The sequence below is a fragment of the Natronosalvus vescus genome, from assembly GCF_023973145.1.
Classification (GTDB): Archaea; Halobacteriota; Halobacteria; order Halobacteriales; family Natrialbaceae; genus Natronosalvus; species Natronosalvus vescus.
Window position 1 is genome coordinate 1,421,399 of record NZ_CP099546.1, and the last position, 57,671, is coordinate 1,479,069.

At 63.2% G+C, this 57,671-nt stretch carries 45 protein-coding genes and 1 tRNA gene (2 of these 46 running past the window's edge); 28 read left to right on the forward strand and 18 right to left on the reverse strand.

Annotation, left to right across the window (positions count from 1 at the left end):
- The 3 genes from NGM68_RS06865 to dpsA form a co-directional block, all read right to left on the reverse strand.
- A protein-coding gene (locus tag NGM68_RS06865; protein ID WP_252700904.1) for a DUF7527 domain-containing protein crosses the window boundary here: on the reverse strand, positions 1-1,231 show its start. 1,382 nt of this gene lie to the left of the window's left edge; only the first 1,231 of its 2,613 coding nucleotides appear in the window; it begins with the start codon at positions 1,229-1,231; its stop codon lies beyond the left edge, outside the window.
- A gap of 302 nt (positions 1,232-1,533) precedes the next feature.
- Positions 1,534-1,812 carry a UPF0058 family protein gene (locus NGM68_RS06870; protein ID WP_252700905.1) on the reverse strand — a complete coding sequence of 93 codons (279 nt, stop codon included), beginning with the start codon at positions 1,810-1,812 and terminating at the stop codon, positions 1,534-1,536.
- Positions 1,813-1,927: 115 nt separating this feature from the next.
- A complete protein-coding gene (gene dpsA, locus NGM68_RS06875; RefSeq protein ID WP_252700906.1) occupies positions 1,928-2,473 on the reverse strand; it encodes a DNA starvation/stationary phase protection protein DpsA in 546 nt (181 codons plus the stop codon).
- Between the two features lie 242 nt (positions 2,474-2,715).
- Here dpsA and NGM68_RS06880 point away from each other — a divergent pair, with 242 nt between their 5' ends.
- The 11 genes from NGM68_RS06880 (at position 2,716) to NGM68_RS06930 (ending at position 13,493) form a co-directional block, all read left to right on the forward strand.
- Positions 2,716-3,687 (forward strand): carbohydrate kinase family protein, encoded by a 972-nt coding sequence (locus NGM68_RS06880; protein WP_252700907.1) that lies wholly within the window; start codon positions 2,716-2,718, stop codon positions 3,685-3,687.
- Between the two features lie 99 nt (positions 3,688-3,786).
- Positions 3,787-4,203, forward strand: a complete 417-nt coding sequence (locus NGM68_RS06885; protein ID WP_252700908.1) for a DUF7988 family protein — start codon at positions 3,787-3,789, stop codon at positions 4,201-4,203.
- A gap of 88 nt (positions 4,204-4,291) precedes the next feature.
- Positions 4,292-4,768, forward strand: a complete 477-nt coding sequence (locus NGM68_RS06890) for a YbaK/EbsC family protein (RefSeq protein ID WP_252700909.1) — start codon at positions 4,292-4,294, stop codon at positions 4,766-4,768.
- A 229-nt stretch (positions 4,769-4,997) separates the two neighbouring features.
- Entirely contained in the window at positions 4,998-5,720 is a 723-nt protein-coding gene (locus NGM68_RS06895) for a hypothetical protein (RefSeq protein ID WP_252700910.1), read from the forward strand.
- Between the two features lie 230 nt (positions 5,721-5,950).
- The gene (locus tag NGM68_RS06900; protein WP_252700911.1) at positions 5,951-7,369 is read left to right on the forward strand and encodes a metal ABC transporter substrate-binding protein; all 1,419 of its coding nucleotides are present in this window, start codon (positions 5,951-5,953) and stop codon (positions 7,367-7,369) included.
- Positions 7,370-7,432: 63 nt separating this feature from the next.
- A complete protein-coding gene (locus NGM68_RS06905; RefSeq protein ID WP_252700912.1) occupies positions 7,433-8,173 on the forward strand; it encodes a metal ABC transporter ATP-binding protein in 741 nt (246 codons plus the stop codon).
- A 2-nt stretch (positions 8,174-8,175) separates the two neighbouring features.
- Complete coding sequence (locus NGM68_RS06910) at positions 8,176-9,228, forward strand: metal ABC transporter permease (protein ID WP_252700913.1); 1,053 nt, start codon at positions 8,176-8,178, stop codon at positions 9,226-9,228.
- Between the two features lie 95 nt (positions 9,229-9,323).
- Entirely contained in the window at positions 9,324-11,420 is a 2,097-nt protein-coding gene (locus NGM68_RS06915; protein ID WP_252700914.1) for an acetate--CoA ligase family protein, read from the forward strand.
- Positions 11,417-12,565: a phosphotransacetylase family protein gene (locus NGM68_RS06920; RefSeq protein ID WP_252700915.1), complete on the forward strand. Its 1,149-nt coding sequence runs from the start codon at positions 11,417-11,419 to the stop codon at positions 12,563-12,565. Before NGM68_RS06915 ends, NGM68_RS06920 begins: the two co-directional genes overlap by 4 nt.
- A 527-nt stretch (positions 12,566-13,092) precedes the next feature.
- Positions 13,093-13,320 carry an LSM domain-containing protein gene (locus NGM68_RS06925; RefSeq protein WP_252700916.1) on the forward strand — a complete coding sequence of 76 codons (228 nt, stop codon included), beginning with the start codon at positions 13,093-13,095 and terminating at the stop codon, positions 13,318-13,320.
- Entirely contained in the window at positions 13,317-13,493 is a 177-nt protein-coding gene (locus NGM68_RS06930) for a 50S ribosomal protein L37e (protein WP_252700917.1), read from the forward strand. Before NGM68_RS06925 ends, NGM68_RS06930 begins: the two co-directional genes overlap by 4 nt.
- Before the next feature lie 162 nt (positions 13,494-13,655).
- Here the strand turns inward: NGM68_RS06930 and mutS are convergent, their stop codons facing one another.
- Complete coding sequence (mutS, locus tag NGM68_RS06935) at positions 13,656-16,415, reverse strand: DNA mismatch repair protein MutS (RefSeq protein WP_252700918.1); 2,760 nt, start codon at positions 16,413-16,415, stop codon at positions 13,656-13,658.
- A gap of 182 nt (positions 16,416-16,597) precedes the next feature.
- Here mutS and NGM68_RS06940 point away from each other — a divergent pair, with 182 nt between their 5' ends.
- From NGM68_RS06940 to NGM68_RS06950, 3 genes are all read left to right on the forward strand, one after another.
- The gene (locus NGM68_RS06940) at positions 16,598-18,268 is read left to right on the forward strand and encodes a metalloregulator ArsR/SmtB family transcription factor (protein WP_252700919.1); all 1,671 of its coding nucleotides are present in this window, start codon (positions 16,598-16,600) and stop codon (positions 18,266-18,268) included.
- 210 nt (positions 18,269-18,478) lie between these two features.
- Positions 18,479-20,965 carry a DNA topoisomerase I gene (locus tag NGM68_RS06945; protein ID WP_252700920.1) on the forward strand — a complete coding sequence of 829 codons (2,487 nt, stop codon included), beginning with the start codon at positions 18,479-18,481 and terminating at the stop codon, positions 20,963-20,965.
- Between the two features lie 410 nt (positions 20,966-21,375).
- Positions 21,376-25,713 (forward strand): outer membrane protein assembly factor BamB family protein, encoded by a 4,338-nt coding sequence (locus tag NGM68_RS06950; RefSeq protein ID WP_252700921.1) that lies wholly within the window; start codon positions 21,376-21,378, stop codon positions 25,711-25,713.
- 59 nt (positions 25,714-25,772) lie between these two features.
- Here NGM68_RS06950 and NGM68_RS06955 read toward each other — a convergent pair whose 3' ends face one another.
- Together NGM68_RS06955 and NGM68_RS06960 are read right to left on the reverse strand one after the other, a co-directional pair.
- Positions 25,773-26,375 (reverse strand): DUF998 domain-containing protein, encoded by a 603-nt coding sequence (locus NGM68_RS06955; protein ID WP_252700922.1) that lies wholly within the window; start codon positions 26,373-26,375, stop codon positions 25,773-25,775.
- A 92-nt stretch (positions 26,376-26,467) separates the two neighbouring features.
- The gene (locus NGM68_RS06960) at positions 26,468-27,916 is read right to left on the reverse strand and encodes a hypothetical protein (protein WP_252700923.1); all 1,449 of its coding nucleotides are present in this window, start codon (positions 27,914-27,916) and stop codon (positions 26,468-26,470) included.
- A 78-nt stretch (positions 27,917-27,994) separates the two neighbouring features.
- On the opposite strand from NGM68_RS06960, the gene NGM68_RS06965 reads away from it, so the two are divergent.
- Positions 27,995-28,345, forward strand: coding sequence for a VOC family protein (locus NGM68_RS06965; RefSeq protein ID WP_252700924.1), 351 nt, complete (start codon positions 27,995-27,997; stop codon positions 28,343-28,345).
- A 287-nt stretch (positions 28,346-28,632) separates the two neighbouring features.
- Here the strand turns inward: NGM68_RS06965 and NGM68_RS06970 are convergent, their stop codons facing one another.
- Entirely contained in the window at positions 28,633-29,106 is a 474-nt protein-coding gene (locus NGM68_RS06970) for a DUF5793 family protein (RefSeq protein ID WP_252700925.1), read from the reverse strand.
- 145 nt (positions 29,107-29,251) lie between these two features.
- Here NGM68_RS06970 and NGM68_RS06975 point away from each other — a divergent pair, with 145 nt between their 5' ends.
- The 4 genes from NGM68_RS06975 to NGM68_RS06990 all read left to right on the forward strand — a co-directional run bounded on the left by NGM68_RS06975 (position 29,252) and on the right by NGM68_RS06990 (position 34,430).
- On the forward strand, positions 29,252-31,057 hold the full coding sequence (locus NGM68_RS06975; RefSeq protein ID WP_252700926.1) for a type II/IV secretion system ATPase subunit: 1,806 nt from the start codon (positions 29,252-29,254) through the stop codon (positions 31,055-31,057).
- 166 nt (positions 31,058-31,223) lie between these two features.
- Entirely contained in the window at positions 31,224-33,311 is a 2,088-nt protein-coding gene (locus NGM68_RS06980; RefSeq protein WP_252700927.1) for a type II secretion system F family protein, read from the forward strand.
- A gap of 188 nt (positions 33,312-33,499) precedes the next feature.
- On the forward strand, positions 33,500-34,138 hold the full coding sequence (locus NGM68_RS06985) for a class I SAM-dependent methyltransferase (RefSeq protein WP_252700928.1): 639 nt from the start codon (positions 33,500-33,502) through the stop codon (positions 34,136-34,138).
- A 1-nt stretch (position 34,139) separates the two neighbouring features.
- Complete coding sequence (locus tag NGM68_RS06990; RefSeq protein ID WP_252700929.1) at positions 34,140-34,430, forward strand: DUF8072 family protein; 291 nt, start codon at positions 34,140-34,142, stop codon at positions 34,428-34,430.
- Between the two features lie 96 nt (positions 34,431-34,526).
- Here the strand turns inward: NGM68_RS06990 and NGM68_RS06995 are convergent, their stop codons facing one another.
- Both NGM68_RS06995 and NGM68_RS07000 read right to left on the reverse strand, forming a co-directional pair.
- A complete protein-coding gene (locus NGM68_RS06995) occupies positions 34,527-35,411 on the reverse strand; it encodes an NAD-dependent epimerase/dehydratase family protein (protein ID WP_252700930.1) in 885 nt (294 codons plus the stop codon).
- 212 nt (positions 35,412-35,623) lie between these two features.
- Positions 35,624-35,695, reverse strand: a tRNA-Gly gene (locus tag NGM68_RS07000).
- Positions 35,696-35,753: 58 nt separating this feature from the next.
- Here NGM68_RS07000 and NGM68_RS07005 point away from each other — a divergent pair.
- Together NGM68_RS07005 and NGM68_RS07010 are read left to right on the forward strand one after the other, a co-directional pair.
- Positions 35,754-35,975 (forward strand): hypothetical protein, encoded by a 222-nt coding sequence (locus NGM68_RS07005; protein WP_252700931.1) that lies wholly within the window; start codon positions 35,754-35,756, stop codon positions 35,973-35,975.
- A gap of 73 nt (positions 35,976-36,048) precedes the next feature.
- Positions 36,049-37,107 (forward strand): outer membrane protein assembly factor BamB family protein, encoded by a 1,059-nt coding sequence (locus tag NGM68_RS07010; RefSeq protein ID WP_252700932.1) that lies wholly within the window; start codon positions 36,049-36,051, stop codon positions 37,105-37,107.
- 191 nt (positions 37,108-37,298) lie between these two features.
- Here NGM68_RS07010 and NGM68_RS07015 read toward each other — a convergent pair whose 3' ends face one another.
- The 4 genes from NGM68_RS07015 to NGM68_RS07030 form a co-directional block, all read right to left on the reverse strand.
- Positions 37,299-40,493: a M14 family metallopeptidase gene (locus NGM68_RS07015; protein ID WP_252700933.1), complete on the reverse strand. Its 3,195-nt coding sequence runs from the start codon at positions 40,491-40,493 to the stop codon at positions 37,299-37,301.
- A 155-nt stretch (positions 40,494-40,648) separates the two neighbouring features.
- Positions 40,649-41,179 (reverse strand): winged helix-turn-helix transcriptional regulator, encoded by a 531-nt coding sequence (locus tag NGM68_RS07020; protein ID WP_252700934.1) that lies wholly within the window; start codon positions 41,177-41,179, stop codon positions 40,649-40,651.
- A 376-nt stretch (positions 41,180-41,555) separates the two neighbouring features.
- Positions 41,556-43,010 (reverse strand): S8 family serine peptidase, encoded by a 1,455-nt coding sequence (locus tag NGM68_RS07025; RefSeq protein WP_252700935.1) that lies wholly within the window; start codon positions 43,008-43,010, stop codon positions 41,556-41,558.
- Between the two features lie 156 nt (positions 43,011-43,166).
- Positions 43,167-45,893: a S8 family serine peptidase gene (locus NGM68_RS07030; RefSeq protein WP_252700936.1), complete on the reverse strand. Its 2,727-nt coding sequence runs from the start codon at positions 45,891-45,893 to the stop codon at positions 43,167-43,169.
- A 215-nt stretch (positions 45,894-46,108) separates the two neighbouring features.
- On the opposite strand from NGM68_RS07030, the gene NGM68_RS07035 reads away from it, so the two are divergent.
- Positions 46,109-47,347, forward strand: a complete 1,239-nt coding sequence (locus NGM68_RS07035; protein ID WP_252700937.1) for a trans-sulfuration enzyme family protein — start codon at positions 46,109-46,111, stop codon at positions 47,345-47,347.
- Here the strand turns inward: NGM68_RS07035 and NGM68_RS07040 are convergent.
- Positions 47,344-48,432, reverse strand: a complete 1,089-nt coding sequence (locus NGM68_RS07040) for a M48 family metalloprotease (protein ID WP_252700938.1) — start codon at positions 48,430-48,432, stop codon at positions 47,344-47,346. The two genes, NGM68_RS07035 and NGM68_RS07040, sit on opposite strands and share 4 nt — an antisense overlap.
- A gap of 201 nt (positions 48,433-48,633) precedes the next feature.
- Between NGM68_RS07040 and NGM68_RS07045 the strand changes: the two genes are divergently transcribed.
- The 6 genes from NGM68_RS07045 (at position 48,634) to NGM68_RS07070 (ending at position 55,024) form a co-directional block, all read left to right on the forward strand.
- Positions 48,634-49,800 (forward strand): DUF4129 domain-containing protein, encoded by a 1,167-nt coding sequence (locus tag NGM68_RS07045; protein WP_252700939.1) that lies wholly within the window; start codon positions 48,634-48,636, stop codon positions 49,798-49,800.
- Complete coding sequence (locus NGM68_RS07050) at positions 49,797-50,462, forward strand: DUF7269 family protein (RefSeq protein WP_252700940.1); 666 nt, start codon at positions 49,797-49,799, stop codon at positions 50,460-50,462. The genes NGM68_RS07045 and NGM68_RS07050 overlap by 4 nt, the downstream gene beginning before the upstream one ends.
- Positions 50,459-52,009 (forward strand): DUF58 domain-containing protein, encoded by a 1,551-nt coding sequence (locus tag NGM68_RS07055; protein ID WP_252700941.1) that lies wholly within the window; start codon positions 50,459-50,461, stop codon positions 52,007-52,009. The genes NGM68_RS07050 and NGM68_RS07055 overlap by 4 nt, the downstream gene beginning before the upstream one ends.
- Positions 52,006-53,676 carry a DUF7519 family protein gene (locus tag NGM68_RS07060; protein WP_252700942.1) on the forward strand — a complete coding sequence of 557 codons (1,671 nt, stop codon included), beginning with the start codon at positions 52,006-52,008 and terminating at the stop codon, positions 53,674-53,676. The genes NGM68_RS07055 and NGM68_RS07060 overlap by 4 nt, the downstream gene beginning before the upstream one ends.
- Before the next feature lie 172 nt (positions 53,677-53,848).
- Positions 53,849-54,439, forward strand: coding sequence for a 50S ribosomal protein L15e (locus NGM68_RS07065; RefSeq protein ID WP_252700943.1), 591 nt, complete (start codon positions 53,849-53,851; stop codon positions 54,437-54,439).
- A 150-nt stretch (positions 54,440-54,589) separates the two neighbouring features.
- On the forward strand, positions 54,590-55,024 hold the full coding sequence (locus NGM68_RS07070; RefSeq protein WP_252700944.1) for a universal stress protein: 435 nt from the start codon (positions 54,590-54,592) through the stop codon (positions 55,022-55,024).
- 76 nt (positions 55,025-55,100) lie between these two features.
- On the opposite strand, the gene NGM68_RS07075 is transcribed toward NGM68_RS07070, so the two are convergent.
- The 4 genes from NGM68_RS07075 to NGM68_RS07090 form a co-directional block, all read right to left on the reverse strand.
- A complete protein-coding gene (locus NGM68_RS07075; protein ID WP_252700945.1) occupies positions 55,101-55,694 on the reverse strand; it encodes an NUDIX hydrolase in 594 nt (197 codons plus the stop codon).
- Positions 55,695-55,717: 23 nt separating this feature from the next.
- Positions 55,718-56,251, reverse strand: a complete 534-nt coding sequence (locus NGM68_RS07080; RefSeq protein WP_252700946.1) for a DUF7109 family protein — start codon at positions 56,249-56,251, stop codon at positions 55,718-55,720.
- Positions 56,252-56,317: 66 nt separating this feature from the next.
- Positions 56,318-57,457, reverse strand: a complete 1,140-nt coding sequence (locus tag NGM68_RS07085) for a glycosyltransferase family protein (RefSeq protein ID WP_252700947.1) — start codon at positions 57,455-57,457, stop codon at positions 56,318-56,320.
- A 140-nt stretch (positions 57,458-57,597) separates the two neighbouring features.
- On the reverse strand, positions 57,598-57,671 hold the end of the coding sequence (locus NGM68_RS07090; protein WP_252700948.1) for an MFS transporter. It continues 1,141 nt past the right edge of the window; the window shows 74 of its 1,215 coding nt (coding positions 1,142-1,215); its start codon lies beyond the right edge, outside the window — the gene reads right to left on this strand; it ends in the stop codon at positions 57,598-57,600.

Below are 57,671 nucleotides of genomic sequence, written 5' to 3' on the forward strand. Positions count from 1 at the left end.
GTTTGAACCGCTCCTCGAGCGGATCGTCCGTCGCTGACGCGTCGGTTTCAGTACCGTCGGTCTGCTCGTCGTCAGGTTCCGACCAGGAGATATCGCTTTCCTCGAGTTCGGTCGCGGCGGCCTCGACGTCGTCCGGGTCGAGGGAGTCACTCGAGGCCGGTGGCATCGGCTGGGCCGGCTCCGACTCGTTACCGTCGGCTACTTCTTCGGTGTCAGAGACGCCTTCGGGGGTATCGGTTCGTCGTTCCGGTGATGCGGGTTGGGAGTCGGTTGGGTCTGACGTCGACTCTTCGCCGGCTTTGGCACCTGAGTCCGGTGTCGTCTCGTCAGTGGCCTCGGTCGGTGGCATCGGCTGGGCTGGCGCCGCCTCGGTTTCGGTTTTCGCTCGACCGTCATCATCACCGCCACCACTGATATCGGCATCAGTCCGGACATCGGCATCAGATTGGGCATCGGTTATCCCCGACGACGTTTCGTCGCCAGGGGCTGGCTCAGTCGTCGTAATGCCGCTCGAGGCGTCGGTGAGTGTGGCTTCTCCCTCGGTGTCGGCGACGTCTGGTTCGGTGGCCCCGGTTGCCGACTGGTGGTGGCTCGCTGTGGTTTCTCCCCCTGTAGCGGCCGATGGGTTGGCGGTCGCCGGTTCTGACCCCGACTCTGACGCTGACGCTGGCTCTGATTTTGACGCCGCTTCGCTTCCAGGAATCGTCTGAATCTCGATATCGACGTCGATCACTTCGTAGATACCGACTTCGTCGTCGGCTCGGTCGAACGCCTCGTCGCCGGTCAAGAGGCGTTCGGCGTTACCGATGTAGGCGGCGGCCATCCGTCGGCCCCCGTAGTAGATCAGATAGTAATCACCACTGAGCACCTGTTCACTGAGTTCGACGTACCCCGTAAACGATCCCTGCTGGAGGGTTTCGTCGACCTCGCTCAGCGGCGTGTCGTTCGTGTAGTACTTCGCTCTGGTCTCACCACCCTGTTCGTCCATCGTACAGAGCAGCGGCAACGAGGGATATGGTGCGTCGTACGCTGTCCCGCTCGCCCCGTCGAACTGCTCGAGGCTGCCGTCGACGACGCCAACGATACGGCCGTTGAGCATAAAGGCCCAGGTACCACCAGCGGTAATGGCACCCGAAAAGTCCTCGTCGGCGAGCGAGGCGAGTCCGTCGTAGCCGCCCGAATACGAACGGGACTCCCATCGTTCGACGCGCTCTTGCGTGCGCGGATCCATATTTCAACAAGCGGGAACCGGTGTAAATACGTTTCGCCTATAGCACCAACTGACATGAGTCACATACTGATCGCCGACACGTCTGGCGATCAGGTGGGCAAGACGTGCAGTGGCTATTGTAACGACTGAAACGATTTACACACCGGTCGCAGACTCCGCTTGCGATCGGATGTGCATTGACTTCCAGTGGCTACTATAGTAGTGCTGCATCAGCGAGTAAACGGAACCGCGCTCACCAGGGCGTGCCGATTCTTGCCTGCGTTGATCGCATCGAGGAGCGTCCAGTTCGAGCCTCGCCAGGCTTAGATCTTCGACTCGGCGTCGTCCGCGAGCTCCTGCATCCGCTTGCCGATCCGACCGGCGCTCGAGAACTCGTCCTGACTCATCGCGTTCGCGAGGGCGTTTCCGAGGACGAAGACGGCGTGTTTGTGCTCGCTCTTCGATTTGTGGACGTCGTCCGGATCGACGTCGAGCTGATGGTAGGCATCGAAGAGGCCGGCATCGACGTTCTCGCGGTCGGAAAAGTACTCCATGATGACGACGAGTTCGCCGTGCAATTCGAGGAGTTCGTCTTTATGCATACACGCGAGTATGAACGGTTCCAAGTTAAGAGTTGTGTGGCTCAGCGTGGCAAATTCGTCCGAACGCTGGTGACTCGTCCGCAGGGAAATACATCGCTTCGTCGGTGTCCGACGATCAGTGCGTGGCCTGCTCGAGGACGAGCGTTTCGTCCTCGAGATAGTGCTCGAAGTGGTGAGCGTCGTCTTCGACCTCGAAGAGGATCTCCCGGAGCATGTGAGCGGTCGCGTGATCGCCGAGGTTCGTTGCGAGTTCGATGCTGTCGCGCATCGATTCGATGATGTCGCCGTACATCTCGAGGTCGTTTTCCATCATCGTCCGGAGGTCGTAGACGTCCTCGCCCTCGAACTCGACGGTCGCGCGTTGCTCGAGGTTCGTCGGGCCCGATACCGGGACGCCACCGAGTGCCTGGGCACGCTCGGCGATCAGGTCAGCGCCTTCCTCGGCGTGTTCGTAGGCCTCTTCGAAGAACAGGTGCAGGTCGCGGAACTCTGCACCTTCGACGACCCAGTGGTGTTTCTTGAGCTGGTGGTACAGGACGTACGCGTTCGCGAGTTCGGAATTGAGCGCGTCGACGATCTGTTCGGCCTTCTCCTGCTCGAGTCGTAGGGCGTTCTCCTCGACGGTATCGGCCTGCTGGCGGACGGTCTTTTGAGTACTCATCTCGTTCGAAGGTACGCCGTCAACACCCTTAAACCCTTCCCATTAGAAAATTATTCTTCGTTATTAAGAACCATTGTTTCCCACTCGACGAAAATAATTACTCGAGAGAGACGTTTAGTCGCTGCCCGCTACAGTCAGTTCGACAGGAGTTTCACGCAGGTCCCCGCTTGCGCCCGGGTGCTCGCCGGCAGGATCTCGACCCAATCCGTGCCATTATACAGCGTGGTCGCCGATACTGAGGTATGAACCAGTCCGTGCTCGTAGCCGGCGAAACGCTCGTCGACTTTCTTCCCGACCGGCCGGGGCCGCTCTCGTCGGTATCAGGGTTCGAACGGCGGGCCGGTGGAGCACCGGCAAACGTCGCCGTCGCCCTCTCGCGTCTCGAGCATCCACCGGCGTACTGGACCCGGGTCGGCGACGATCCATTTGGTCACTACCTTACTGGAGTACTCGCAGAACACGGGATCACAGATCGGTTCGTCGAAATCGATCCGGACGCCCAGACGACCCTCGCGTTCGTCACCCACGACGAGTCTGGGGATAGAACGTTCTCGTTCTACCGCGACGATACGGCCGACACGCGTCTCGAACCGGGCACTATCGACGAGTCGACGCTCGAGGAACTCGAGTGGGTGCACGCCGGCGGCGTCACCCTCTCGAGCGGCCGATCGCGAGCGGCCACGTTCGACTTGCTCGAGCGGGCCGCTGCCCGGGGCTGTACGGTGTCGTTCGATCCCAACTTCAGACCGGAACTGTGGGCCGACGAAGCGACCTTCAGGCGGGTCGGCCGCGAAGCGCTCGCCCACACGGACGTCTGCAAGGCAACCGTCGAGGAACTCGAGGCCCTCGGCTGTACCGGCGCGACACCCACGGCTGTCGCTCGAGACGCACTCGAACTCGGGCCACACACCGTCTTTCTCACTTGCGGAAGCGAGGGAGCGATGGTCGTCACCGATGATGACGAGCGAGCACTCGAACCCGACCTCGTCCTCGAGCATCCCGGCTTCGACGTCGACGTAGTCGACACCACTGGTGCCGGTGACGCCTTCGTCGCCGGTCTCATCGACTCGCTCCGCGGGGGCCGCAGTCTCCAGAAAACGCTCGCGTTCGCCAGCGCGGTTGCCGCCCAGGCGACGACCGAACCGGGGGCGATGACGGCGCTGCCGATTCGAGCAACTGCTGCAGCGTTCCTGGAGTCGGTTGACGAGAGCTGACGGGTCGATCCACGGAAACTGGGTATAGCCGACGCTGACTACCCGGCTCGCAATTCCGTGTCGCCATGTTTCTTATACCGGCTCGATCCAGTCACGGTCATGACCGACTCGGAGACGGCTCGAGCGATCGAACGGCAGCTTCACCGCGAACACGACGCGACGCTATCGGCCGTCAACGCGTGTGCGGACGCCGTTGCCGCCGACTGGTCGACATCGACCGTTTCGGATCGCCAGGCCGTCGTCGACCCGCTTCGCACCCGACTCGAGTCGTCGGGTGTGCTCGAGTCCCTGCCAGGGGTGTTGATCGACCTCGCCGACGCCGCGGGCTACACCCTCCCTGCCCCACCCGTCGCCGGGCCGCCGTACGTCGTCGTCACGAGTCGCGGACCGATGCTCCGGGCGACTATTGATCCAGGGCGGCTCGTCGTCCGATTCGACGTGTTCGACCTCGAGCGCGAGCAGAATCCAGTCTATCGTCGCCTCGAGGAGGTTGACGTCTCGGTTCGCGTTCGGTGATCGCTGCTGGCCGCGGAGTCGCGTTCCGACCATCTGATCGGGGTGCCCTACCGCTACCTTTTCATCATTGCGTGAGAATACCACGCCAATGCATCCGCGCGCAGCGACGTTCGTCGCACAGGCTCGAGAGGAGTACGGCTTCGATCCCTCGGTGACGGAGTTTCCGGAAGGAACGAAGACCGCCGCCGATGCGGCCGACGCCATCGGCTGTGCGGAGGCCCAGATCGCGAGTTCGCTCGCGTTCGACGCCGACGGCGACCTGATCGTCACGATCACGAGTGGTGCCAATCACGTCGACGAAGCGGCCCTCGCCGACCAACTCGAGGTGTCTCCGGAGGACGTCGAGATGGCCGACCCCGACCGGATCAAATCCCGACTCGGCTGGGCCATCGGCGGCGTGCCTCCAATTTGTCACGACCTCCCCGTGCCGACGCTGCTGGATGAGACGTTGCTCGAATACGAGACGGTCTGGGCTGCCGCCGGGACGCCGTCTGCGGTGTTCCCGATCGATCCGGTGGAACTCGAACGGCTGACGAACGCTGACGTCGTTTCCGTCGTCGAGTGATTTGACCTCTGCTCGACCTTCTGAACTTGTAGCGGGCATGCGTGCGTGTCCAGTCTTGCCCTTCAGCGTTTCTTGATCCACGTTGTCTGAGTCGCGCTATGCCGGTGCGTAAGTCTCGAGCGAGCTCTCCAGGCGGCTTACCGTGCAGATGAAATAGGATACACAACACCGTTAACAAAACCAACACCTTAATTAGTAACTACACATAACTCGCTGGTAGAGTCTAATAATGAGTGCTGACGAACCCACACTATCGCGTCGCAGATTGCTGATCACGTCCGGTTCACTCGGGGCATTCGCCCTCGCCGGTTGTCTGGGCGGGGACGATGACGACGGGTCAGATGCCGATGACAGCAACGACGACCAGAGCGGTGGTAACGGTGGGGATGACGATACTAACGATACTGACGATACGGACACCCACGACGGCCATGACGATGGCCACGACGTCGATGCGGAGCCGTTCGATCACATCGGCATTGGGTCGTTCAGTCTCCTCGATCGGTCACACGATCCGGCCGAAGAAGCGGCCTGGGTACACGACGATCACTGGGACGGGAACCTTCCACAGATTCCCGTCGACGAGTCGATTTCCCTCGGCGCGGTTATCGAGGACGACGATGGCGAGCCGATCGAACTCGGCGATGCGTACGAACTCCGTGCAGCCCTCGCCCACGACGCGCCTGACGGAGTCGTTTCGTTCGAATCTCACGGCGACCACGTGTCAATCGCCGGCGAGACGGTAGGTGTCACCGACGTCGTCTTCCAGATTTGGCACGACGATCATGCGGATTACCAGTCCCCCGAGATTACGGCACAGGTGGTCGAGGAAGTCGATGAGGACGGTCACGACCACGACGACCACGACGACCACGACCACGACCACGACGACCACGACGACCACGACGACCACGACCACGACGACCACGACCACGACGACCACGACCACTGAACGATTCCCGTTCCCCGCTGACGTGTTTGGTCTCGAGGTGCGTTTTCCAAAATTCGATTTTCACGTCTCAAACCGCTCGAGCACGCCGTCTAGGACGCGTCCGCATATCGTACCCCGGTCTCGTCAGGTGACTGGCGGCTAGTATCGAAAAGGGTGCTGACCGGTGCTGTTTAATAACTTGGGGAAGGGGAATAATAACTCTTTTATCAATGAGGCGATTGTCTGACTGTATGAAGCTGACACGCCGAACTGCGTTACGCCGCGGTGGGGCGGCGGTCGCGCTCGGTGCACTCGCGGGCTGTCTCAGCGAGCCTGGCGACGATACCGAGAATGGCAGTGGCAATGAAAGTGGCGAGAACGCGATCTCCGGCTACGCCGCCTTCTTCGCACTCTGGGACTGGAGCAATCAAATCGTCGGCGACCACGGCGCATTCGAGAACCCCGTTGACGTAGGCGAGATGGGACACGGCTGGAACCCTGGTGGAGATCTCACTCGGGACGTAGCTGAAACGGATGCGTTCGTGTACCTGGATACGCCCGAATTCTCGTGGGCACAGGATCTCGCCGCTCAACTCGAGGCGGAAGAGGAGTCTGTCGACAGTACCGTCATCGACGGAATGGCCGGGTTGACGGCAGATCAATTACTCCCATTTTCAACGGGTGAGCGTCCGGATCCTGACGAAGAGTACACGGTCGACCCGTCGAACGTCCAGGTCGACGGGTTCGATATCATCGATCCGCGGACGGGTGAGACGGTCGCCTACTGGCACGTCGATCACTGGGACGGTGGCTTACCGGACGTCCCGCTCGAGGGATCGATGAGATTCGAAGCAGTCGTCGAGGTCGACGGCGGACACGTCATTCCACTCGGTGGGGACGAGGACGTCCAGCTCGACGCCCGTCTTGGCGACGGCGCACCCGACGAAATGGTCGACATCGAATCTCACGGCGACGCCGTCGAACTCCACGGTATCGACGTGGGGCGAACCCTCGTCGTCTTCGAACTTCGCCAGGACGGGGACGTACTCTGGGACTCGAGCGCCGATACGCTGAGCGTCGACGTCTCGGACGACATCGACCCGGCCGATGCCACCGAGTTCCACGACCCGCACGTCTGGGCCGATCCGGTGCTCGCCGCGAACATCGTCGACGCCATCGCGGACGGCCTCGCCGAGGTCAGTCCCGACGACGCGGAGACGTTCGAAGCGAACGCCGATGCGTACAACGAACGCCTGTCTGCAGTCGACGAGCAGTTCCAGGCAACCGTAGACGACGCCCAACTCGACATCGCCGTCTTCGCCGGCCACGACTCATTCAGGTATCTCGAGCACCGCTACGGGTTCGACCTCCACTCGCCGATTGGCGTCTCCCCGGACGAGTCCCCGAGCCCGAGCGAAATCGCCGAGACGATCGAACTGGTGAACGAGAACGCCATCGACACCATCCTGTACGATCCGTTCGAGGCGGGCGACGGGGAGGTACCGCCGCTGGCGGAAACCATCGTCGAGGACAGCAGTGCGACGGAGGTCGCCCCGCTCACCCCGGCCGAGGGGACGCTGCCCGACTGGGACGACCGAGGGTGGGGCTGGGTCGAGCAGATGGAAGAGATAACGCTCCCGTCCCTTCGAGCCGCGCTCAAAGCCGAATAAATGCCCGCAAACCACCGAACCAAAAGTGCAAGAACTAACTCCGCCCACGATGGAGAACTACCAGTGACAGCCGCCGTCGACGTCCGGAACGTCTCGTTCGCCTACGGTGAGACGCCGGTCGTCAAGGACGTCTCGCTAACGATCGAGGAAGGCGAGTTCCTGGGACTTATCGGCCCGAACGGCTCCGGTAAGACGACCCTCTTACACCTCATGCTCGGGCTACTCGAGCCCGAGCGCGGATCGATCGATCTCTTCGGCGAACCCGTCGACGAGTTCACGGACGGCCACCGCATCGGCTACGTCTCCCAGCAGTCGACCAACCGGGGCGGCTCGATGCCCGTCACCGTCTACGAGTGCGTGACGATGGGGCGGTTCGCTCAGGCGGGCCACTCGCGGTTGACTGGCGAGGATTACGCGATCGTCGACGACGCCATCGAGACCGTCGGCATCACCGACCTGGCCGACCGCCGGATCAATCAGCTGTCGGGCGGCCAGCGCCAGCGGGCGTTCATCGCGCGGGCGCTCGCCTCCGAGGCGGATCTACTTGCCCTGGACGAGCCAACCGTCGGCGTCGACGCCGAATCCCGCGACGCGTTCTACCAGTTGCTCGATTCGCTCAACGAGTCTGGAATCACGATTATTCTCATCGAACACGACATCGGCGTCGTGACCGACCGCGCCTCGCGCATCGCCTGTATCAACACCGAACTGTTCCACCACGGCGACACGGAGTCGTTCGTCGAGAGCGACGCCCTCGCCGAAGCCTACGGGGCGACCGGAACGGTCGTCCACCACGATCACTGACGATGCCGGAACACGCTGACACCACCGCTTCCCGTGACGCAGACTCGAGCCCCGACTATCGTTCCCTCCTCGAGCTAGCGGGACTCGCCGTCACTGCCGTCGTCGCGCTCGTGATGATCGCGTTCGTCGTCCTCTACTGGCTTCGTACCGCCCCGGCCGTTGCTTCCGCCTACGAACAGTTCATGATCGCTGGCAAGTGGCTCGATCACTACCTCGGGACGAACGTCTTCAAGTGGTCGTTCATGTGGCAACAGCTTGCCACCGGCGTCCTCATCGGCATCGTCGCCCCGCTGATCGGGACGTTCCTCGTCCACCGGGAGATGGCGCTCATCGGCGAAACGCTCGCCCACACGGCTTTCGCCGGTGTGGCCATCGGGTTCGCCGCCGGCTCGCTGATCGGGATCGACGCGCCACTGTATTTCGCCTTGCTGGTCTCCATCCTGGGGGCCCTCGGTGTCCAGTGGCTCGCCGAGCGAACGAACACCTACGGCGATGTTCCCATCGCGATCATGCTGACCGGGAGCTTCGCCGTCGGGACGCTCATCATTAGTCGGGGGCGTGGCCAGCGCGGCATTAGTATCGAAGGCTTCCTCTGGGGCGATCTCTCTATCGTGAGCGCCTCGAGCGCCCGGCTGATGACGGTGTTGAGCGTCTTCGTGGTCGCTGTCGTGGCATACACGTACAAACAACTGCTGTTCATCACCTTCGACGAGCAGGCCGCTCGAGTCGCCCGGCTGAACGTAAACGCGTATAATACGCTGCTGGTAGTGATGACAGCCGTCGTCGTCGTCGGCTCGATGCAGGTGCTGGGAGTGATCCTCGTCGCCGGTATGCTCGTGATTCCGGTGGCCGCCGCCTCACAGATCGCCCGAGACTTCCGTGAAACGATGGCGCTCTCGATACTCTTCGGCCAGCTATCGATCGTCGGTGGGCTTGCTCTGGCGATTTCCCAGGGGCTTCCCTCCGGTGGCTCGATAATCGTCGTCGCCATCGCCATCTACCTGCTGGCGATCGCGCTCTCCGGTCGCTCGGTGACGGCCATTTCGATGCACTGAACCGACCTGCAGACGCACGCTGTAGCCTTCGCTCGGAACCATCCATTGGGAATCGGAGGATACGTTTAACCCGATCCCGAGTGAACGTTACGTCGATGGGAAGGTTACGAACTCTCTTCGCACCCGAGACCGTCGCCGTCGTCGGAGCGACCGATCGAGAAGGTGCCGTCGGTCGGGCAATACTCGAGAATCTCGAGGCGGATTTCCACGGGGACGTCGTTCCCGTCAATCCGAATCGGGACGCCGTCCTCGGCCTCGAGTGTTTTCCCGACGTGGCGAGTGCACCGTCGGTCGACCTGTCGGTGATCGTCGTCCCACCCCCGATCGTGCTCGAAGCGATCCGCGAGAGTGCCCAAGCGGGTGTTGAAAACGTCGTCGTCATTACTGCCGGGTTCTCCGAAACCGGCAGCGACGGCGCGACCCGCGAACGCGAGTTGCGCGACATCGCCGCGGAGTACGACCTCAACCTCGTCGGGCCGAACAGCCTCGGAATTATGAGCACCCAGACCGGCATGAACGCCACCTTCGGCCCCGAGAACGCGCTCGAGGGGAGCGTCTCCTTTATGAGTCAGTCGGGGGCGTTCATCACCGCCGTGTTAGACTGGGCGAACGAACAGGGAATCGGCTTCCGGGACGTCGTCTCCCTGGGGAACAAGTCCGTCCTCGACGAGACGGACTTCGTCCGCGAGTGGGGGGCCGACCCCGAGACCGACGTCGTCATCGGCTACCTCGAGGGAATCGACCGGGGCGACGAGTTCGTCGACGCCGCTCGCGAGGTGAGCGACGACACCCCGGTCGTGCTCGTCAAGTCTGGGCGGACGGACGCAGGCGCGCAAGCGGCCTCCTCACACACCGGCGCGATCGCCGGCACCGAGTCGGCATACGAAGCCGGACTCGAACAGGCAGGCGTCCTCAGGGCGCGATCAGTCCAGGAACTGTTCGACTGGGCACGTGCCCTCTCCGGACTCCCGGCGCCGAGTTCCGACGGCGTCGCCGTCGTTACCAACGCCGGCGGCCCCGGGGTACTCACCACCGACGCTGTCGGCGACTCGACGCTCGAGATGGCGTCGTTCACCGAAGACACGCTCGAGCGCTTCCGGGAGACGATGCCCGAGGAGGCGAACATCTACAACCCAATCGACGTCATCGGTGATGCCGACATCGAACGATTCGAGATGGCGCTCGACATTGCGCTCTCCGATCCAAACGTCGGTAGCGCCGTCGTTGTCAGCGCGCCGACGGCGGTTCTCGAGTACGACCGCCTGGCGGAGGTCGTGATCGAACGCCGGGAGGAACACGACAAACCCGTCGTGACGAGCCTGATGGGAGGAAGTCGGTCGAGAGCGGCCGAAGACGTGCTTCGGGAGTTCGGCATTCCGAACTACTTCGACCCGGCACGAGCCGTCTCGGGGCTCGACGCCCTTGCCCGCTATCGAGCCATCCGGGAGACGCAAATCGACGAACCTGACACTTTCGATGTGGATCGTGATCGCGCCAGAGCGATCCTCGAGACCGCGCGCGACCGAGTGGACAACCGCCTCGGCGTCGAGGCGATGGACTTGCTCGAGGCCTACGGCATTCCCACGCCGACCGGCGAAATCGTCGACGATCCTGCCGACGCCCGCCAGGTCGCCGAATCGATCGAGGGGAACGTCGTCCTCAAGATCGTCAGCCCCGATATCTCGCACAAGTCGGACATCGGCGGCGTCCGCGTCGGCGTGAGCGACGAGGAGGTGTACGACGCCTACGAAGACGTCGTCGCCAAGGCCCGGAACTACCAGCCCGACACGACTATTCTCGGGGTGCAGGTTCAGGAGATGCTCGACCTCGAGGGGTCGACCGAGACGATCATCGGGATGAATCGCGACCCCCAGTTCGGGCCGCTCCTGTTGTTCGGACTCGGCGGTATCTTCGTCGAGATCCTCGAGGACACCTCCCTCCGAGTGGCCCCGATCGGCGAGAGCGAGGCTCGGGCGATGGTCGACGAGATTCAGGCCGCGCCGCTGTTGCGTGGGGCTCGTGGCCGCACACCAGCGGACGTCGATTCCGTGGTCGAGTCGATCCAGCGACTCTCACAGCTCGTGACCGACTTCCCGGCGATCCTCGAACTCGACGTCAACCCGCTCGTCGTCGGCCCGGAAGGTGTACAGGCGATCGACCTCAGACTGACCGTTGATACGGAGAACCTATGACCGACACCACTACCGACACGGAGACCGAATCCGAACCCAAATCCGAATCCGAGGGGGAACAGCAGCCGACCAGCGACCGTCCCCACGACCAGACACGACCGATTCTGGTGGCCTCTCTCGAGGAGAGCATCGGCAAAACGGCGATCACCCTCGCACTCGCGAAACACGCAGCCGAGACCGGCGACAGCGTCGGCTATATGAAGCCGAAGGGGACGCGCCTCCAGAGCAACGTCGGCAAGACGCTCGACGAGGATCCGATGCTCGCCCGCGAGTTACTCGACCTCGACGCCGAGATGCACGACCTCGAGCCCGTGGTGTACTCACCGACGTTCATCGAGCAGGCGATTCGCGGTCGCGAGACCACCGAGGAGCTACACGATCGCGTGAAAGAGGCGTTCGAGGCGCTCGCGACGAACCACGACCGGCTGTTTCTCGAGGGCGGCGGCCGGCTCGAGCAGGGTGGTATCGTCGACCTGACGGATGCGGACGTCGCCGACCTGCTCGATGCTCGCGTTCTGTTGATCGCGCCATACCAGACGCCAGGAGACATCGACGACGTGCTGGCCGCCGCGGATACATTCGGCGATCGACTCGACGGCGTGCTGTTCAACGCCGTGTCAGACTCTACCCGGGATCAACTTGAGGCCGAAATCGCCCCGTTCCTCGAGGGCCGTGGGGTACCCGTCCACGGCGTGCTCCCGCGCGAGCAGACGCTGGCCGGGGTCACCGTCGGTGATCTCGCGGACGAAATCGGAGGTCGTGTCCTCGTGGAGGAGGGTCTCGACGCGTACGTCGAGCGCTTCTCCGTCGGGGCGATGGGAGCCGACAGCGCGCTCAGACACTTCCGACGGACGAAAAACGCCGCCGTCATCACTGGTGGCGACCGTGCCGACATCCACGCGGCCGCACTAGAGGCTCCGGGCGTGAAGTGTCTGATCCTCACCGGCGGCCATCGACCGTCCGGTGCGATCCTCGGACAGGCGGCACAGAAGAGCGTGCCCGTCGTCCTCGTACAGACGGACACGCTGACGACCGTCGAGCGTGCCGAGGACGTCATTCGCAGTGGTCGCACCCGCGATGCCCAGACCGTCGATCAGATGGGGACATTGCTCGGCGATCACGCCGACCTCGAGGCGCTCCTGTAGCGGACGCCCGAAGTACGGACGTCCGAGGAGGAAGCCTTCACTGTAGGGCGGGAGAATTTCACGTCAGTTTCGAGACTTACACTTCACGAAACGATTGATCGTCGGTGAGCAGCGGCTCCTGGGTGGGATCGACTGGTAAAGTGAAATGTATCGCGGGGGCCACTCCGGGCAAAGTAACCCACGCGACGGCCGGTTGTCAGAGGCACCCCGGCACCTACAACTTTTTTCGTACAATCGTAAATCCTCATCCCCCGGCAGAGAACCCAATGTTTGAGATCAACTATTTAAACGTACTGGCCATTTATATGTGTGTCTGGATTGGAAATAGACGGTGCTGGGTGGCTCCTGGCGCACGGAGTTCTAATACGGTCTGCTGTGGTCTCTTACCGGTGATTGCCGACCCGGCAGGAAATCACCGATAAAAATTCACAACAAACCGTATGAAACGAAGTCGGACTCGAGTGAGCACAACCCCAGTCGACCACCGGACCGGTACGGTTAAGTGTACAACACCTGCCTTCTCGAGTATGAGTGGACGACCGCTTGATGTCCTTGAGGCGTCGCTTGGCGAACGGGTTCGTGTACGACTTAAAAGCGGTGAGGAGTACGTCGGCGAGCTTGCCGGATACGATCAACACATGAATCTCGTCCTCGAGGACGTCGCCGTCGGCCAGGAGACGGAACTGGACGCAGCGACGCCGGTCGAAGACACAACCATTATACGCGGCGATAACGTCGTTTCGATCACTCCATGACTGGCGCAGGAACCCCAAGCCAAGGAAAGAAGAACAAGACGACGCACGTCAAATGCCGACGCTGCGGTGAGAAATCCTACCACGTGAAAAAGGGCGTCTGTGCGTCCTGTGGCTTCGGTAAATCCGCCAAACGCCGCTCCTACGCGTGGCAGGGCAAAGCTGGCGACAACTAGGCTCTCCTTGTTGATCAGTGGCTGCAGTCACTGTATTCGTGTCTGGCGGTGATGCGTTCATTCGATCGTGAACCCGGTCGCGAACTATCCAGCTTTTGGCTCCTCCCGCCAATTGGTTTACTTCCCTCGAGCGACGCTTCACTCCCTTTCAAGCAACCGCTTCTACTCGAGCAACCGCTTCAATCGATCCAGTTCTGTGAGCGCCTCGACGGGAGTGAGACGGCCCAGATCCAACGCTCGTAACTCTGCGGCGACGTCGCGCGGGTCGTCACCGCCATCCGAACTCACCGGCAGAGGATGGGGCTGGCTCGAGTCGGTATCCGGTGACTGATCACCGCCTGAGCCGTCGGCGTTCCCGGAAGCCAGTTCTCTCGCCCGTTCGACGACCGGTTCAGGCACGCCAGCGGCCGTCGCCACCTCGACACCGTAGGAGCCCTGGGCCGCACCTGGGACGATTTCGTGATCGAAGACGACCTCACCATCTTCCTGGGTCGTCTCGAAGTGGCGCGCGAACGCCGCGTCGAGTTCGTTCGCAAGTTCAGTCAGCGGATGGTGATGAGTCGCAAACAGCGTGAGTGCGCCAACCTCGTCGTGGATGAACTCGGTGATCGCCCGGGCGATGGCGAGGCCGTCGGCCGTCGACGTCCCCCGACCGACTTCGTCGAGCAGAACGAGCGAGCGGCCGTCGGCTTCCCGCAAAATCGTCGCGAGCTCGTCCATTTCCACCATGAACGTCGAGCGGCCGCCGGCGATATCGTCGCTGGCCCCGACGCGGGTGAAGAGCCGGTCGAACGGTGTCAGTGCGACTCGACAAGCGGGGACGAAACTCCCCACCTGCGCCAGCAGGACGATCTGGGCGACCTGGCGCATGTACGTCGACTTGCCGGACATGTTTGGCCCGGTGATGATCGCCAGGCGATTGTCGGAATCGAACCGGCCGTCGTTCGGGACGAAGGAGTCCTGCGTTCGCTCCACGACGGGGTGGCGACCGCCCTCGATCTCGAGGCGGGCGTCGCCGTCGTCACGAGCCCGAACGTCGGGCCTGCAGTAGTCGCGTTCGGCCGCCACGGTTGCCAGCGAACACAGCGCGTCGAGGGTTCCGAGCGCGTCGGCGAGTGACTGTACCCGCGTCACCTCCTCGGCGACCTCGCGGCGAACCGTACAGAAGATCTCGTACTCGCGTCGATCCGCACGACCCTCGGCACCGATGATCTCTTCCTCGCGGCGTTTGAGTTCCGGCGTCACGAACCGCTCCGACCGCTTGAGCGTCTGGCGACGCTGATAGTCGTCGGGAACGGCCTCGAGGTTCGGGTTCGTGACCTCGATGTAGTAGCCGTGTACCGAGTTGTAGCCGACTTTTAGCGACTCGATTCCGGTGCGTTCGCATTCCTCGGCCTCGAGGTCGTCGATCCACTGTTTGCCGTTTCTGGCGGTCTCGCGCAACGAATCGAGGTCGTCGTCGTAGCCGTCTGCGATGATCTCACCTTCGGTGATCTCGTGGGGCGGGTCGGTGACGATCGCCCGGTCGATCAGGCGACGGACGTCCTCGAGCGGGTCGAGCGCCTCACGAATACGGGTCAGGCGATCGCAGTCGACACCATCGATTGCGTCCCGTATCGCGGGGACGGTGGCGAGGGTGTCGCGCAACGAGCGCAGGTCGCGGGCGTTGGCGCGTTCTCGAGAGATGCGCCCGATCAATCGCTCGAGGTCGTACACGCCCCGAAGCGCCTCTTGAATCGAATCCCTGGTTCGGGGATCCTGGGTCAATGACTCGACGGCGTCGAGGCGGTCGTCGATTCGATCGGGTTCGAGCAACGGTCGCCGTAGCCAGTCTCTGAGTGTCCGGCCGCCGAGGGCGCTCTCGGTTTCGTCGAGCACGTCCACGAGCGTCGCCTCCTCCCGGCCGTGGACGGCGCGCGGTTCGAATAACTCGAGGCTGCGGACGGCGACGGCGTCGAGCAGCAGGTATTCCCGGGAATCGTACCGACGAAGGCGGGTCAGGTACTCGAGGCGGGTGCGTTCGGTTTCCGTCGCGTCGGCTGTCCCGTTCAGGTGCTCCCTCTCGACACCGTCCGAATTGTCCGTCTGGGTCATTTCGGTGGACGCCCCCTCGCCGTCTCCGCTGACTCCGCCGCGGACGTACTCCGCGTACGCCAGAATCGCCCCACAGGCCCGTATCTCCGCGTCGCTCGCGACCAGCGACTCCGGATTGCCGAAGTACGACCGCAGGATTTCCGTGGCCGCCTCGAGGTCGAACGCCGCCGGTGAAAACGGCGTCACCATACATCGTTCGGGGGCGAGGTCTGCGGGTGCGTCCGGCCCGACAACGGCCTCCGATGGGGTAAATCGGCTGACTTCGTCGGCGATGCGGTCGGGGGTCGTCGCACTGGTGGTCAGAAAGTCACCGGTCGAGACGTCGAGCAAGGCGAGGGCGATGTCCGCATCTGGATCGCCGCCGGGTTCGTCGGTCGCTCCAGATCCGTCACCCGCAGCGATCGCTGCGACGAAGTTGTTGTCGTCGCTCGAGAGCAGTTCGTCTTCGGTGAGCGTCCCTGGGGTAACGACGCGCGTAACAGCCCGTTCGACGACGCCGGCCGATTCGCCTGGTTCTTCGACCTGATCGGCGATGGCGACCCGGTAGCCCGCCTCGAGCAGTTCCTCGATGTAAGAGGCGGCGTTGTCGACGGGGACGCCAGTCATCGGGTACTCGCCGGTCGAGTCCTCCCGGCTGGTGAGGGTCAACTCGAGTAGTCGGGCGGTCGTTTCGGCGGCACCACAGAAGGTCTCGTAGAAGTCACCGACCTGAAAGAGAACGATGGCGTCGTCGTAGCGAGCACAGAGGTCGTGATACTGGGCCATCATCGGCGTGAGTTCCTCGCGCCGCTCGGACATCACCGATGGGGGGCCAAGCGCGGGATCCATATTCAAACCCGACGCTTCCACGCCAAAATACCTGCTGGGTTCGGGTCACGGACGGATAGTTTCTCGAGTTTCACTATCCGGACAAACGGACAAAACATATACTTGATGACTTCATATGGCCAACTAGCTTTCCCATGCGTTCGTCCACACGCGCCGGTCATTTCGTCGGTTTCGTGGTCGCCATGGTGGTCTGTTCATTGGCTGTCGCCGGGACAGGGACAGCCGTCGCTCTCGTGGACACCTCGAGCGATCAGACGGGCGAGGTGGACGACGCGGGCTCGAGTAGCCTGCTCGAAGTCAGTGGCCTCGTGCTCGACGACGATCTGGGTGACACGGTGAACGACACGACGAACGACACTGATGACGCAGTGAACGATACCGAAGACACCGTCAACGAGACCACGGACGATACTGAGGACGCCGTTAACGATACCGAAGACGCCATCAACGAGACCACGGACGATACCGAGGACGCCGTCAACGAGACCACGGACGATACCGAAGACGCCGTCAACGAGACCACAGACGATACCGAAGACGCCATCAACGAGACCACGGACGATACCGAGGACGCCGTCAACGAGACCACGGACGATACCGAAGACGCCGTCAACGAGACCACGGACGATACCGAAGACGCCGTCAACGAGACCACAGACGATACCGAAGACGCCGTCAACGAGACCAGTGAGACCCTCGAGGAAACGACAGACTCACTCGCGGGGACGACGGGATCACTCGAGGAAACGGCGGACGAGACGACCGACATGGTCGATGACACCGTTGGGACGGTCGGCGACGCGGTCGAAGAAGCGTCTGATGAAACCACTGAGACGATCGATGATACCGTCGAGACGGTCGACGATACGGTGGACGATACCGGCGAAACCCTCGAGGAAACGACAACGACACTCTCGGACACGACGAACACCGTCCTCGGGTCGACGGATATGAACGCCACGGTACGAACGGAATCAGAACTGGCCGACCTCGAGGCGACCCTCGAGGCGAACGTCACCACTGAGGAGGGAACGGAACCCGATCTCGAGGGTGCTTTCGCCGACGATGAAACGGCAAGCGGACCACTCGGTATCAGTACTCCGGAACCGTCCTCGAGCACACAGACCGCTGTCAACGGGATCCTCGCCGGGTTGCTCGGTGCCGTGGCCGTCTCGAGTATGGGTGTCGGAGTCGCCGGTGCCGGTGCTGGTGCTGGTGCGGGAGCCACCGGAGCCGGAGCAGGAGCGGCCGGAAGCACGGTCGCCAGCTGGACTGGTGCCTCGCAGCTTCGACGCTGGTGGAATCTCCTCCGTGACGCCATTTCGGTTCCATTGGCGGCCCTGTTCAGATACAGTCGCTACGACGACTCCGACCCGCTCGAGAACGACAGACGGAAGGAGATATTCGACGCGGTGACGGCCGAACCTGGACTGTACCTTTCTGAAGTGAGCGATCACAGTGACGTCCCGCTCTCGACGGTACGCCACCACGTTCGCATCCTCGAGGAGGAGAACATCGTCACCTCGATCAAAGTCGACGGGAAACGCCGATACTTCCCGATCGACGCCGACGACGTCGAACTCCACGCCGCCCTCGCCGAACCGACCCGCAGACGGTTGCTCGAGGAACTGGCGACGCTCGGACAGGCGCCCAACGGCCAACTCGCGGACGCGCTCGACCGCGATCCGAGTACGATCTCACACCATCTCTCGAAACTCGAGGAATCGGGGCTCGTCGTCCGCGAGCGAGAGGGGCGATCGGTCGTCAACGAACTGTCGCCAGCAGCCACCACCGCGTTGCTCGATGCGGAAGCGAGCCAGCCACGGCCACAGCCGGTGCCGGCGGACGACTGACGAGACGCTGGAGGGTGGTCAGTTGAGTACCGCTTCCGCTCATTTCGATCCGGTGTAGCACCCTCGAGCCCACGATTTCCACGGCGAAGTGCACACCCAGTATGTAGGGAGACCGCCGGAGGCTATTGATTTCGCCCCGAAAGGGTTAACCGGGGGTCGGGCGTACCGAGGCCCAATGACCGTGTCTCGAGTCTCGGGAGGTGTACTGCCGTGGAACTGATTATCACGGAGAAAGACAACGCCGCGAGACGCATTGCCGACATTCTGAGTGGTGAGTCCGCGAACGCGACCCGTGAAAACGGCGTGAACGTCTACGAGTGGGGCGGCAAGCGCTGTGTCGGACTCTCCGGACACGTCGTCGGAGTCGACTTCCCGCCGGAGTACTCCGACTGGCGTGACGTCGAACCCGTCGAACTCGTCGACGCGTCGATCGAGAAGACGGCGACGAAAGAGAACATCGTCGCGACCTTGCGCATTCTGTCCCGGCAGGCCGAACTGGTGACCATCGCGACTGACTACGATCGCGAAGGGGAACTCATTGGCAAGGAGGCCTACGAGATCGTCAGGGACGTCAACGAGGACGTGCCGATCAACCGCGTCCGGTTCTCCTCGATCACCCAAAACGAGGTGCAGAACGCGTTCGCCGAACCCGACGAGATCGACTTCGATCTGGCCGCCGCCGGCGAGGCCCGCCAGATCATCGACCTGGTCTGGGGGGCAGCCCTCACCCGATTTCTCTCGCTGTCGTCGGGGCAACTCGGCAACGACTTCATCTCCGTCGGACGGGTGCAGAGCCCGACCCTGAAGCTGATCGTCGACCGCGAGCGCGAGATCGAGGCGTTCGATCCCGAAGACTACTGGGAGCTGTTCGCCGACCTCGTGAAGGACGACGCGCCGTTCGAGGCCCAGTACTTCTACCTGGACGAGGACGACAACGAAGCCGAACGCGTCTGGGACGAGTCGGCCGCGGAGTCGGCCTACGAGACGCTCTCGAGTGCGGATTCGGCGACGGTGACGTCGGTCAACGGGCGAACCCGAACGGATACGCCGCCGACGCCCTTCAACACGACCCAGTTCATCCGGGCGGCGAGCGCGATCGGTTTCTCGGCCCAGCGGGGAATGTCGATCGCGGAGGATCTCTACACCGCCGGCTACATCACCTACCCGCGGACGGACAACACCGTCTACCCGGACGACCTCGACCCCGAGGAACTGGTCGACTCCTTTGTCGGCCACCCCGTCCTGGGTGAGTCTGCGGAGTCACTGCTCGAGGCCGACGAAGACCTCGTACCCACCGAGGGTGACGAGGAGACGACCGACCACCCCCCGATTCATCCGACCGGCGAGATACCGGCCCGCGGAAACGACGTCAACGAGGACGAGTGGCGTGTGTACGAACTCGTCGTCAGGCGCTACTTCGCGACGGTCGCCGAACCGGCCGTCTGGGAACATCTCAAGGTGGTCGCCGAAGCCGAGGGCTGTCTGCTCAAGGCCAACGGCAAGCGCCTCGTCGAGGCCGGCTACCACGACGTCTACCCGTACTTCAACACCTCGGAGAACTACGTCCCCGCGGTCGACGAGGGCGAAGAACTCGCCGTCGACGACGTTGACCTTGAGGCCAAACAGACCCAGCCACCGCGCCGGTACGGCCAGTCCAGGCTGATCGAGACGATGGAGGAACTGGGAATCGGAACGAAATCGACCCGCCACAACACCCTCGAGAAACTGTACGATCGAGGGTACATCGAGAGCGATCCGCCGCGGCCGACACAGCTGGCGATGGCGGTCGTCGACGCGGCCGAAAACTACGCCGATCGGGTCGTCAGCGAGGAGATGACCGCCCAGCTCGAGGCCGACATGGACGCCATCGCGACGGGTGAGGCGACCCTCGAGGACGTCACCGACGAGTCCCGGGAGATGCTCGAGGCCGTGTTCGAACAGCTCGAGGAGTCCCGTGAGGAGGTCGGCGACCACCTGCGCAAGTCGCTCAAAGACGACAAGCGCCTCGGCCCCTGTCCGGAGTGCGGCGAGGACTTGCTCGTCCGCCGGAGCCGGTACGGCTCGTACTTCATCGGCTGTGACGGTTATCCGGACTGTGAGAACACGCTCCCCCTGCCATCGACGGGCAAGCCGCTCATCCTCGAGGAGACCTGTGACGATCACGATCTCCACGAGGTGAAGATGCTCGCGGGGCGACAGACGTTCGTCCACGGTTGTCCACTCTGTAAGGCCGAGGATGCCGGCGAGGGGCCGGTGCTGGGAGCCTGCCCGGATTGTGGGGAGGAACACGGTGGCGAACTGGCGATCAAAACCCTCCAGAGCGGGTCGCGCCTCGTCGGCTGTACTCGGTACCCCGACTGTGAGTACTCCCTGCCGTTGCCCCGCCGCGGGGATATCGAGGTCACCGAAGAGGTGTGTGACGAACACGACCTCCCCGAACTCGTCATCCACAGCGGGGACGAGCCGTGGGAACTGGGGTGTCCCATCTGTAACTACCGGGAGTTCCAGGCCCGGGAGGCCGACAGCGGTTCGGCCCTCGAGTCCATCGACGGCATCGGGGTGAAGACGGTCGAAAAGCTCGAGGCCGCCGGAATCGAATCCCTCGACGATCTCACCGATGCCGACCCCGAGACGATCGCCGCTTCGGTCGACGGCGTGAGTGCTGACCGCGTCCGATCCTGGCAGGCGAAGGCGTGAACGAGAGCTGACCGGAACCCTCGAGCTGGTAGCATGGGCACCGGGTGTCGGTCACAGTGCACTGTTCACCGGAGAATCTGTACTGTGCACCGTACATTCCCTCCCATCCGTTCTACATCGCTCACCATCGCCCTCTCCCATTTGTTCTGCATCGCACACCGTCGACGATCCTGTGGATTTCGACTGATGGTGCTCGCTTTTCGTCGGCGAAACAGTCCTAATCGGGTCGCTCGAGCCGATATCACCTTCGACGCATGTATCTCTCCTGAACGGTATTGACGACTTCTCTCCCGCGCGATCTCGATGTTCTTAGAACTGACGTCATCAGGGATAGAATTAACTTGTTTCACACGGATGCACAACCAGTTGTAAACCGTGCTGGAACGGACACGGTTTGCGTCTATCCATCTATGCCACGTAACGACCCTTCGGACGCAGATAGGCCCGCTCTCGGTGAGGCCGGCGGCATCGAGGTCACCGTCGGAATCGATCAACTCGAGGTATTTCTCTCGGCTGACGACCCAGAGGTCAGGGAGTACGCAGCCAGCACGCTCGCGACGGAGGCAGCCGAACGACCCGGGGACGTTCGGTCGGCCGTCCCGGCCCTGATCGACCGCCTCGAGGACGACGCTGCCATACGATCGCAGGCGACGGCTGCCCTGGCTGCCGTCGGTCGGTCGCACCCGTCCGCGATTCAGGACGGCGTCCCGGCGTTGACCGACCGACTCGCGGGATCGGCGACGGTGCGAGCCGATGCCGTCGAAGCAATCAGTGCCGTCGCCGCCGACGATCCGCTCGCAATCGCCGAATCGGTGGAGCCGCTGACGGCGTACGTGACCGACGACGACCCTGCGGTTTGTCAGCGGGCGACGGCGGCGCTGGCGGCGGTCGCCCGGGAGAGCCCCGAGATCGTCGCTCCCGTCATCACGGATGTAGCCGCGGCAACCGACCACGACGACCTCGTCGTCCGCGCCAATACCGTCGAGACGCTCGCGACCATCGTCGAGGCCCACCCGGACGTCCTCGCTGGCGAAGAAACCGTCGCGGGCCAGCTGCTCGATCGACTCGAGGACGATCCGGCAATTCGAGCCGACGCGATGGCCGCTATTCGAGCCAGCGCGATCGAGAACCCGGACGATCCGGCGCTCGAGGTCGATCCAATCGCTGGACGCCTCAGTGATGAACAGGACGACGTTCGGATCGACGCTGCCGCAACGCTGGAGGCGCTTGCAGCGGTCGACACAGTTCGGGTACAGACAGGCGTCGAGCCACTTCGACGAGCGCTCTCGGACAGTCCGGCTGTTCGAGCATCGGCGATCAGCGCCATCAGGGCCGTCGCCGATGCGCTGCCGGAAACCGACGTCGACCCGCTCGTGTCGACCGTTCCAGCCGTGACCGATCGCCTCGAGGACGTTCAGCCACCAGTTCGATTGGATGCTGCTGCAACGCTCGATGCGATCGGTGGGGTACGTCCTGCGGCGCTTCGAGAGGCGATCGATTTACTCGCGGTTCGCCTCCAGGACGGCGACGGAGAAACGCGAGAACACGCGGCGTCTGCGCTTGCAGCCGTTGCCCACGAGCATCCGACCGACGTTGCGCGTGTCGTCCCCGACCTCGCAGGGCGACTCGAGGACGAAAAACTGACCATTAGAGCCGATAGCGCACGCGCGATTGCGGCGGTCGCGCCGACAAAACCCGCGGCCGTTCGAACGGTCGTACCGGCGCTGACGTCGAGTCTCGATACGGCCGACGACACCGTCCGGCGTGCGTCTGCGAGCGCGCTGGGAGCCGTCGCGCTCGACGGTGCCGACGACCGAGACGCCGTGGTGGAACACCTGGCCCACCTCGAAGCCGGTGATTCGGGTTTGGACTCGGAGCTGGACGTGCCACGTCTCGAGGCAGCGAGCGATCACGTCAGCGACGGCTGGCAACAGGGTCACGCCGCCCGGTCACTGGCTGAAATCGCCGAGAGACAGATTGCCGGCGTCCACCCGGCCGTCAGATCCCTGCGCAATCGCCTCGAGAGCGATTCGGTGACCGTCAGACGTGCTGCCTCGCGAGATCTGGTCGGCGTCGCCAGCCAGCGTCCGCGAGACGTCCGCTGGGCGGTCGAACCGATCGCCGACAGGCTCGACGACGACGACGCGAGCGTTCGGAACAACGCCGCGATCGCGCTCGGCCGACTGGCGGAGACGTATCCCGACGCCGTCCGGGATGCGCTCGAGGCGCTGTTCGTCTCCGTGGACGATCCCGACAGGACGGTACGGACGAACGTCATCAGCGCGCTCGCATCGGTTGGCACGACGGATGCGTCCGTCCGTTGCCCAGCGTTCTCGTTAGCGGTGGCCGAAACGGGCGCTGACGACCCGGCGATTCGAACCGCCGCACTCGAGGCGCTAGCAGTGTTACGCCCGGAGACGGGTGACGAAACGAAGGCCGCCGTAGACGCCCTTCTCGATCGTTTCGGCTCGCCGACGTGTACGCCAGCCGAACGAAGTAGCGCTCTCACCACCCTCGAGACACAGCTGTCGGCTTCTCCGGAGACGGATCCGAGCCCGATGGACGTGGTTCTCGAGGAGCTATCGGCAGACGACGAAAACCGAGCACGGACGGTCACGCAGGCGCTGGCCAACGTCTTGCAGATGAACCCGACCATGATCGACTCGATCGCCGCCGGGGCAATCGATCGGCTCGAAACGGCTGATCCGGCCCTTCGTCGGGCTCTCATCGGAGCGATCACCCGGGGCGGCGAAACGACGACCCGACCTATCAGTGCCGTGCTGGCCGAATACGTTCGGAACGGCGAGACGAACGCAGCGGCTGATATCGCATACCTTGCTGTGGTCGCCCCAGCAGACGTCGAACGGGGGGACGACGAGGTGTCGTCGCTGCTCGAGCACGATACGGAAATCGTTCGTGGCTATGCGACGCTCGCGCTCGCAGCCGTTGCCGTCGTCGGCGATGATGACGGAACCACGCTTCAGGGTCAACTCGAGACCGTCGACGATCGACTGCTCGACGTGGCATCGCTGGTCGTCGGCGGCGAAACACCCAGTCACACTGACGCAATCAACAATCAGCTGTCTGGACTCGGCCGTCGCGTCGAAAGCGATCCCTGGGCTGGTGGGCTAGCCATCCTTGGACTCTCGATACTCGCGGATGCCACTGAAGAGCTCCGACCGACGGCGTTTTCGAAGCTCGCAACCGGTCTCGAAGCCGATTCAACGGTGGTTCGGGCGACGACGGCGAGCGTCCTCGCCACGATGGCCGACGACGACACGAACGGGTTCGAGAGGGTCGTTTCTGCAATGGTTCGCGCCCTCGAGGATCCCGACGATGGCGTTCGGGCGAACGCGAGTCAGGCGCTGGCGACGCTCGCGGCCAGTGGGGCGGATTGCCTCGCGGACGCTGAGTGTGACGTCCGCGAATCCTTGCTCGAACGCCGGTCGGATCCGGAGTATCACGTTCGGACGCAGGCATGTCGCGCTCTCGGCGCACTCGGATCCGGATCGCCAGCATCGGTTGCCCCGCTCGTCGACGACCCGGTTCCCTCGGTCGGAGAGGCAGCAACGGCGGCACGTGCCCGTCTTTCAGGCGAGTCGGCGGCCGATACCGAACACACGGAGTGGCGCGATTGGCGGATGGAACGGGCCGATGCCGCTGGGACGGGTGCCGTCCCCAGTGGTGATCCGCTCTCCGAGACGGTCGACTTCCAGTGGGGATTCGACACCACCGAACTCGCCTCGACGATTCCGACCATCGCTGGCGACTCCATCTACCTCGGCAGCGACGATGGCCGTGTCATTGCACTGGCACTCGAGGACGGTTCCGAGCGCTGGAGCTATCAGACGGGTGCAGCGGTTTCGACGTCACCGGCAGTGGTCGACGACCGGGTGTACACGGTCAACGCCGATGGAATGGTGTACGCACTCGAGCAGGAAAACGGCGAACGCCGGTGGCAGGTTCGCCTCGACAGTTCGGTTTCGGTTGCACCGGTTGTCGTCGACGGCGTCGTCTACGTTGGCACCGACGATGGAACGGTGCAGGCGATCGACGCCGACACCGGAACCGCCGACTGGTCGGTCGAACCCGAAGAGCCGACGGCCGTCACGAGCCTTGCCGTCGCCAACGACGTCGTGGTGGGATCGGCAGCAGGCGACGTCCGAGCGCTCTCGAGAGCCGATGGTGAGGGGCGATGGCACCGCTCACTCGAGAGCGTGGCAGATCAGGCGGCGAGTATCGTCAGCGTGAGCATCGACACGGGGACGGGAGCCGTTATCGCTGCGTGCGAACGCGGCACGGTCGTCGCACTCGAGTGGGACGACGGCACGTCCCGGTGGCGCTTCGACACGGGAGCACGTCTCGAGACGGGGCCAGCCGTCGCACACGGAAGTGCGTACGTCGCCAGCACCGATCTAAGCGTGTATGCGATCGATCTGCGTTCGGGGGCCGAACGGTTCCGGTTCGATACCGGCGGCTCGACGCCGACGGCACCGGCGGTGATCGACGGCGTCTGCTGTGTCGGTACCGACGACGGAGTACTCTACGCGCTCGATGCCGCCGACGGAACGGCTCGCTGGCGGTACGATACGGACGCTTCCACGCCGATCGAGGCCGTGGCCGTTGCAAGCGGACTCGTTTGTACGGTCGAGGCGAACAGTGTCGCCGTCCTCGGTGACGAGAATGCCTCGTGGGCCGATCGGATCGGCTTTTCGGGACTGTTTACGCGGTTCGGGACGGCAGAGTAACGGTCAGTGCGCTCGATTTCCGCTCACTTTCCCGTCGCAGTCTGTATCCTGGTTTCGAGTTATCGATCGAGAGTCGCCCTCCTGTCTGAGTCTCGGGAACGATCGAAGCCATACCGGGTGAGGAGCACGATCCAGACGGCGAACGCGAGCGCGGCGACGAACTCGGGTACGGCGAACCAGTGCCACGGATCGTCTGCGACGGCTCGAGTGAGGAGCCACGCGACCCATCCGACGGCGTGGGTCATCCCCAGCCAGACCGAAGCGATCGCCAGCCACCGATCGCCTTCGAGGATCTGGTCCGTTCCAACGAGCAGCTGGGCAAACGGTGCAACGCCGAAGACGGTGAGCGCGGCGACTCCGTGGAAATCCGTCTCGAGGTAGTAGTGCGTGTGCTCGAGAAAGAAGATTCCGACACCGATCATGCCGAGCAGCGAGACGCCGGTCAGGACGGCGCCGACACGTTCGGCCGTGTTACGTGACGTCCGCCAGAGCGCACGAACGAACGGGATTCCAATCAGTCCACCGACGACGAGACCGACGTTGAACAGCCAGAACGTCCGGGCGGCCGGTCGTCCCAAATCCGAGAGGGCTCGGGATCGCCAGGTGAACGTCTCCGGGCTGGCGAGGATCGTGGCGAGGACGATCGTTCCGATAACGATCACTGGGGCGATGAATCCACAGCGGACGGCCAGTCTGGTGGTGGCGTTGGAACTGGAATTTGAACTGGAATTTGAACTGGAACTGGAACTGGAAGTCATGGGACACCTCCAGTGAGACCGGGGGCGCCAGTTCCTCCGATGGCTCCGATGCCTTCGTTGACTCCGGTGGCACCAGCGACGAACGGTACCGCCCCTTCCGACGGTGCCGTCATCGACGCCGTCGAGTCGTCCTCGGCGAGCGACACTCGAACGTCACCGTCCCACGCCGTTCCCTCGACCGTCACTGACTCGAGGAACGTCCGATCACCCCCAACGAGGACGACCGTTCGCTCGTCGGCTCGCTCGAGCCCGAAGGCGTAGCTGTCGGTGAACCAGCGGTCTTCGGTCGAAGCGGTTCCGTCCGACGTCGCGTTCGACTCTGTCGTAATCGTTTCAATCGAGGTCGACCGGCTCTCGAGGTACCGTTCCGCGGTCGCTTCGAACCGGTCGGCGCTGGTGTCGTCCTCGAACCGCACCGCCCAGACGTAGCTGTCGACGCGGTCGTCGTCGGCACTCGCCCGTCGAACGCGATCGTACGCCCATCCCGCCGTGGCATCGGTCGCCGTCTCCGCCGATAACTCGGTGGCGAGCACACGTTCGAGGGCGAACACGCCCATCACGTCGTCCTCGAACGGGTCGAACGCCCATTCGGGATGGTCGTCGTCGACGGTTATGTCGACCGTCTCGAGCGTCGTCTCGCCGGTTGTTATCGCCGGTTCTCCCTCTCGGAGCTCCTGCATCGTCACCGGCGGCGTCTCGTACACCTGCCAGTGGTCGGCCGGCGAATCGGCGACTGCGTCGACGTACTGGGAACCGAAGTGATACGGCCCCCACTGCAGTTGCGTGCCAGCGCTCGCCTTCGGATAGTATCGCTCGAGAATCTCCCGTTCAGTCCCGACCGGGAGGTCGTAGCGGGTGGTGTACGCACTCGAGACGGAGACGGCAGCGCCTTCGATCAGGCTCGTCGTCGTCAGTGTGGCATCGGTCGTCCCCCGGTGGCTGGCTGGAATGGACGACTCGATCCGTTGGGGGGCCTGCTGTTGAAACTGGGCGATGTGGACGAGTTCGTGGACGAACACCTGCTCGAGTTCAGCCGGGGTCGCGTCGTCTTCGGGGAGGAGATACACGGCCTGCATCGAACTGGCGACGCCGCCAACCCGGAGTTCCGGCCCGATGTCGGCCGGGTCGGGGGCTGGGACGCCCATTACAGCGTAGAAACTCGAAGGGTCGCGGTCACTCGATCCGGGTGGATCCAGCGGTTCCTCGATGTACACAGCCGGCGGCTGCATCGTAACCCCAAGCATTGCCTGGACGCGTTCGAACGATCGGTCGGCGTCGAACGGCAGGTCGTCACGGATCTCGAGTTCCGACTCGGTGGATTCCTCGAGTGACGTCTCTGTCCCCGTTTCTGCCCCTGGATCAGCCATCGGAGCTGCACACCCCGCGAGTACCACCACGAGGAGGACGGCGAGTGTCGTGATACGGTACACACCCGGGGGAAACATACCTGTCACTGTTTGTAGCAATCGGATAAAGACTCCGACAACCGAACCGTTATCGGGTCAGTGTTCGTCGTGGATCGTATGTCCGGGATCGTCTTCTTCGGCACGGAATCACTCGAGAGCGTCGTGGAGTTCTACGTCGACCGTATCGGCGCCACGCGGTGGCTCGAGCAGCCCGATTGTACGATTTTACAGTACGACAACCTGCTGTTTGGCTTTTGCTCGCGAGAGCGTGCCGACACGGAGGGGACGATCACCGTCGTCTACGACAGCGCCGACGAGGTCGACACGGTGTACGATCGACTCGCCGACTGTGCGCTCGAGGAACCCGTCGAGAACGAGCAGTATCGGATCTACCAGTTTTTCGCGACGGATCCGGAGGGTCGAACGGTGGAGTTCCAGACGTTTCGACACGAGACTCCGGCAGTGTAATACGTCCAGGCGGCACTCGGGAACCGTCTCTGAGAACGAGTTGCACGGCTCGAACCTGGCTAGTCGAACAACGTTCACTCCTTGGTAGACCACCGTTGCTCAATCCCTGGTAGACCACCGTTGCTCAATCCCTGGTAGACCACTGTCGTCCACTCATCGGTGGAAGAGCCTCGATCAATCTGCTGGACTCGAGGCAGTGGTGATCGCGGTGATGGATTACTCGTGGGGTCGTAGCTCGAGGGATAACGGCTCAGATCGTGGACACCTCCAACGGATGGTGACCTCCGTTACAGTTCGACACCACTCGGAATCAAACTGTGGTGTCGCAGGAGGCTCCCTTCGTCGTCGTAAACGAGAAACGTGCGTTTGTCGTACTCGACGAACGGTTCCCCATCCAGCGTGATCGTCACCTGGTAGCGGCCCTCGCCGGTATCCGACGACTTGCTGTACCCTCTGGCAGCCCGGATGAACTGAAGGACGTCGCCGGCACGCTCGTTCAGTTCGAGGATGAACTCGCCGGTCACCCGATTGGTGACGCTGACGACGCCCATGGTCTCGTCCGACCCGACCAATCCCTGCAAGCGAACCGCGACGTCGGTTTCGTGGGCCTCGAGCGTGTTGCCTTCCGGCCCGGTGAGGCGCTCTCGAAGCATCGTCGCCGGGCCGGTGAAATCGATCGATACCGACGGTTGCTCGGGGTCGCCGTCGGTTTCGGCCCAGTCGATGTTGCTGACATCCAGCGTGAAGTGTTCGCGCCTCATTACGCACTCGAGGATTCGTCCTCACGCGGTAAGAACGTAACGCCCAGATGTGACTGGCACCCACGACGACGCGCCCTAAGGGGGCCGCCTGATTTAAGACGGTTCGGCCACCAGTTGTCATGAATACGGACGGACACGGAACACGATGGATCACACACGCGACACGGACGCCGAACACGAATCGACCGCGAGCGAGTCGTCGGCGTCACCGCCGGACACATCGGCCGTTTCCACTGACGCTTCCGAGGACGATCCGATCCTCGAGTCGACGTTCGATCGTCTCACACGAACGTTCCACCGCGTCCTCGAGACGTTACAGGGGTCACAGATAGAGGTCACCGCCTACGATCCGAACACGCACGATCCGCTCGTGGAATTCGACGGCGGCGACGACCGCAGGGAGGTCGACCGATACTGGGTCAACGCGCCCTTTGCGTTCGTGGTGATCCAGTACGACGACGACGCCAGCGAACATCGCTACCAAACGGTCGAACCCGACCTTACCGAGGACGAACGCGTCATGCTCGAGACGCTCCTCGACGACGTTCGCGACCCGCTGCTCTACCGTGATGACGACAGGGTGGACATCGAGACGCTGCTCCGGGAGACGATCCACGAGTACCTCGAGCGCTACGGGGCGGAGATCGACATGGCGACGTTTTACCGGCTGTTTTACTACATCTTTAGGGACTTCCGGGGGTACGGTCGACTGGATCCGATCATGCACGACCCGCACGTCGAGGACATCTCCTGTGACGGATACGCCTTGCCTATTTTCGTCTACCACGACCAGTACACAGACATCAAGACGAACGTCTCGTTCGACGGGGAGGAACTCGACCGATTCGTCGTCCGCCTGGCCCAGCATTCCGGGCGACACATCTCGATCGGCGACCCGATGGTCGAGACCACCCTCCAAGACGGCTCTCGAGCGGAGTTGGCACTGGGTCAGGAGGTCACGCCGCGGGGGTCGGCCTTCACGATCCGTAAGTACGCCGACGAGCCACTCACGCCGATCGACCTGATCGAGTACGGAACCTTCAGCATCGAACAGATGGCGTACCTCTGGCTGGCGATCGAACACAACAGAAGTCTGATCTTCGCGGGGGGCACCGCCTCGGGGAAGACGACCAGTATGAACGCGATCTCGATGTTTATCCCCCCTCGTTCGAAGGTACTCACGATCGAGGACACCCGCGAACTCCAGCTGTATCACGACAACTGGCTCTCCTCGGTCACTCGCGAGCGGATTCACGAGGGCAAAGACGTCACGATGTACGACCTCCTCCGATCAGCGCTGCGCCACCGCCCGGAGTACATCGTCGTCGGTGAGGTTCGGGGCAACGAGGCGATCACCCTCTTTCAGGCGATGAACACCGGCCACACGACCTACTCGACGATGCACGCCGATTCGGTACAGACGGTGATCAACCGCCTCGAGAACGAGCCGATCAACGTTCCGCGGGCGATGGTACAGAGTCTCGACATCCTCTCGGTGCAGACGCTGACGCGACTTGGCGGTGAGCGCGTCCGTCGAAACAAGGGGCTCGCAGAGATCGAGGGCATCGATCAGCGGACGGGCGAACTCGACTACTCGATGGCCTACACCTGGGACAGCGACACGGATACGTTCACCCACGAAAACAGCCGCGTTCTGGAGGAGATCCGCGTCGACCGCGGCTGGAGCCAGCGAGAGCTGTTGACCGAGCAGCAAAACCGGGAAGCGTTTCTCAGGTACGCTCTCGAGAACGGCGTGTCCGACTACCGTCGGTTTACCGCCCTCGTCAACGAGTACTACGCAGACCAGGAACGCGTGCTCGAGGTGATCAGTGAGACAGGGGTCGACACCGATGCTGGAGCCGATGAGGGCACCGACACCAACGAGGCACCACCGAACGATTCGACCCAGTCGGTCGAACCGGAGAACGCCACTCGAGGGGATTCGCGGTGACGCACTCGAGCTGTGACGGCAATAGGCTCACTCGTGGTTGTAGAACCACCCACGACGACATCCCCCGTGAGCCCGGAACGGGCGATGGATACTCCCCATCGGCAATCCAATCCGCCCGTTTCGGTGGCGGTCGCTCCCGACTATCGAGGCTCGAGGAACGACCGGAATGACCCTCACGAACTTCCTTCCCCTGGCGATTGCCGCCCTGATCTGTACGCCGGTACTGCTGGCGGTCGTCAACAGACGCGTCGATACGGTCGTCACTCGCGGTGCCGTCGGACTCTTTGGAACCTACGTCGAGGAGTTCCGATCCGAACACCCCGGCCGACAGGACGCCCTCAGGGCGGCTCACTTCGGGACGACCTACCGCGAGTACGGCTCGAAGTCGTTCCTCTACGCCGGATTGCTCGCCATCGTCGGCAGCATCCTCGGCATCTACCTCATCTGGGGGCTGTTGCTCGTTCTCTCGATCGATCCCGAAGTGATGCGCGAGCAGCTCCCCGAACTACTGTCGTTCCTGGCAAACGTCGGCGGCGTCCCCTCGCTCTCGATGCTCGAGCTGTTCGGCCTGTTGCTCGCCTCCTGTCTCACCCTGGGCGTCCTCGCTGGCGGGGGAACCTACTGGCTCCGCTGGTGGTACCCGAGCTACGTCGCCGACAACCGGGCCCGTCGGATCGAGGCATCGCTCCCGGCGACGGTGTCGTTCATCTACGCGCTTTCGAAAAGCGGGATGGAGTTCCCGAAAGTCGTGCGAATCGTCGCCGCACACGACGCCACCTACGGGGAAGCGGCAACCGAGTTCGAGGTGGCCGTCCGGAACATGGACACCTTCGGGATGGACGTGATCACGGCACTTCAGACGATGAGCCGGCGCTCGCCTAGCCCGCAGTTTCGGGAGTTCAGCGAGAACCTCGTGAGCGTCCTCCAGAGCGGCCACAGCCTCTCGTCGTTTCTCGAGCGGCAGTATCACGATTACCAGGAGGAATCGGAGTCCCAGCAGGAGCGAATGCTCGACCTGCTGGGGACGCTCGCCGAATCGTACGTCACCGTGCTGGTTGCTGGCCCGCTGTTTCTCATCACTATTCTGTTCGTCATCGGCATCTCCGTCGGTGACACGCTCGACCCGATGCAGGCGCTGATCTACCTCATCTTGCCGTTCGGAAACCTCGCCTTCATCGTTTATCTGAGTATGGTAACTGACTCGGTGAACCCCGGTCGAGCCGTCGACATGGGCGATGATGTCGACCAGCCTCGGCCACTCGACGCCGCGTCCGTCCGACCCGATGGCGGCCAGACGGTCAGGACGCGCGCCGCCGCGAACGTCGAGCGAATCCGCATCTACCGACGAATCCGGTGGCTCAGAAACCGGCTCGACGATCCGTTCGAGACGCTCGTCGACCGACCCGAACTGACACTCATCCTCACCGGCCCGATCGCACTCGGGGCCGTTGCGTGGCACCTTCCGCGTGCTCGAACCGAGGCGGGTCTCGGACTGACCGCCATCGACGACGTGCTGGTACTCGCCGGACTGTTCGTCGGCGCGGTGTTCGCGCTGGTGTACGAGATTCATCGGCGACGGATCAACGCGGTCGAGGCCGCAGTTCCCGACCTCCTCGACCGACTCGCCAGCATCAACGAGGCCGGAATGCCGCTCATCTCGGCGATGGATCGGATTCGCGACTCCGATCTCGGGGCGCTCGACGTCGAACTCGACCGAATCTGGGCGGACGTCCAGTGGGGTGCCGACCTCGAGACGGCGCTCGTTCGCTTCGGCGGTCGCGTGCGGACGCGAGCGACCTCCCGCGTCGTCACCCTGTTGACCGAGGCGATGAACGCGAGCGGGAATCTCGCGACGGTGTTGCGGATCGCCTCCCGGCAGGCGGCGGCCGAACGGCGGCTCAGGCGCGAGCGTCGGCAGGCGATGCTCGAGTACATGGTCGTCGTCTACATCTCGTTTCTCGTCTTCCTGTTCATCATCGCTATTCTGGCGGGATACATGCTCCCGAATCTGCAGGTCGGCGGCTTCGAATCCGGTGTCGAGGGGGTCGATCCGACCCAGGTCGACGGGTTGTCGGGCCTCGAGGACGTCGATCCCGATGTCTACACGACGCTGTTCTATCACGCGACGCTCATTCAGGGTGCACTCTCCGGGTTGATCGCCGGGCAGTTGAGCACGGGTGACGTCAAGGCGGGTGTGAAACACGCTGTGTTCATGGTCGGAATCTCGTTCGTGCTGTTTGCGGTGTTGCTTTGATCTGTGCAGTGTTGCTCAGATCTCTGTTCGTCTGGCGCCTCGGACAATTCGCTCGTCGATGCCAGTGACCACCTCGAGTGAGGGAACACTACCCTCGAGTCTTCTTCCATCACCGCTCTCGAACGCCTCGCTACCACCGATGGGCCTGACGAACGCTTTTTATCCCGAGGTGTCCGACTCTCGAACGAATGGACAGACGGATCGAGGTTCGTGACACCTACGACCGGATCGCGACACACTTCGCCGCCACCCGCGAGTACGCCTGGCCGGAGGTCGAGGAGTACCTCGAGACCCATGCAACCGGTGAAATCGGTCTCGACCTCGGCTGTGGAAACTGTCGACATGCCGAAGCCATGTCCGCTTCCATCGATGTCGTCCTCGGCCTCGACGTCAGCCGCGGCCTGCTCGAGACTGGACGCGAACGCACACAGAATCGAGGATTCGACGTCGATCTCGTGCAGGCAGATGCGGCGTCGATCCCGCTTCGGGACGACCTCGTGTACACCGCCGTGTACGTCGCAACCCTCCACCACCTGCCGACGCGGGAGGCTCGCGTGGACAGCCTCGACGAATTGGCTCGCGTGCTCGCTCCAGACGGCACGGCACTGGTGAGCGCCTGGAGCACCGCACACGACGCTTTCGAAGAGACCGAGGGGTTCGATACGACCGTCGCGTGGACGCTGCCAGGCGGGGAGGCCGTCGACCGCTTCTATCACATCTACGATCCCGACGAGTTCCGGGCTGATCTCGAGTCGAGCGCCCTCGAGACCGTTTCGTTCGAACTCTCGAGTGGGAACTGTTATGCGGTCGTTCGGCCGTCTTCATAGTATGGCCGACCTCAATCAGATCGCGAAGCGAATACACAACATTTCGCCCAGGCCGGTTCGACTGACCCTCGACGACGGCACCGAAGCAACGTTCCGCATGGACTGGGTGGAGTTCTTCCAGCAGGAATTCAAGGGAGAGGGAAGTCGCGAGAACGAACCCGACGTCGAGTACCGGTTTATCTCGAGTGAAGACAACGAGTCGGTTCTCGTCGGCCGAAAGAAGCCGGACGACGACGGCTGGTCGATGATCGGCTCGGTGCTCGAGGCCGAAGCGGTCGAGGACGCGGAGTGACGAGGTGACCGACGCTCGCCGTCGACCGGTAGCCAGTAGTTGAATACACGTTCATTGTATCCTCTTCGCAAGAGAACCAGCAACGTCTGAATCGTTTCAATCGGGACGTCCGGCTTCCGGCGGGCCGTCCCACGCCGTCGCATCATCGTGTGGCTCGTACCCGATGACCTCGCGGGCGCGCTCGAGGTCGAACCAGCTTCGGTCGCTCGCGCTCCGACCGTAGAACACCTCGAACCCACCACTCTCGCCGTCGTCGGCTCGAGCGCCACCGTGCTCGAGACAGCGGGCCACCTCCTGTGCGAAATCGCGCCGCGACTGCCACATACACTGCTGGCGGGCGACCTGTTCTGCGTAGTCGTCGCTCTCGCGCTCGAACGAGCCGCGGTCGACACCACGCTCGGCATCCCCGTACGGGTGGTCGTACTCGGGGTCGCGAATCGAGCAGATGCGGATCGCATACCCCTGGAGACCGTGGGTATCGGCAGCGAGTTGTCCCATCGCTTCGCCGAAAACTTTGACGACGCCGTACCGGGAGTCCGGCCGTGGCGGCACGGTGTGATCGATCTCGAGTTCGAATGCCGGCTCGTAGATGTCGGGTGCGTGTTCGACCTCGTACATGCCGACCGCGTGATTCGAGGAGGCGTAGACGACGGTGTCGACGTCTTCGTTGGCGGCGGCCTCGAGCACGTTACAGATCGCCTGACAGCTGGCACCGAAGCCGGCGCTCCACTCGAGCGATCGATCGCTCGGCCCGCCGAGGAAATCAGGCATCCCCAGGTGAACGACCGCGTCCTGGCCTTCCATTGCGGCTCGGACGGTCGCATAGTCGGTGACGTCACCGACCAGCGTCTCGTACTCCGGATCCGAATGGGGTTCGATGTCGAGCCAGGTCGTCTCGAGGGGAGCCTCGAGTTCGTCCTCGAGGTGGTCGCGAAGGGCTGTTCCAACGGTACCGTTTGCGCCGGTGACGAGTACGTTCACGACCTGTCGTACGGGAGCATACCACATATACGCTGGCGGCGTTCACGCTCCCGGTCGTCGAATCCGTTGCTCGAGCGAGGGGTGTCAACCTATAGTAACAACTGCAACGATTTACACACTGATCGCCGACATGTCTGGCGATCAGATGTGCATTGACTTGCAGTGGCTACTATATCTGCCGCGTCGCTCACCAAACCAACTCGCGGTAGAAGTGCGCGGTCCGGGATTTGAACCCGGGTCATCAGCTTGGAAGGCTGAGGTCATAGCCGCTAGACCAACCACGCTCGCAATCGCTGGTTTGCTTTCCAGGTTTAAGGGCGTTCCCTTTTCGTCTGCTACTTATTGGATTCGCACTCGAGCAGCGAAAGCGACGAGTTGGGGGATAGGTATCCTCGACGCGGCGATCGGGTCGACGGTGTACTCACCTGTCTCGACAGTCTCGAGATGGACATCGGTGACGTTATCGCGGACACGCCGTGGCGAACGTCGGGATACGACGCCTCTGGGGAGCCGATCGAGAACGCGGCACAGTACCTCGACGACGACGTTCCGAACCCGTTCTAGAACGCGTCACTCATCCCCTGTTCGAACTAAACTGAACGACACCTATTTGGGAAAGAAACTACAACTGATGCCAATGAACCGGAGACAGTTCCTGACGGCGATCACCGGGGGCTTGATCGCCGTTGCCGGCTGTACGCAGACGGAGACGGAGATCCCGGGACTCGAGCCGGATCGGGAACTGTGGTCGTTTCAATCGATCGACCAGCAACGTGTCTCGACGACGCCTGCTGTCCGTGACGGTCGGGTCTACGTCGGGAGCGACGATCACAACGTCTATGCGCTGGCGGCGGATACCGGTCGTGAGATCTGGCAGTTCGAAACGGACGGTGGTGTCCAATCGTCGCCAGCGATGGCCGATGAAACACTGTACATTGGGAGTCTCGACCACCATCTCTACGCACTCGGATTCGACGGCACCGAACGGTGGTCGGTCGTAACGGGAGACAAAGTGTACGCATCACCGACGGTCACGGCGGATCGGGTACTGATCGGGAGTCGGGATTCGTACCTCTACGCGCTCGAATCGGATTGTGGTGAGTCGATCTGGCGGACGTATATTGGCGGCGTCGTTTTCTCGAAAGCGACAGTCGACTCCGAGTACGTCTACATCGGCGGAGGAGACGGTGATCTCGTCAAACTACGCCTGGACGATGGCACCATCGAGTGGCGAGCCCTGACCGACGAGCGGGTGTCAGTCACGCCTACTATCGTCGACGATCGAGTTCTCTTTGCGGATCACGATGGGGGCGTGTACGCGCTCTCTCGATCGGACGGGGAGACGCTGTGGACGAAAGAACTGAGCGATGGTGTCGCCTCCTCACCTACGGTTCAGGATGGGACTGTCTACTTCGGCAGTTGGGATACGACAATCTATGCGGTGGATCTCGAGACGGGGGAGTTAACGTGGGAAGTCGACGCCTACGGACACGAGAGTTCGACGCCAACGATCGTGGACGGCGTCCTCTACATCGGTGACTCGTGGGGGATCGTGTACGCGCTCGATCCGCAGACGGGTGATGCGTACTGGCGGTTCGAAACGGGGAACGCGGTAAACGCCTCGCCGACGATCGTCGATGGCGTCGCGTATATCGCGAGCAACGACGGTCACGTGTATGCACTCGACGTGACCTGACGCGACGGGGACTCCCGATCGTGGCATTCGGTCGGGTGGCGTCGTTCCTCCGACCGCCTCCTCAGTCACGGCGCTCTCCTTCTCAGCCACGGATAGGTCGCGCCTGCGAGACCGATTCACGAATTCCCTCGAGCGGAGAAACAGTCAACTCGTGAACGCCCCCAGAACGGCGAAAACAACGACCTGACTGGTCAGATATCCTCTGCGACGACAGTCACGGTTCGGTCGGTGCCCGCAAACGTCGTCCACTCGCGGTCGGTGAGCGTTCCATCGTCGTCTGTGCCCCTCGAGACGGCGATTGGGCCGAAGGTGTACTCGCCCGTCTCGAGGAGGTCGTCGGGGGCTTCGGCGAAGTGGGTGAGATCCTCGTAGACCGATTGGGTCTCCTCCAGCCCGAAGTAGACGTGCGTGCCGCCGCCGTCGGCGGCTGCCGTCGCCTCGGCGTCGCCGAACGCTTCGTCGACCGTCCAGTTCTCCGGCACCGTGTCGCGTACGATGACGGGTTCGGTCGCCTGGACGTCGAGTTCCGTCCGGTTGGTCTGTCCCCCGGTAAAGATCGAACCGGAATCATTGCGCTCCCCCTCGACGGCGAACGTCGATCCTTGGTCGTGATCTCCGATCGTCCGGACGACTTCGCCGTCGACGAACCGTCGTTGTTCCATGCCGAACGCGTTGACGAGAACGGTGAACCCGAAGTACGAGAGGACGTAGTTCTTCAGTCCAAACGGGTGGAGTTCTTGCTGGCTGGCCGGCGGCAACAGGCCGCCGATGGCGTGGATTCCTCGCCACCCCTCGGTATCGGTGAAGATCGAACCACAACTCACCAGGCCGTCAGTCGTTCCGGCGACGGTTCCGCCGGACGTCTCGAACGCCTCCGCGTCGACCAGCGTCATCGGGGCGTCGTCCGCGTACGGATAGCCGAGCGGCGCGACTTTCCACGTCATTCGCTGGATCGGGCGCGTGTCGGTGAGCAACGGATGGTCGTCGGCTTTCTCCTCCAGGTGACTGACCCCGAACGTGTCGTCGACGACGTCGTCCGTCTCGACGTCGGGTGCCGTTTCCATCGCCGCAAGGAGGTGAAGGCCGGTGTCGGTCAGGACGAGGTTGCCGCCCGACTCGACGTAGTCGTCGATCGCCGCGACGTAGTTCGCAGGATCGTCGCCGCGGTCGTCGTGGGCGACCACGAGGTGATCGGCGTCGACGCCGGCCTCGGCGACCTCCGCTGGCGTCAGCGCGACCGTGGTGAGTAGTTCGTTTTCTGACTCGAGATCGTCGAAGAACGCGAGCGGCGTGACCTCGTACTCCTCCTGCTCGAATCCGAGCGCCTCTCTAGGGTCTGGGTGTTCGGCCGTCGATTGGAGCGTCCCGACGTGGGCGTGGAGTTCCGTCGATTGATCGGTCATCAGGCTCTCGACCTCGAGTGACCACTCGCCGCCGATCGGCTCTTTGACGACCATCGGCGGGATGTGGTGGTGGCCGTCGCCGTTGAACGTCGAGGGCCGGTACGATCGGATCTCGTTTCCGTGTGGATCCTGAAGGACGACGTCGACCAGGCCGTGCGGTGCGTGTGCGTGCACCGTCAGCGTGTGCAAGTCGTCGGCCACGTCGAACGAAAGCGTCTCGGTGGACTCGGCGTCGACGATCAGTTCGTGTTCGGTGCTGGCGAGTTCGGTTCCGCCGCTATCGGTATCCCCGTCCTGCAGGAAGGAGAGGTCGTCCGACGACCGAGTGAGTTCGTCGGTCGTCACGTAGGCGATCTCCGTACCCTCGCCGTCGCGGGTGACGACCTCGGAGTCGACGTCGCGGAGGGCGTAGTCCGTCATCGTCTTCATCGCCGCAATGTAGCCCGTCACCCACTTGTCGGCCAACTCGGGATTGTACACGTTCCCACCGATCATGTGGCTGTACGCCATCTCGAACGCCATCGTCGTCACGTCGAGGCCGCCCCGATCTTCGCTCGCGCCCATGAAGCCGATGAGTCCGCCGGTGATGGTGTAGCCGATCGTGTCCCAGATGGTCGAGTAATCGTAGGCCGTCTCGGGCAACACCGGCATGAGGACGTCGGGGTTGAAATTACCGGTGGCTTCCTCCTGAACCTCGGCGAGTGTCTCCCAGTCGTCCATCGCCTCCTCGAGGTTCGCCTCCAGAGTCCGGTTCATCTCGTAGAGGTCGTGAAACTCGTCCTGGGTGTACTCGATCTGGTTGATGAGACCCAGGATGAAATCCGAGTTCCAGAACATCGCGTGGAGGTCGGCACCGTGGGTGAGATTCTCGTATCCCCGGAAGTGCTCGACGACGCCCATCGCGTCCGGCACCTTGTCGATGATGTCGTGTGGATTCTCCGTCGCCCAGCGTTCTTCGTCCGGCTCACCAGGGTGGTGGGACGGATCGATCCAGCCGACGGTGGGGTATTGCCGGTTCGTGTCGTACACTTCGGCGTTCCCACGCTCGTGCAGCGGTGCCGCCGGAACCCGGGGATGGGTTGCGTCGGGCCCGCCGGTTTGCCAGCCGCTATCGTATTGCGGATCGCGAGCCACCCAGCCGTCGGGATTACACGAGAGGATGATGAGCACGCAGTCGTCCAGCAGTCGTTCGAACTCCTGTTCACGACCCGTGAGAATTCGCTCGATGAAGCGATAACACGCCTCGGGGCCGGCCCGCTCGAGGCCGTGGATCGAAGCTTCGAACATCACCTTCTGACGGTTCTCGAACGCTTCGATGCCGCGAATCTCGTCGATGTCGTTCGTGATTTCGGCGACGTGGAGATCCTTCGGATCGTGTCGATCGGTGAGCTGGTTGTGGTGGCCGGGACTTGTTCCGAACTCGACGTCGTGGGGGTTCTCCGCGTCGGCGAGAGCGTAAAAATTGACCCTGTCAGCGTGCTCGGACTCGAGGTACTCCATCCCGCTGATCATCTGTTCGTAATCGATGAAATCGACGGCTCGGTGGGGAGCCGGGAAGACCCCGAGTGGATAGTGTCCCAGTCGCCAGAACGGGTTCGATCCTGGCGTGTAGCTCAACTCCTCGGCGGTTGGAATCTCGAGAACCTCCTCGACCGCCGTCGTCGTGAGTTGTGCGTACGCGGCGGGTGGATCCTCCAGGATCCAGTCGTCGTCGAGTTCCAGGTCGAGATCGAGGTCGAACAAATCGTCGAGACCCGATTCGTCTTCGAACCGAACCACCGTTGGGATGGGATAGTCGCCCGGGGTGTGATTGACGACGTACTCGTACTCGGCGGTCAGCGTTCCGTCTTCGAGGTCGGCCGTCGCGTTGCCGGGCAGCGCGAGGACGCCACCAGCCGCCGCCGAGAGCCGAACGAAGTCGCGCCGTGTGATCGGTACGTCGTCGAAATTCGCCTGAGAGAGGTCGTGATCGTGGTGTGTCATGGGTGGTACGTACAGGTTCGGCGTGGGAACCCATCACAACCAATAACAATCATTATAAAATGGGTATTGACAAACCGATCCAAGAGTCGGTACCTCGAATTCCGCGGTTCACGTTTGTATCCGACATCAGACCGGTGACCGGCGTCGAATTACGGTCAGGCGACTTCGGCCTCGATGAGTGACGCGGTCGCCTCTGTCTCCAGATGTAGATCGAAACCGGAACCGATCGACTCCATCGCGGGATCGAGTTCGTTGATGATCGAGCGTCCGTCGCGCTCTCGACGGACGAACCCGGCGTCCTCGAGCGTTACGAGGTGGTGTGAAATCGTGCTGGAATCGCAGTCGAGTGCGGTAGCGAGTTCGACGTTCGGGGAGGGGCCGAGCGCCGCCTGTGCCTCGAGTACTCGCCGTTTTGCCGGTTCGAAGAGCATGCCTCGCCGTTCAACGTCGTCGTCGTCGAACGGGAAGTACCGTCGTTTTCCACAGACCGTTACCGACTGAATCACGTTTTTGTCTTCCAGAACGCGCACGTGATGGCGCACGGTCGAGAGTGGAACGCCACTCTCGGTGCTTACCGCGGAGAGACAGCGGCCAGGGTCGGTGTGGATCGTCTCGCAAATCGTTCGTCTCCGATCGTTCTCGAACAGACAGGAATCGCCGTGTGTGCGGTGTCCGTATGCCGACATTGTCACGGTATCTGGGCGGGGGATCGGTGACCGTGTGCGGTGTCGGCTACTGTCGACGATGCTACCGTCCGAGTGCGACCGAACCCGTGGCGATGCAGCCTCGAGTTTTCACCACGAACCGGGACGGGTCGTCCCGCCCTGATCTCAGCACCTAGCTGTCGGTCTTCGTGAACGAATAGGATCTCGCGTGCCATTCGGCCGTGACTATCAGCGTTGACTGTATATCTATACCCTCTATAATTTTTGGAATACAATATAAAACGTCAAAATGTTCAGAATATAGCTACCATAAACCCATTAGATATTTGATTCATTGGCCGACGTTAGGATATGGTTTGTTTTTGAAATGTTGGTGGGCCGGAAGGTGGAGTCCCCGTCAGTCGAAGCCGAGCAGCTCTCCGGACTCGGCGGCCTTCACCGCCTCGAGCGCGTCGACGTACCCTGCACCGACGTTCGTGGCCGTATACTCGGCCGTTCCCACGGGATCCTCGAGGCCGGCCGTTGCGTCGGCGTCCGCCGTCGCCTCGAGCGTGGTGATCACGTCGATCGGGTCGGGTGCAACGCCGTGGTTCTCGATGTAGGCGTCGATGACGAGGGCAGCACAGCCGGCGGCGACCGGGTTGGACATGCTCGTCCCCGAGAGGAGGCCGTACCAGAGTTCGTCGTCCGAACCCAGCACCCACAGGGGCTGGACGGGATTGAGTGTACTCATCACGTCAGCACCTTTCGCGGCGACCGCAGGCCGATTCAGCTCGAGCGGGCCGAGTTCGTCCTCGGGCACGCCACTGTACAGGTCGACCACGTTTTCGAGTGCCTGTTGCCGATCGTGGTTGCCGTCTGCAGCCCCGCGAGAGGAGAAGTCCGTAACCGACTGATCGGCGTGGGTCGCCGCGACGCTCAGCGTATACGGTGCCTGCTTTCGCTGGCCGAGCGTGTCGTCTTCGGGGCCGTCGTTGCCTGCAGAGTACGTGACGAGGACGCCGGCCTCGGTTGCGTACCAGGTGGCGACGTTGAGGGGGTCGTACGGATCGAAGTCGCCCGGTCCAGCGCCGTAGGAGTTCGAAGCGACGTGAATGTGGTGTTCACCCGAGTGCTGGAGTCGGAGCAGGTGGTCGTAGGCCGAGACGGCTTTCAGCACCGTCAGCGAGGCGTTGGCGGAGTACGACGTCAACGTGACGTCCGGAGCCATCCCCTTGTACTCGCCATCGCTGGCGGAGCCGTCGGCACCGACGCTGCCGGCACAGTGGGTGCCGTGTCCGACGTCGTCTGTGTTCACGAGGCCAGCGTCGATCCAGAGGTCGCCCTCCTCAGCGAGTGGATCGCCGGCCCAGTGCCAGTTGGCCTCGATGTTGTCCTGAAGGTCGGGGTGTGCGCCGTCGATGCCGGTGTCGATGACGGCGACGTGCGCGTTCTCGCCGGTGTAGGGGATTTCGAGCCCCGTTCCTTCTTGTACGTCTTTCGCTCGCGTATCGGGGCGGGCATCGTCGTGTTCCCACTCGAGTTCGTCGTTAGGGGAGATGCGTCGCACCTCGTCCCAGCCGGCGACTGTCTCGAGCTGTGTGCCGGTGAACAGGGCGTAACCGATGGGAAGGTGGTCGAAGCCGAGGAACCCTTCCACGAGGTCGAGGCCGGCGAGTAACTCGATGTCGTCGGTCGAGTCGAAGACGACCAGCGCTTCCTGGAGAACATCGGTCTCGAGATCCAGGGTGGCCGCGACCGTTCCCGATCCCGCGAGTGCGCCGACGCCGGTAGCGCCAACGAGCTGGAGGAATCGTCGTCTGTTCGATACGTCGGTGTTGGTGTCGGTGTTGGTGTCGGTGTTTCGTGTCATCTGTTGTCAGTTTGGTGTGGTGACTCGGTCGATGAATCACCGCAGTTCGCACAGCCGGTGGTGTACCGTGGATTCACACAGTCACACGTGAGCCGTGGAAGTGATACTCGAGTAGTATCCGAAACGGGTCGAAACCGATCGCAGCCCGTCGCGCGATCAGGTCTCCTCGGCGACGACGGTCACCGTCCGCTCGGTGCCCGTAATCGTCGTCCACTCGCGACTGGTAAGCGTCCCGTCATCGTCTGTGTCGGTCGAGACGGCGAGGGGGCCGAAGGTGTAGCGGTCGGACTCGTCGACGCTGTCGGGTGCCTCCGCAAAGTGCGTCAGATTCTCGTAGACGGAATCGGCCTCCTCGAGGCCGAAGTAGACGTGCGTGCCGCCGCCGAAGGCCGGCGTCGTCGCCTCGACATCGCCGAACGCCTCGTCGACGTCCCATCCCTGTGGGACGGTGTCGCGGACGAGGACGTTCTCGCCTTCGGGGTGTCGAACCTCGACGTCGAGGTCGGTGCGGTTGGTCTGCCCGCCGGTGAAGACGCTGGCGTCCATCTCGGCGTCGCCTTCGACCACCAGTCCGGTCTCGTCGAAGGCCGTCTCGAGGTCGAGGTGGGCGCGGCAGTCGAAGCCGTTGACCAGACCGGGGACGTTGACCAACTTCGCGACGACGTAGAAGACGCGCTCGCCGCCGTTGTCCTCTAGGTCGTCGACGCTGACGCTGGTCGAGACGGATGCCTCGCCCTGGATGCCGGCATCGCTGTCGACGATGGTCGGATCACCGGTGAGCGAGTCGGGGTTCTGGGCGTCGTAGAGGAACAGGTCAATGTGTGGGTCACCCTTGGTCGCTCCGGCGTTGCCACCACTGTAGTGGCTGAACGCGACGTCGGCGGAAACTTCACCCGGTGCATCGACGCGAACGTGGCCGGCGACGGCTCGTTCGTCGTCGGGGACGGCCAGTCCGACGATTCCGGAGACCGAATCGTCGGTGAGGTCGCGAGTGACGGCATCGATCGCTGGCCCGAGGTTGGCTCGACCGAAGCCCTCGTAGGGATCGCGGCCGCCGTGTGTGTAAACGGGCGCTTTCGCCGCGTGATACGGGGCGGCCGTGAGTGCCGTCTCGCTCGCGGTCGCGAGAATCACGTTCTTCAGCCGGAGCACGTCGTCGTAGCCCGTGTCGACGGGTTCCGGAAGGGCGATCGATTCGGGCGCGTCTTCCTCCATCGCGTCGGCGACGAGCCCGGCGATGCCACAGACGCTCGGGGCAGCCATCGAGGTACCGCCTTTGCCCGTGTAGCCGCGGATGCCATCGCCGCCCATTCCCTCGCGTCTGGCACCACGGTTGAGCACCTCGAGGTCGACGTCGTCGAAGGTGAGCGCGTCGAGAACCTCGTCCGCGAGATCGATCTCGTAGTCCGCGTCGCCCGTGATCGCCGGATCGAACTCGGTTTTGGGTGCGAGGGCGTCGTCCTCCAGCTCATCGAGCGCTTTGACCGGCTCGAGCTCGGCGTCTGCTTCGACTGACTCGGGCTGTTCGGTCGTCACCTCGTCCTCAGGTTCGCCGGTATCGGCGGCGATGTCGAGGACGGTTAGCTCACCGCCTGGTGCGGAGACGTCGGGTTTCGTGTACGGTTCGCCTGATTCGTCGATGCCCGCGATTCCACCCGAAGAGTAGGAAGCGATGCCGTCGAGCGGATCGGTCGAGACGGTCGAGATGGCCTCATTGGCGACGGCCGGAGCGCCGTTTCCGCTGGCTGGCGTGGCGTCGTTGCCGGCGGCCGCTACCGAGAGGATACCCGCTTCGGCCATCTCCCGAATGACGCCGGGGATGTCGTCGAGCGTCTCGGCAGCGGCACCGAGTGGAAGGCCACCGACGTACCCCCAGGACATGTTCACCGCACGGAGGTTGAACGTCTCGACGAACGACTCGGCGTCGTCGCCGACCGCGCGCGTTCCAGTGCCGAGATCGGTAACGCTCACGATGCTCGAGTTCGGTGCGATACCGGCGTGCAACGAGAGGTCACCGTCGTCGGTTCGGTCACCGATGGTCTCTCCCGGGTGTTTAAACGCCCCCACGGCAACGCGGTCGACCTGTCCCGTCGTGATCAGTTCGCCTTCGAGGGTTCGTACGTGAATCGTGTACGTCGCCTCGCCCTCGTCGTGGACGGTCGGCGTCTCCGCGAGGTTGTTCTCGAACGTGATCTCCGAGGTGCCGGAGGCCCCGCCCGAACTCGCGATTTCTTCCCCATCGGGCCCTTCGATGACCAGCTCGATACCCTCGCCGTACGCACTGGCGAAGACTCCGGATCCAGCGACGGCGTCGACTTCGTAGGTGAGTGTATTGCCGAGCAGGAGTATCGTTTGCGGGTCGTCTTCCTGGTATCGGTCGGGGTCGATGGCGCTCGCGCGGCCGCTGCCGGCCATGATCGACGCGACGTGCGTTCCGTGCCCGTTCGAGTCGCGCGGCTTCTCATAACCGCCGTAGCGGGTGTTGTCGTTGTGCCACCCGACGAGTTTCGTCGTGTGCGGTTGAATCTTCCCGCCGGTGTTCGAGAACGGGTTACCGTCGACCTCGAACCCGTCCTCAGACGTGACGGTCACGCCACTCCACGGTCCGATGTCTGGGTGTCGCGAATCCGTTCCGCTATCGGTGAGACCGAGGGTGCGATCCGTTCGACCCCGGTAACCTCGCTCCCAACCGTGTAATGCCTCACGAACACGTACGTTCATAAAGTCGAGCGAGACGTCATCAGTTGCGACGACTGGCTCGGACGTGACTGCCGGCGCGGCGAGAAACGCCGCCCCTGTCGCCGCCCCCACTTTCATGAACGAGCGACGTGAGACCGATGCATCCTTCCCCTGTCCAGATTCCTGATTGTCTTTCTGACTCATACCACAGTCAATCTCTCACAAGCTTCCTAAGAAGGGTTTTGACAAACCCATCCAAACGTTCGATCCCGGGCTTCGGTGCCCAGATGTGTCCAATTGACTGAGTGACTACATGCTGGTGATCACACCCCTGCAATAGTTGGGAATAATACCCGACCGGGGCAAATATTACTGGTAGATGGAAAGGTATTACTCACAATCTATCGTCGTATACGAACATGGAACAGGAGGATCACGCTGCCTTCGAGACGCGAACGGTAACCGAGGGGGAAGACCCGTTTCGGGTCGGCAGTGAGGCCGGTGACGTCGCCACACCGATTCACCTCGCTTCGACGTTCGCACTGCCGGGGCTCGACACCGACCTCAGCCTCGAGAACGTCGACCCCGACCGGGGTGAATTTCTGTACTCACGCCTTTCGAACCCGACGCGTCACGCCCTCGAGAAACGCCTCGCCAGCCTCGAGGGTGGGGAACACGCGATGGCGTTCTCCTCGGGCACCGCCGCGATCTTCACGACGATGCTATCGTGCGTCGAGCCGGGTGACCACATCGTCGCCGGCGACGACCTCTACGCGGGCACCCGGCGGATGCTGGAATCCGTCTTTCGCGACCGGCTCGACGTCGCGGTGACGTTCGTCGACGCGACCGAAACGGCGTCGGTCGAGGACGCCGTCACCGACGAGACGGCGTTCATCTGGATGGAGACGCCGACGAACCCCCGGATGACGCTCTGTGACGTGCGAGCAATCGCAAATATCGCCGATAGCTACGACACCTCCTTCGGCGTCGACAACACCTTCGCGAGTTCGTACTTCCAGCGCCCGCTCGAGCTTGGTGCCGACGTCGTCGCCCACAGCACCACGAAGTACCTCAACGGTCACTCCGACTCCGTCGGCGGTGCCGTGATCACGAGCGACGACGACCTCGCCGAGGAGATCGCTTTTCTCCAGCAAGTCGGGATCGGTGACATGCTCGCCCCATTCGACAGCTATCTCGTCCTCCGTGGTCTCAAGACGCTCTCGCTCCGGATGCGCCAGCACGAAACCAACGCGATGGCCATTGCCGAGTATCTCGAGGATCACGAAGCCGTCTCGGCGGTTCACTATCCTGGTCTCGAGTCTCACCCACAACACTCCCTCGCCCGTCGGCAGATGGACGGCTTCGGCGGGATTCTGTCGTTCGAACTCGCGGGCGATCTCGAGGACGCTAAACGGTTCCTCGAGGCGCTCGAGGAGTTTACCCTGGCCGTCAGCGTCGGCGGCGTCGAGAGCCTGATCGAACACCCCGCAGCGATGACGCACGAACCGGTTCCGCGCCAGGAACGCGAAGCAATCGGTATCACCGACACGCTGATTCGCGTCTCCGTCGGCGTCGAGGCTCCGGAGGATCTGCTCGCCGACCTCGAGCGCGGCTTCGAGGCGATTCAAAAGCCGACGACGACCGCGGACGACGATTAACCGACCATCGTCTCTAATTCTGCGGCCAGGTTTCCTAGCTGAGCGATCCGTTCGTCAGTGGGGGGATGGGCGTGCGTTTCGACGTGAAAGTCGCCGTCATCGTTCGATTCCTGGCCCGGCCGATCGAACCCGTGCGGGAGCAAACACATCCCGTCGAGGCCGCGATAGCTGGGGAGACTCGAGGTGGCCGAAGTACCGGCGACCTGTCGGGCGTCCTCTCGCGGCGCGGTCACCACGTCGTCGAGGCGCTCGAGCGCGCTCGCGAGCGCAGCGGGATTCCCGGTGAGCGTCGCGCCGTCGCGGTCGGCGACGAACTCCCGCTGTCGGGAGAGCCCTCTGCTCAGGAAGACGACGACGGACGCGAGGATCCCGAGGACGATCCCGCCGAGCACGACGGTGACCCCGAGAGCGACGAGAAATTGAAAGAGTCCGGCGAAGCTGACCAGCGGCGCGTCGATGAACGCCGACGCGAGGACGTAGCTCACCCCTAGCAAGGCGGCGTAGACGTACGGCTGCGTCCAGGAGGGAAGAAGGTCGCCGAACACGACGTGCTCGTCGGCGACGAGTGCCGGGAGAAACGAGGCGAGCGTCATCACTGCCGCGTCCCGGTTTTTCAGGTGCACGAGTTCGTGGGCGATGACGCCATCGAGTTCGTCGGACTCGAGGCGCTCGAGCAGGCCCTCGCTGACGACGATCGTTCCGGATCGAACGCCGCCGACGGCGAAGCTGTTCGGCACGTCGGTGTCGGCGATCGCGATCGACGGGACGGTCATATCGAGCTGGGCGGCCAGGCGGGTCACCCGGTCGAGCAACGGGCCGTGTCCGTCGGGATCAGCCGGGTCGGCGTCGGCTTCGGACAGTAATTCGCGGCGAGCGTACCGAAGCTGGACGAGCAAGAGAACGAGCAAACAGATGGCCGTCCCCACGGCGTACTGTGCGGGAGTAGACGTAATCCCGGCCGCGCCGAACACCGGGTCGAGCCACGGCTCGAGGAACGTGACGATTGTGAGCGCAACCGCCACGGTGACGACGAGAATTGCGCCGAGCGTTGCCGCGATCCGACCGGTCAGCTCCGAACCTGCCATCGATGGTGTCAATAGAATCTGTCGGCCGAAAATGGTTTCGCCACTGGCGTGTGGGTGGTTCCATCCGTGATTGCAGTTGCAGTCCATCCTTCGAGACGACCGCGAAGTATGGGGTGCAATTATCTGCTGTATCGGATCCGTTCGTCCATCGTCCCACAGTGATAACATATTTATGAAACGACTGCACAGAGAGAATCAGCAGTGGGACACGACCTCCAGCGCGCCGCCCTCATCGCTTGCTGTGTCCTCGCGATCGTCGTCGCCGCCGCGTTCTTCCCCGCCGCAGGCTACGGCGATTTCCCGGGACGGGACGCCGTGAGTGACGACCACTATCTCGAGTCTAGCACGGGAACCGGCGACGCCGATTCCACCGAAGGGGACGACGGAGACGACCTCGAGACGGATGACCAGCAGGACGATGGTGACGACTCGGACGGCACAGCTGACGGCCAGCACGACGATAGCGACGGTGCAGACGACACTGACGGCGACGACCAGCAGGACGACAGTGATGACACGGGTGACGGATCGGACGACGCTGGCGACGACGACCAGCAAGACGACGAGGGCTCGAGCACCAGCGAAAGCGGCGACGGACTGGGTGTTTCCCTCGATCACGTCCTCGCAATTCTCCTGATGCTTGTGTTTCTCGTACCGTTCGCGCTTCTGTGGCGGGCGACCGCTCCAACACGACACCCACACCTCTCGGAGGCGGACATCCCGAACGGTTTCCTTCCGCGACTGCAGTTCCGCCTCAAACGGATTCCACAGGTTACCATGGCTGCGACGATCGGCGCCTCGAGCGTCGTGCCGACGATTGCCGACGCCCTCTTGCGAACTGGCCGTGGCGTCGGCGGCGGTTTCGGTCAGCTCGGCCGGTCGATCGGTCGGGGCTTCGGCCGCGCGCTCTTCGCAGCACCTGCCGGGTTCGCCAGCGCGCTGCAGGGGCTTGGCGGGCTTTCGCTCACTGGCGGGTTCAGCGCCCTGTTCGATGGGTTCGGGAGCGTACGACGGAGACACCGTCGCTCGAGCAGCGATAGCCCCACCGCCGCCAGCAATTCGGCTGTCCAATCCACCGAATCGGCCGACGATCCCGGCCCACCGACTATCGAAGCGGCCTGGGAAGAGATGACCGCGCTGGTCACGCGTTCGTCCCGGGGCACCGTCTCGAAAACGCCCGGCGAGTACGCGCGAGCGGCCATTGCCGCTGGCTATCCCGAATCGGCCGTCACGACGCTCACAGAAGTTTTCCGCCAGGTTCGATACGGCGACTACCCACCCACGGACGACCGGACACGCCGAGCTCGAGCCGCCTACGAGGAGCTGGTGGCCGCGGTCACTGACGATGATGGGGGTGATGACCGATGAAACAGACCACGCTCGTTGGCTTCGGTTTCGTCGCCCTCGTCGGCGCGCTGTTGGCTACTGTCGGTGCTATCCCCTCCGCTGGAGCCGCTCTCGCACGGGATACTGCCGTGATCGCCATCGGCGGCCTCCTCGCCGCGTTCGGAATCGGTCTCCTGGGTGCCTTCGTCGCGAGCGAACCTACTCTCGAGACCGAGAGCGAAAACGGTGATGAACCGGTAGCCTTCCCGTCGGTAGCAACCCAGGATCGCGAACGTGACGTGGAACGAATCGGTCAGGACGTCGAGATCGCTCTGTCACGGTCGCGGCTTGGCGACTCACCGCGGGAGCGACATAATCGGTCGGTTGCCAGGAACAGACTCCGACGGACGATGACTGACGCCGTCGTCTCCTCGTTGACTGCCGATGGCACTCTCGAGGTCGAGGCGGCTCGAGACCACGTCCAGCGGGGGACGTGGACGGACGATCCCCGTGCAGCGGCCTGTCTCTCGTCAGCGGTCACGATTCCGCTCGCGACTCGAATCGAGGACTGGGTAGTCGGGGAACGAGACCAACGACAGCTACAGGCGGCGCTCGAGGCGCTGACGGCGCTCAGAGCGGACGACCTGCAATCGTCGAGCCAACAGTCACCGGACGGACGTGAACGGAGGAGGAACGACATATGACGGGGCGGTCAGGTCACGCTCGGACGGGGACGGAAGCCGACGATACAGACGCTGAAGACGCTACAGCGTCTAGGCCGCTCGCGAACGAGCGCGACCTCGAGTCAGCAGGGACGCCGCCTGCTGGGACAGCCGATGCTACCGGAGACGAGGCTGGTGCCACCGGGAAAGCTGATCTCGCCGAACGTGAGTCGGTCGAAGCCGCACCTGGGGCGCGAATGGGCGTTGGATCAGCCATCGACGCAGGTGATGGATCCACGAAACCCGTCGACCGGGCCAACGACCCACTGGACGAGCGGGCCGTCTCGAGTGATCGCTGGCTCGTGGCGTTGACCGTCGCGTTGCTCGCGGTCGGCGTCGGTGTGCTGGCTCGCGACGCCGCCATCTTCCTCAGTTCGGTGGTCGGCCTGAGTTACGTCGGCTACAGCTACGCGACCCGCCCGCCCAAACCGACGCTCACAGTCGAACGAACCCTCGAATCCGCCAGACCGGCACCCGGCGACACCGTTGGCGTCTGCGTGACCGTCACCAACGATGGTTCTGAGTCGATCCCGGACGTCCGTATCGCCGACGCACCGCCGTCGGAACTCCACCTCGAGGGAGATCCCAGGGTGGCGGGCTCACTCGAACCCGGCGAATCCCTCACACTGGAGTACGCGGCCCGAGCCAAACGAGGGGAGTACGGCTTCGGCGACGTCACCGTCAGCGCTCGAAACGTGAGCGCGAGCGAGCGCGTGACCACCCGATACGACCTCTCGAGCGAGTTCACCTGTGACGACGCCCTCGAGCGGGTGCCATTGGCTAGCCAGACCATTCAACACACCGGACGTGTCGAAACCGACATCGGGGGCGAAGGCATCGAGTTTTTCTCGATTCGGCCGTTCCATCCGACGGATCCGATGCGTCGGGTCGACTGGAATCGCCTCGCCCGTACTGGCGACCTCACGACGATCGAGTTCCGCGAAGAACGGGCCGCGTCCGTCACCGTCCTGGTCGACGCTCGAGCGTCGAACGCGGTCTTTCGATATCCGGGCGAACTCGACGCCAGGTCGCTCTCGTCTCACGCAACCGAGTGGCTGGTGACGGCGCTACTCGGGGAGAACAATCGCGTCGGCGTCGCTCTCTACGGCGACCGAGGGGACTACTTGCTCCCCCGGAGTGGCCGAGATCAACTCGCTCGAGCGACACGGCTGCTCGATGGGGAGTGGTGTGGCTCGTTCGGACGTCAAGCGTGGCTGGCCCACGGTGATCGGTCGGTCGATCGCTTCTGCCGACACCTGAACGACGAGAAACAGCTGCTGTTCGTCACCCCGTTGCTCGACGACGATCCGGTCGCGTCGGCACGACGATTCCGTGCGTACGGACACGAGGTAACGCTCGTCTGCCCGATGGTCGCCGATCGGCCGGGCCACGCCGGCGTGATCGATCGAGCGGAGGTCGAAGCGCGCTGTTCGACCCTTCGAAGCCACGGCGTTCGGATCATCGAGTGGCACCCCGACGAATCGCTCCACGTGGCGGTCGACCGAAGCAAACGGCGGTGGTCGCGATGAGTGTACGGGAAGAGTCTCGAGCGGTACGAAACCGAAACGACCTCCGGACGCTCCCCCTCGCCCTCGTTTCCCTCACAGTTGCCGGATTATGCTGGACAGTCGGCCTCGACCTCGAGGGACTTCTGGCGGTCGGTGGGGCGCTGGCCATCGTCTACGCAGGTTCGGCCGTCTCGACAGGCTCGCTCGCTCGTCGAGCCCTCGGGAGCGTCCTCTTCGTGGGTGGAATTCTCGCCGTAACGGCCGGGATCGGAACGGCGGTGATCACGGGACTGCAAGCTGGTACGATCGTCGGCTCGAGCGCGCTGGCGGTGGTCGGGGTCGGCGGTGCACTCGCCCATCCACGGACGCGGTGGCCGGATCTGGTTTGGACGGTGCGCGATTCCACCGTGACGTCGATCACGACCGTTCCCGTGATTACGCTGTTTGCAACTGGAACGGCTGGCGTGGTCGCGTCTGCCGTCGCTCTCGTGTTCGTTGGTGTGACGGACGGAGCCTATAGCGCCTTCACGAGCGGACTTCTGCTTGCAGCCGCGGCGTTCGTGGCGTACGCGTGTGTCGTCTCGGTGGTCGGATCTGCCTTGCCGGAGCACGTTCCAGCGGTTTCGTTCGGCGACCTCGTCGATCGCCTGTTCGACCTTCCGACCGGTGTCTACTACGTGGCCGTGCTCGTCCTCGGCATGCTAGCAGCCGCCGAAACTGCGACCGCGTTTGAATCGGTATTGTCGGCGATGGGGCCAGTCGGGACGGTCGTGACCGCGCTGTTGACGATCGGCGTAATCCACGTCGTTCTCGCACTCGCCCTCGGCTGTTCGATCCTGATCTGCTTCGGGTGGCTCGTGTCCCCGATGGTCGACGCCTGGTTCGGTTCGTACCCGCTTCGGACGGTCGCCCTCGCAAGCGGCGGCGTCGTCGTGCCCACGGTCGTATTTGTGGGTTCGCTGGTTGTTCCCGGCACTGATGGACTGCAGGCAATATGGGCAGTCGTCCTCGTTCTCGTTCTGGTCACGGTCGTGGAGGGTCTGGTCGGTGGACTGCTCGCACAGGGGTCGATTCGCTGGCGCCACTGGCTCTTGCTCGGGGGCTGTGGCTCGCTACTCGTCACTACATTCCTGGCCGCACAGCGGGGTATCTCGCCGCTTTTCGTGTTCATCAGCGTCGCGGCTGCGATTGCGGTGTGGGACGTCGGCGAACACACCAACCGCATGCGAGTCGACATCGGCGAGTCTGTCGATAGTCGACAACCCGAACTGGTTCACGCGACGGCGACGCTCGTTGTCGGCGCCGTTGGCGTCGCAATCGCTGCCGTCGCCATGTACGGCCTCGGTGCGGTTTCACCGCCGACCGAACGGTGGCAAGCGCTCGCCCCGCTCGTCCTGGCGCTGGTCGCTGTGACTGTGCTCCTCGTCTCGATCACCACGGACACGATCACCAACTCACTCTCGGGAACATTTATTTCAAGTCGATCGCTGCTCCGGAACCGGATCGTCGTGGTGGCACTGGCCATCCTGGCTGCGCTCGTGCTTGCAGCCGTTGTCGGAGCGCTCGATACCGTCCTCGCATTCGTCTTGCTGGTGATCGTCCCACTTCTCGCGCTGGTGTTCGTGACTCGCCTCGTTTCGACCGACTCGATCAGTGATTTTCAGCCGCCACCACCGGGTGCCAACTAATGATCGAACGAACGGTTCGAAGCGTTTATACCCGCCACGCTGATAGCTCGAGATAACTCGTCGGAACGCGGGCGACGGCGAGCACCTGTTCGGCAGACGCCACAGGTTGGAATGTGGAATCGACCTCGACTCGAGGTCGCTTCTGAACCAGGAAACGCTCGCGGTGATACACATGGCACGAAGCTTCTACTCCCACATCAAGGAGGCATGGAAGACCCCGGGCGACGGTAAGCTCGGCGAACTGCAGTGGCAACGCAAACAGGAGTGGCGTAAACAGGGCGCCATCGAGCGCATCGAGCGCCCGACCCGACTCGACAAGGCGCGCGAACTCGGCTACAAGGCCAAACAGGGCATCGTCCTCACTCGCGTCTCCGTCCGCAAGGGGAACGCGCGCAAACAGCGCCACAAGGCCGGCCGCCGAACGAAGCGCCAGGGCGTCAACCGGATCGGACGCCGCAAGAACATCCAGCGCATCGGCGAAGAACGCGTCTCCCGGAAGTACCCCAACCTTCGGGTTCTCGCCAGCTACTGGGTCGGGGAAGACGGCGGCCAGAAGTGGTTCGAAGTGATCCTCGTCGATCCGAACCACCCGGCTATCCAGAACGACGACGACCTCAACTGGATCTGTAACGACACCCACAAGAACCGCGCCTTCCGCGGGCTGACCAACGCCGGTAAATCGAACCGCGGCCTCCAGAACCGCGGCAAAGGCACCGAAAAGGTTCGCCCGTCACTGAACAGCGGGAAGCGTAGCTCGGAGTAAGCCGGTCTGGCGGTTCTCGATTCTCTCACTTTCAACGACCCTCGAGCCGTGCGTACTGCGTTCGTCGGTTCGAACCGCCACACACAACCAGTTCCCATCGCCCGAGAACACAGACCGAGTTTTAATCTCCTGGCACCCGTAGGATCAACCATGAGTAGACGCATTCTCGTACCAGTCGACGAGTCCGAACGCGCAACTGACGCCCTCGAGTTCGCACTCGAGGAGCATCCGGGGGCGACGATCGTCGCGATTCACGTCCTCGACCCTGCCGACTTCTACGGCGCGACCGGGTTCGAAGGTGGGGCGATGATCAACTACGACGAGATCCATCGCCAGAACGAAGAGCGAGGGGAGGCGTTGCTCGAGAACGCCGCGGATCGAGCCGACGAACATGGTCTCGAGTGTGAAACCGAACTCGTCATCGGCAGCGTCGCGCGATCGATCGTCGACTACGCCGAAACCAACCCGATTGATCAGATCGTCATCGGCAGTCACGGCCGAACCGGGGCGAGCCGAATCCTCCTCGGGAGCGTCGCCGAAACGGTGGCTCGGCGATCCCCCGTGCCGGTGACGATCGTTCGGTAGCACGTATTCAACGGCCACGGCTATGGTGACGGCCACTGCCACGGCGACGGCGACGACCACGTACAATTCTCACCGCTCAATACCGCGAGCGCTCGAGTCGCTCCGAGGCCTCGAAGGGTGTCGTCAGCTCGAGCAACTGGACGAGAATCCGGCCGGTTGCGCCCCAGACGGTGTGCTCACCAACGTGGAAGTAGTGAATAACGATCTCACCGTAGTAGGGGTGCTCACGATGTTCGTACTCGTAGTTGTCCGGATCGAGCAGCGCCGAGACCGGAAGGAGGACGATTTCGGCGACCTCGCGCTCGTCCGGGTCGTACGTCCGGTCGGGGATGCGGCCGACGAACGGCGTGACGGCGTACTCGGTCACCGTTCGGATATCGTCGAGTTGCCCGACGACGTCGGCGCTTTCGGGGGTGAGGCCGATCTCTTCGTTCGCCTCTCGAAGGGCCGTCTCGAGGATCGACCCGTCGTGTGGTTCAGCCCCGCCACCGGGAAAACTCATCTGGCCGGGGTGTTCTCCGAGGTGGTCGGCACGCCTGGTGAAGAGCAGGTGATCCTCCCCGCTACGGTCGATCACCGGTGCGAGAACGGCGGCGTCGTACGGCTGGTCGTCGATACTAACCGGCTCGTGGGCGGCAACCGGGTCGAGATCGAGGCGTCGGATCGTCATAGTGAAAGTTTACTGCTGGCCGTTCAGGCGTCCTCGAGCGCCTGCGTGAGCCGGGTGCGTTCATCAGACAGGTCGAGCGGTGCCCACGCCTCGAGGTCGTAACTCACGTCGAGGAGGTGCTCGAGGGTGTCGGTTGCCTCGTCGATGTCACCGTCGCCGTCTGTTACGTCCTCGAGACTCGCGTCGACTGCCTTCCGAAAGCGCGCCTGGGCTGCCTCGCCAACGGCTTCCCGATCGGGACGTCGTGGCGAGACGTCCAGAATGTGGGGCAGATCTTCCGCGTGTTCCGGCGTCTGGGGAAATGCGGTCGGTCCGACGACCAGCAACGGCTCATCCGATCCCGCTTCGAGGTCGTCTGCAGCGCCGTTCTCGGGCGTGTATCGTACCAGCGCGAACGTCTCGAGGGCGCTCTCGATGGCGGTCTCCGACGCGTCCGTATCGACCGTCTGCCCGTCGGCCCTGAACGCCACCTCCGAAAGTGCGTGCTCGAGTTCGGCGTGGGTGAGGCCGCCAAAGAGGTCGACGACGCCAGCCAGTTCGTCGGCGGTCTCGTTCATGATCTCGACAAGGGGGGACGTGGTGATTAGTCTTGTGTGGTCAGTCGGAAACCTCGAGGCCGGGCCTCACTCGTAGCTTGCCGTTTCGGGCGTGCTGACAGCAGTCGCCCAGGGAGTCGCGGCCTCGACGACGGCCGCTGGCTCGAGTGGTCGTTCAGACCACGGTGGGAGTCGCTCACGGTGTTCGGGCGGCTCGAGCGACTTCGCGTAGCGGTTGATCTGTGCTCGTTCGTCCGCCACGTCGTAGGTGAGACCGTTGAACGCGGCATCGGCTCGATACTGTCCGATGAGTCGGTCGGCCGCCGCACAGTACCGTTCCTGAAGCGTCTCGTAGTCGACGTCGACGCCCCCATTCTCGAGGACGCCCAACAGCGAACCCGCCACGTCGCGGCTCATCCCTTCGAGCCCGGTTTCCCCGTCGACGTCGCGGTGATCGTGCTGGTGGATGCCGAGGTCGACCTGTGCCGAGCCGTCGAATCCAGCATAGTCGTACGCGTCACCGAGTGTCGCTACCTCGAGCCCCCACGTCCGCGGTGGTCGAAGCGAGCGAGCGAGCGAGGCCGTCATCGCGACCTCCCCGGCGAGGGCGTATCGAAACGCTGCAAAGTACTCGAGAATCGGCTCGTCGTGAGCGCTCGAGAGCGTCTCGATGAGTGGTTCGTACAGCAGGCGACACAGGCGACCGTAGAGTCGGTCGTCCTCCACCCGTGCGTAGTATCCTTTCGAGAACGCGTACCCCATCGACAGCGGGCTGAGCAGCCGAGCGACGTGATCGGCACGATAGCTCGTCGCGTCGGCATCGTGAACGACGACGTACTTGGCGTCCCTCGTCGCCGGCCCGAGAGCCAGCCAGATGTCACGCCCTTTCCCACGGTCGCCATCCAACCCGGCGGTCGATAGCAATCGATTGACGCCGGGAGCGGTACACCACAGCACCTGCGTCGGCAAATGGAACGATTCCAGCCAGGTGCGAAACGGTTCGATTCGGTCGGCTGACGCCCGAACCGGCACGACAACGGCCGCGGGCGAGGGCTGCAGCGTCTCGAGCGCGGACAGGACTGCCTCCGCGGCCGGCCGCTCGTGTTCGCGGTCGGTCATCGGCACGACGATGGCCGTCTCCTCGAGTATTCCCTCGAGGCCGTCGAAGCCAACCGCCTGGTCGGTTAGCTGGTGGAGCGTGGTGAGTCGCTCCTGCGTGTACTCCATCGGTGAATCCTTTGGCTGGAAGGCTAAAACCACCACGAATCCGGTGATCTACTGGTACGAGAGGACAAATCCCGCTACAACGGGCGTAAGAACGGACGATGGCGATGATTCCGACGCTCTGATGACGACCGCAGTCTCGGTCAGCCAGGGTGGCCGGACGGCAATCGCCCGAGTGCGTACAATCCAAGCAGCACGACCAACACGAGGACGGAGC

Bases quoted from the DNA above. Each gene is read 5' to 3' on its own strand.
- NGM68_RS06870 (WP_252700905.1), bottom strand. From the start codon at position 1,812: ATGCATAAAGACGAACTCCTCGAATTGCACGGCGAACTCGTCGTCATC.
- dpsA (WP_252700906.1), bottom strand. From the start codon at position 2,473: ATGAGTACTCAAAAGACCGTCCGCCAGCAGGCCGATACCGTCGAGGAG.
- NGM68_RS06880 (WP_252700907.1), top strand. From the start codon at position 2,716: ATGAACCAGTCCGTGCTCGTAGCCGGCGAAACGCTCGTCGACTTTCTT.
- NGM68_RS06885 (WP_252700908.1), top strand. From the start codon at position 3,787: ATGACCGACTCGGAGACGGCTCGAGCGATCGAACGGCAGCTTCACCGC.
- NGM68_RS06890 (WP_252700909.1), top strand. From the start codon at position 4,292: ATGCATCCGCGCGCAGCGACGTTCGTCGCACAGGCTCGAGAGGAGTAC.
- NGM68_RS06895 (WP_252700910.1), top strand. From the start codon at position 4,998: ATGAGTGCTGACGAACCCACACTATCGCGTCGCAGATTGCTGATCACG.
- NGM68_RS06900 (WP_252700911.1), top strand. From the start codon at position 5,951: ATGAAGCTGACACGCCGAACTGCGTTACGCCGCGGTGGGGCGGCGGTC.
- NGM68_RS06910 (WP_252700913.1), top strand. From the start codon at position 8,176: ATGCCGGAACACGCTGACACCACCGCTTCCCGTGACGCAGACTCGAGC.
- NGM68_RS06915 (WP_252700914.1), top strand. From the start codon at position 9,324: ATGGGAAGGTTACGAACTCTCTTCGCACCCGAGACCGTCGCCGTCGTC.
- NGM68_RS06920 (WP_252700915.1), top strand. From the start codon at position 11,417: ATGACCGACACCACTACCGACACGGAGACCGAATCCGAACCCAAATCC.
- NGM68_RS06925 (WP_252700916.1), top strand. From the start codon at position 13,093: ATGAGTGGACGACCGCTTGATGTCCTTGAGGCGTCGCTTGGCGAACGG.
- NGM68_RS06930 (WP_252700917.1), top strand. From the start codon at position 13,317: ATGACTGGCGCAGGAACCCCAAGCCAAGGAAAGAAGAACAAGACGACG.
- mutS (WP_252700918.1), bottom strand. From the start codon at position 16,415: ATGGATCCCGCGCTTGGCCCCCCATCGGTGATGTCCGAGCGGCGCGAG.
- NGM68_RS06940 (WP_252700919.1), top strand. From the start codon at position 16,598: ATGGTGGTCTGTTCATTGGCTGTCGCCGGGACAGGGACAGCCGTCGCT.
- NGM68_RS06950 (WP_252700921.1), top strand. From the start codon at position 21,376: ATGCCACGTAACGACCCTTCGGACGCAGATAGGCCCGCTCTCGGTGAG.
- NGM68_RS06960 (WP_252700923.1), bottom strand. From the start codon at position 27,916: ATGTTTCCCCCGGGTGTGTACCGTATCACGACACTCGCCGTCCTCCTC.
- NGM68_RS06965 (WP_252700924.1), top strand. From the start codon at position 27,995: ATGTCCGGGATCGTCTTCTTCGGCACGGAATCACTCGAGAGCGTCGTG.
- NGM68_RS06970 (WP_252700925.1), bottom strand. From the start codon at position 29,106: ATGAGGCGCGAACACTTCACGCTGGATGTCAGCAACATCGACTGGGCC.
- NGM68_RS06975 (WP_252700926.1), top strand. From the start codon at position 29,252: ATGGATCACACACGCGACACGGACGCCGAACACGAATCGACCGCGAGC.
- NGM68_RS06980 (WP_252700927.1), top strand. From the start codon at position 31,224: ATGACCCTCACGAACTTCCTTCCCCTGGCGATTGCCGCCCTGATCTGT.
- NGM68_RS06985 (WP_252700928.1), top strand. From the start codon at position 33,500: ATGGACAGACGGATCGAGGTTCGTGACACCTACGACCGGATCGCGACA.
- NGM68_RS06990 (WP_252700929.1), top strand. From the start codon at position 34,140: ATGGCCGACCTCAATCAGATCGCGAAGCGAATACACAACATTTCGCCC.
- NGM68_RS07010 (WP_252700932.1), top strand. From the start codon at position 36,049: ATGAACCGGAGACAGTTCCTGACGGCGATCACCGGGGGCTTGATCGCC.
- NGM68_RS07015 (WP_252700933.1), bottom strand. From the start codon at position 40,493: ATGACACACCACGATCACGACCTCTCTCAGGCGAATTTCGACGACGTA.
- NGM68_RS07020 (WP_252700934.1), bottom strand. From the start codon at position 41,179: ATGTCGGCATACGGACACCGCACACACGGCGATTCCTGTCTGTTCGAG.
- NGM68_RS07025 (WP_252700935.1), bottom strand. From the start codon at position 43,010: ATGACACGAAACACCGACACCAACACCGACACCAACACCGACGTATCG.
- NGM68_RS07030 (WP_252700936.1), bottom strand. From the start codon at position 45,893: ATGAGTCAGAAAGACAATCAGGAATCTGGACAGGGGAAGGATGCATCG.
- NGM68_RS07035 (WP_252700937.1), top strand. From the start codon at position 46,109: ATGGAACAGGAGGATCACGCTGCCTTCGAGACGCGAACGGTAACCGAG.
- NGM68_RS07040 (WP_252700938.1), bottom strand. From the start codon at position 48,432: ATGGCAGGTTCGGAGCTGACCGGTCGGATCGCGGCAACGCTCGGCGCA.
- NGM68_RS07050 (WP_252700940.1), top strand. From the start codon at position 49,797: ATGAAACAGACCACGCTCGTTGGCTTCGGTTTCGTCGCCCTCGTCGGC.
- NGM68_RS07055 (WP_252700941.1), top strand. From the start codon at position 50,459: ATGACGGGGCGGTCAGGTCACGCTCGGACGGGGACGGAAGCCGACGAT.
- NGM68_RS07060 (WP_252700942.1), top strand. From the start codon at position 52,006: ATGAGTGTACGGGAAGAGTCTCGAGCGGTACGAAACCGAAACGACCTC.
- NGM68_RS07065 (WP_252700943.1), top strand. From the start codon at position 53,849: ATGGCACGAAGCTTCTACTCCCACATCAAGGAGGCATGGAAGACCCCG.
- NGM68_RS07070 (WP_252700944.1), top strand. From the start codon at position 54,590: ATGAGTAGACGCATTCTCGTACCAGTCGACGAGTCCGAACGCGCAACT.
- NGM68_RS07075 (WP_252700945.1), bottom strand. From the start codon at position 55,694: ATGACGATCCGACGCCTCGATCTCGACCCGGTTGCCGCCCACGAGCCG.
- NGM68_RS07080 (WP_252700946.1), bottom strand. From the start codon at position 56,251: ATGAACGAGACCGCCGACGAACTGGCTGGCGTCGTCGACCTCTTTGGC.
- NGM68_RS07085 (WP_252700947.1), bottom strand. From the start codon at position 57,457: ATGGAGTACACGCAGGAGCGACTCACCACGCTCCACCAGCTAACCGAC.